44 protein-coding genes, 1 tRNA gene, 1 other RNA gene and 1 pseudogene are annotated in these 44586 nt (G+C 42.4%); 28 read left to right on the plus strand and 19 right to left on the minus strand.

The genetic code is table 11. The features are described 5' to 3' along the window. Positions 1–152 (minus strand): annotated as a pseudogene (gene tolC / locus GFB48_RS17720) (outer membrane channel protein TolC); the annotation flags it as partial. Positions 153–353: 201 nt separating this feature from the next. Between tolC and GFB48_RS15505 the strand changes: the two are divergent. From GFB48_RS15505 to GFB48_RS15555, 11 genes are all read left to right on the plus strand, one after another. Beyond that, on the plus strand, positions 354–992 hold the full coding sequence (locus GFB48_RS15505; RefSeq protein WP_163937843.1) for an NUDIX domain-containing protein: 639 nt from the start codon (positions 354–356) through the stop codon (positions 990–992). Further along, positions 979–1416 (plus strand): DUF1249 domain-containing protein, encoded by a 438-nt coding sequence (locus tag GFB48_RS15510; protein ID WP_163937845.1) that lies wholly within the window; start codon positions 979–981, stop codon positions 1414–1416. Before GFB48_RS15505 ends, GFB48_RS15510 begins: the two co-directional genes overlap by 14 nt. After that, the gene (cpdA, locus tag GFB48_RS15515) at positions 1410–2234 is read left to right on the plus strand and encodes a 3',5'-cyclic-AMP phosphodiesterase (protein WP_163937848.1); all 825 of its coding nucleotides are present in this window, start codon (positions 1410–1412) and stop codon (positions 2232–2234) included. Before GFB48_RS15510 ends, cpdA begins: the two co-directional genes overlap by 7 nt. Positions 2235–2281: 47 nt before the next feature. Beyond that, on the plus strand, positions 2282–2854 hold the full coding sequence (locus tag GFB48_RS15520; protein ID WP_163937851.1) for a YqiA/YcfP family alpha/beta fold hydrolase: 573 nt from the start codon (positions 2282–2284) through the stop codon (positions 2852–2854). Positions 2855–2910: 56 nt separating this feature from the next. Beyond that, positions 2911–4800 (plus strand): DNA topoisomerase IV subunit B, encoded by a 1890-nt coding sequence (gene parE / locus GFB48_RS15525; RefSeq protein ID WP_163937854.1) that lies wholly within the window; start codon positions 2911–2913, stop codon positions 4798–4800. Next, a complete protein-coding gene (locus tag GFB48_RS15530) occupies positions 4800–5906 on the plus strand; it encodes a sorbosone dehydrogenase family protein (RefSeq protein WP_240464891.1) in 1107 nt (368 codons plus the stop codon). The genes parE and GFB48_RS15530 overlap by 1 nt, the downstream gene beginning before the upstream one ends. After that, positions 5903–8182, plus strand: coding sequence for a DNA topoisomerase IV subunit A (gene parC / locus GFB48_RS15535; RefSeq protein ID WP_163937862.1), 2280 nt, complete (start codon positions 5903–5905; stop codon positions 8180–8182). Before GFB48_RS15530 ends, parC begins: the two co-directional genes overlap by 4 nt. A 90-nt stretch (positions 8183–8272) precedes the next feature. Then, on the plus strand, positions 8273–9001 hold the full coding sequence (locus tag GFB48_RS15540; protein ID WP_163937865.1) for a 1-acylglycerol-3-phosphate O-acyltransferase: 729 nt from the start codon (positions 8273–8275) through the stop codon (positions 8999–9001). Between the two features lie 2 nt (positions 9002–9003). Continuing rightward, positions 9004–9387 carry a ribonuclease E inhibitor RraB gene (gene rraB / locus GFB48_RS15545; protein ID WP_163937868.1) on the plus strand — a complete coding sequence of 128 codons (384 nt, stop codon included), beginning with the start codon at positions 9004–9006 and terminating at the stop codon, positions 9385–9387. A gap of 115 nt (positions 9388–9502) precedes the next feature. Further along, positions 9503–9838, plus strand: coding sequence for a CidA/LrgA family protein (locus GFB48_RS15550; protein ID WP_163937871.1), 336 nt, complete (start codon positions 9503–9505; stop codon positions 9836–9838). Continuing rightward, positions 9829–10527, plus strand: a complete 699-nt coding sequence (locus tag GFB48_RS15555) for an LrgB family protein (protein WP_163937873.1) — start codon at positions 9829–9831, stop codon at positions 10525–10527. Before GFB48_RS15550 ends, GFB48_RS15555 begins: the two co-directional genes overlap by 10 nt. Before the next feature lies 1 nt (position 10528). Here the strand turns inward: GFB48_RS15555 and GFB48_RS15560 are convergent, their stop codons facing one another. Further along, positions 10529–11464 (minus strand): GGDEF domain-containing protein, encoded by a 936-nt coding sequence (locus GFB48_RS15560; protein ID WP_163937877.1) that lies wholly within the window; start codon positions 11462–11464, stop codon positions 10529–10531. Next, positions 11455–12447 (minus strand): response regulator, encoded by a 993-nt coding sequence (locus GFB48_RS15565; RefSeq protein WP_163937880.1) that lies wholly within the window; start codon positions 12445–12447, stop codon positions 11455–11457. Before GFB48_RS15565 ends, GFB48_RS15560 begins: the two co-directional genes overlap by 10 nt. Before the next feature lie 136 nt (positions 12448–12583). Between GFB48_RS15565 and GFB48_RS15570 the strand changes: the two genes are divergently transcribed. Further along, the gene (locus tag GFB48_RS15570) at positions 12584–12826 is read left to right on the plus strand and encodes a DUF1289 domain-containing protein (protein WP_163937882.1); all 243 of its coding nucleotides are present in this window, start codon (positions 12584–12586) and stop codon (positions 12824–12826) included. Here the strand turns inward: GFB48_RS15570 and GFB48_RS15575 are convergent. The 3 genes from GFB48_RS15575 to pepA all read right to left on the minus strand — a co-directional run bounded on the left by GFB48_RS15575 (position 12823) and on the right by pepA (position 18213). Continuing rightward, positions 12823–13395 (minus strand): outer membrane beta-barrel protein, encoded by a 573-nt coding sequence (locus GFB48_RS15575; protein ID WP_163937885.1) that lies wholly within the window; start codon positions 13393–13395, stop codon positions 12823–12825. The two genes, GFB48_RS15570 and GFB48_RS15575, sit on opposite strands and share 4 nt — an antisense overlap. 245 nt (positions 13396–13640) lie before the next feature. Continuing rightward, a complete protein-coding gene (locus GFB48_RS15580) occupies positions 13641–16496 on the minus strand; it encodes a valine--tRNA ligase (protein ID WP_163937888.1) in 2856 nt (951 codons plus the stop codon). A 208-nt stretch (positions 16497–16704) separates the two neighbouring features. Beyond that, a complete protein-coding gene (pepA, locus tag GFB48_RS15585; RefSeq protein ID WP_163937891.1) occupies positions 16705–18213 on the minus strand; it encodes a leucyl aminopeptidase in 1509 nt (502 codons plus the stop codon). Between the two features lie 220 nt (positions 18214–18433). Between pepA and lptF the strand changes: the two genes are divergently transcribed. Then, the gene (lptF, locus tag GFB48_RS15590) at positions 18434–19543 is read left to right on the plus strand and encodes an LPS export ABC transporter permease LptF (protein ID WP_163937894.1); all 1110 of its coding nucleotides are present in this window, start codon (positions 18434–18436) and stop codon (positions 19541–19543) included. Then, positions 19543–20604: an LPS export ABC transporter permease LptG gene (gene lptG, locus GFB48_RS15595; RefSeq protein WP_163937897.1), complete on the plus strand. Its 1062-nt coding sequence runs from the start codon at positions 19543–19545 to the stop codon at positions 20602–20604. The genes lptF and lptG overlap by 1 nt, the downstream gene beginning before the upstream one ends. A gap of 54 nt (positions 20605–20658) precedes the next feature. On the opposite strand, the gene GFB48_RS15600 is transcribed toward lptG, so the two are convergent. Next, a complete protein-coding gene (locus GFB48_RS15600) occupies positions 20659–21168 on the minus strand; it encodes an RDD family protein (RefSeq protein WP_163937901.1) in 510 nt (169 codons plus the stop codon). Between the two features lie 181 nt (positions 21169–21349). Here GFB48_RS15600 and GFB48_RS15605 point away from each other — a divergent pair, with 181 nt between their 5' ends. From GFB48_RS15605 to GFB48_RS15640, 8 genes are all read left to right on the plus strand, one after another. Continuing rightward, positions 21350–21859 carry a hypothetical protein gene (locus tag GFB48_RS15605; protein ID WP_163937904.1) on the plus strand — a complete coding sequence of 170 codons (510 nt, stop codon included), beginning with the start codon at positions 21350–21352 and terminating at the stop codon, positions 21857–21859. A gap of 94 nt (positions 21860–21953) precedes the next feature. After that, positions 21954–22038, plus strand: a tRNA-Leu gene (locus GFB48_RS15610). 145 nt (positions 22039–22183) lie between these two features. After that, a complete protein-coding gene (locus GFB48_RS15615; RefSeq protein WP_163937907.1) occupies positions 22184–23161 on the plus strand; it encodes a transposase in 978 nt (325 codons plus the stop codon). 371 nt (positions 23162–23532) lie between these two features. After that, the gene (locus GFB48_RS15620; RefSeq protein ID WP_163937910.1) at positions 23533–25059 is read left to right on the plus strand and encodes a hypothetical protein; all 1527 of its coding nucleotides are present in this window, start codon (positions 23533–23535) and stop codon (positions 25057–25059) included. Positions 25060–25077: 18 nt separating this feature from the next. Then, the gene (locus tag GFB48_RS15625; protein ID WP_163937913.1) at positions 25078–25305 is read left to right on the plus strand and encodes a hypothetical protein; all 228 of its coding nucleotides are present in this window, start codon (positions 25078–25080) and stop codon (positions 25303–25305) included. Positions 25306–25412: 107 nt separating this feature from the next. Continuing rightward, positions 25413–25760 (plus strand): co-chaperone GroES family protein, encoded by a 348-nt coding sequence (locus GFB48_RS15630; RefSeq protein ID WP_163937916.1) that lies wholly within the window; start codon positions 25413–25415, stop codon positions 25758–25760. Between the two features lie 225 nt (positions 25761–25985). Continuing rightward, positions 25986–26573 (plus strand): hypothetical protein, encoded by a 588-nt coding sequence (locus GFB48_RS15635; protein ID WP_163937919.1) that lies wholly within the window; start codon positions 25986–25988, stop codon positions 26571–26573. A gap of 476 nt (positions 26574–27049) precedes the next feature. After that, the gene (locus GFB48_RS15640) at positions 27050–27580 is read left to right on the plus strand and encodes a hypothetical protein (RefSeq protein ID WP_163937921.1); all 531 of its coding nucleotides are present in this window, start codon (positions 27050–27052) and stop codon (positions 27578–27580) included. A 122-nt stretch (positions 27581–27702) separates the two neighbouring features. On the opposite strand, the gene GFB48_RS15645 is transcribed toward GFB48_RS15640, so the two are convergent. The 9 genes from GFB48_RS15645 to GFB48_RS15685 all read right to left on the minus strand — a co-directional run bounded on the left by GFB48_RS15645 (position 27703) and on the right by GFB48_RS15685 (position 34902). Further along, complete coding sequence (locus GFB48_RS15645) at positions 27703–28422, minus strand: META domain-containing protein (RefSeq protein ID WP_163937924.1); 720 nt, start codon at positions 28420–28422, stop codon at positions 27703–27705. A 4-nt stretch (positions 28423–28426) separates the two neighbouring features. Next, complete coding sequence (locus GFB48_RS15650) at positions 28427–29329, minus strand: folate-binding protein YgfZ (RefSeq protein ID WP_163937927.1); 903 nt, start codon at positions 29327–29329, stop codon at positions 28427–28429. 155 nt (positions 29330–29484) lie between these two features. Beyond that, on the minus strand, positions 29485–30714 hold the full coding sequence (serA, locus tag GFB48_RS15655) for a phosphoglycerate dehydrogenase (RefSeq protein WP_163937930.1): 1230 nt from the start codon (positions 30712–30714) through the stop codon (positions 29485–29487). 178 nt (positions 30715–30892) lie between these two features. Continuing rightward, positions 30893–32320 carry a coniferyl aldehyde dehydrogenase gene (locus GFB48_RS15660; RefSeq protein WP_163937933.1) on the minus strand — a complete coding sequence of 476 codons (1428 nt, stop codon included), beginning with the start codon at positions 32318–32320 and terminating at the stop codon, positions 30893–30895. A 28-nt stretch (positions 32321–32348) separates the two neighbouring features. Continuing rightward, positions 32349–32894 (minus strand): glutathione peroxidase, encoded by a 546-nt coding sequence (locus GFB48_RS15665; protein WP_163937936.1) that lies wholly within the window; start codon positions 32892–32894, stop codon positions 32349–32351. Between the two features lie 75 nt (positions 32895–32969). Next, positions 32970–33629: a ribose-5-phosphate isomerase RpiA gene (gene rpiA / locus GFB48_RS15670; protein ID WP_163937939.1), complete on the minus strand. Its 660-nt coding sequence runs from the start codon at positions 33627–33629 to the stop codon at positions 32970–32972. A gap of 42 nt (positions 33630–33671) precedes the next feature. Beyond that, positions 33672–34271: a 5-formyltetrahydrofolate cyclo-ligase gene (locus GFB48_RS15675; RefSeq protein WP_163937942.1), complete on the minus strand. Its 600-nt coding sequence runs from the start codon at positions 34269–34271 to the stop codon at positions 33672–33674. 94 nt (positions 34272–34365) lie between these two features. Further along, a non-coding RNA gene (ssrS, locus tag GFB48_RS15680) (6S RNA) lies at positions 34366–34549 on the minus strand. A gap of 20 nt (positions 34550–34569) precedes the next feature. Then, entirely contained in the window at positions 34570–34902 is a 333-nt protein-coding gene (locus GFB48_RS15685) for a cell division protein ZapA (protein WP_163937945.1), read from the minus strand. A gap of 178 nt (positions 34903–35080) precedes the next feature. Here GFB48_RS15685 and GFB48_RS15690 point away from each other — a divergent pair, with 178 nt between their 5' ends. The 6 genes from GFB48_RS15690 (at position 35081) to gcvP (ending at position 42721) form a co-directional block, all read left to right on the plus strand. Further along, on the plus strand, positions 35081–35659 hold the full coding sequence (locus tag GFB48_RS15690; RefSeq protein WP_163937948.1) for a UPF0149 family protein: 579 nt from the start codon (positions 35081–35083) through the stop codon (positions 35657–35659). Positions 35660–35661: 2 nt separating this feature from the next. Beyond that, positions 35662–36846 (plus strand): 2-octaprenyl-6-methoxyphenyl hydroxylase, encoded by a 1185-nt coding sequence (gene ubiH, locus GFB48_RS15695; protein ID WP_163937951.1) that lies wholly within the window; start codon positions 35662–35664, stop codon positions 36844–36846. 9 nt (positions 36847–36855) lie between these two features. Continuing rightward, entirely contained in the window at positions 36856–38040 is a 1185-nt protein-coding gene (locus tag GFB48_RS15700; protein WP_163937955.1) for an FAD-dependent monooxygenase, read from the plus strand. A gap of 178 nt (positions 38041–38218) precedes the next feature. Further along, a complete protein-coding gene (gcvT, locus tag GFB48_RS15705) occupies positions 38219–39313 on the plus strand; it encodes a glycine cleavage system aminomethyltransferase GcvT (RefSeq protein ID WP_163937958.1) in 1095 nt (364 codons plus the stop codon). 18 nt (positions 39314–39331) lie between these two features. Continuing rightward, entirely contained in the window at positions 39332–39721 is a 390-nt protein-coding gene (gcvH, locus tag GFB48_RS15710) for a glycine cleavage system protein GcvH (protein WP_163937961.1), read from the plus strand. Positions 39722–39829: 108 nt separating this feature from the next. Continuing rightward, a complete protein-coding gene (gene gcvP, locus GFB48_RS15715) occupies positions 39830–42721 on the plus strand; it encodes an aminomethyl-transferring glycine dehydrogenase (RefSeq protein WP_163937964.1) in 2892 nt (963 codons plus the stop codon). 441 nt (positions 42722–43162) lie between these two features. Here gcvP and GFB48_RS15720 read toward each other — a convergent pair whose 3' ends face one another. The 3 genes from GFB48_RS15720 to GFB48_RS15730 form a co-directional block, all read right to left on the minus strand. Next, on the minus strand, positions 43163–43456 hold the full coding sequence (locus GFB48_RS15720; RefSeq protein ID WP_163937967.1) for a hypothetical protein: 294 nt from the start codon (positions 43454–43456) through the stop codon (positions 43163–43165). Beyond that, positions 43453–44046 (minus strand): V-type ATPase 116kDa subunit family protein, encoded by a 594-nt coding sequence (locus GFB48_RS15725; RefSeq protein ID WP_163937970.1) that lies wholly within the window; start codon positions 44044–44046, stop codon positions 43453–43455. Before GFB48_RS15725 ends, GFB48_RS15720 begins: the two co-directional genes overlap by 4 nt. Positions 44047–44310: 264 nt before the next feature. Then, positions 44311–44520 carry a hypothetical protein gene (locus GFB48_RS15730; RefSeq protein WP_163937974.1) on the minus strand — a complete coding sequence of 70 codons (210 nt, stop codon included), beginning with the start codon at positions 44518–44520 and terminating at the stop codon, positions 44311–44313. Positions 44521–44586 lie beyond the last annotated feature (66 nt).

A 44586-nucleotide genomic window follows, 5' to 3' on the forward strand; every position in this document is an offset into this window, starting at 1 on the left:
TACTGGGCATCACGCTGGGCTTTGGCTTGTAGGACTTGTGGATCGTTTAGCAGAGCTTGCTGATATATCTGCATTAAGTCTGCTGCAAAAGTGCTGCTGCTAGCAGCTAATAATCCAACTGAGGCGCATAAAGTGCGTATCTTAAGTTTCATTGGCTATCCTTATCGATAGTGTGACTTGTTATTGAGCAATAATGCCTACCACTCAAAAGATGAATTCGGTTAATCTGTTTGTTTTAAATAGCTTTTTATTAGTTAATTGAATAGCAGTCAATCATTCAAGTGTAACAGTTTTTGAATTCTGCAATAAATAGCAAAAATTTAGTAAAGTATAGCTAGCAATTAATTGGATAAATGAGAAAGGGCTCACGATTGAAGCAAAGAATACCAAAATATAATCTACGGGATGTAGAAATTATAAACAAAGAGAGCTGTTATCAAGGTTTTTTTCAGCTTGATAGGTACACATTGCGCCATAAACGGTTCGACAATACAGACTCAGATATCATCCACAGAGAAATTTTTGAGCGTGGTGATGCTGTGGCAGTGTTGGCATACGACCCCAAACGTGATGAAGTGGTTTTGGTTGAACAGTTTCGGGCAGCAGCTCGCCAGCACCCCAGTTCCCCTTGGCTAATTGAAGTGGTCGCTGGAATGTTGGATAAAGACCTCTCGATTGAACAAACGGCGACTTTAGAATTGTTTGAAGAGACCGGTTTGAGGGCAAATAAATTAATGTTTATAAATAGCTTTATGACATCACCTGGAGGTTGTAGCGAGCGTATCAGTCTTTATTTGGCTTTAGTTGATGCAACCACCGCAGCAATCTCAGGTGGCGTTGATGATGAACATGAAGATATTTTGGTCCATACCATGCCAAGGCAACAAGCATGGCAATGGTTAGAAGCTGGAGAGATCGATAATGCGGTTACTATCATTGCGTTACAATGGTTACAGCTAAATTATTTAAATCTAGGCGATGATGAAAAGTAACTACCAACCTCGAGTCGCAAAACTGCTTAGTGTTTGCCAATTTAACTATACTTATCTTCAGCAATTGCTGCATCTGTTGGATGAGCAGCGAACCTCAATTGAATTTGATGAGATCAGGTTGAATTTAAATACACAAGATAACAGTACTTACACTGAAACTTTTGAGTTAAATATGAGTTGGACTAAGGTAAGCTTTTTACCTGATTTAAGCATGACCATTCGGCTTTATCATGATGCTAGATTGGCGGAAGTGTTAACTTACCAACAAGTTTCGCGATTACTTGCTGTATATAAATATCCAAATGATAATATGCACCAACCAGATGAAAAATATAGGGTTAATGCCTTCTTACAGCATGTACTAAAGAGCTGTTTAGAGTTAGTCGTAAAGAACCCGCCTCCATTAAGGGAGCCGAAGTGCTAGATATAAAACATTATCCCCAACCTGAAAGTGGCTGTGTAAATATTGTACAGGTGACTGACTGTCATCTATTTGCCGATAAACAGACCGCTTTACTTGGGATTAATGCCTGGCAGAGCTTCAATGCGGTGTTAGATGACATCCTTGGCATTGCTCATCAGCAGCATATGTTGCTAGCAACAGGTGATATTAGCCAAGACGGCACCGTTCAATCTTATCGTAATTTTAATCAATCAATCGCTAAGTTAGGGTTACCCGCGCATAATTTACCGGGTAACCATGATAATGGTGACAATCCTTTAAATGCAATCCATATACCTGGGCTGCATCCCCATAATGCGGTTGAGATTGGGAATTGGTTGCTGCTTCTGCTGAACTCGACTCAAGTTGGTAAGCCCTCTGGTTTGCTCCCTGCTTCACAGTTACAACTGATCACTGCAGCATTGAGCAAATATCCTAACCATCATATTTTGCTGTGTTTGCATCATAATCCAGTGTTAACGGGCTGTGATTGGTTGGATAACCACAGGCTATTAAACGGCCCGGAGTTTATTAAACACATTGAGGATCATGCCCAAATTAAAGGGGTGTTATGGGGGCATGTGCACCAACAAATGGACATTCAGCACCAGCATTTGAAAATGATGGCAACGCCTTCGACTTGGATCCAGTTTAAGCCCATGTGTGCTGATTTTACTTTAGATACGCTGCAGCCTGGTTATCGATTGTTACAGTTACACAGCGATGGTAGCATTAGCTCTGAAGTCAGACGGATCAGCGGACAAAAGTTTGTGCCCGATCCAAAAGCCCTTGGCTATTGAGGGCGAATATTAATCAGCTACCGTTGTCACACTAAGGAAAGAGCCCGATGTTGCTCTATATACATGGATTTAATAGTTCTGCCCAATCATTGAAAGCTAAGCTAGTCGTTGATTATGTTAAGCGAAATTATCCAGATATTAATTTACAAGTTCCTGAACTTGCCAATACGCCCACAGCCGCTATGGCTCAATTAGAGAGTTTAGTCGTAGAGGCGATTAACGATAATCAACGGGTTGACTTTATTGGCTCTTCATTGGGAGGCTATTTTTCAAATTACTTATGCCACCAATATGGTGGTAAAGCAGTATTGATTAATCCAGCAGTTAAGCCTTATGAATTATTAGTCGACTATTTGGGAGAGCAGTTAAATCCATATACAAACGTAAGCTATCAAGTACTTCCTAAGCATATTGAAGAGCTTAAAGCTTTCGACATCCCATTAGTACAACAACATGATAATATTTTACTTTTGCAACAAAGTGGGGATGAGGTATTAGACTACCGCCAAGCGATTTGGCATTATCAAAATTGTCAGATGTATTTGCAATCTGGTGGTGATCATAGCTTTATTGATTTTGAGCAGCTATTACCAGAGATTTTTGAATTTTTGTCCCTTTGACAATATAGCATTGGCAATGCAAAACTATAACTAGAACCATATTTAAGAATGATCCTATGAGCAATCAATATAACGCCAATTCCATCGAGGTACTAAACGGGCTAGATCCTGTAAAACGTCGCCCTGGTATGTACACCGACACCACTCGCCCTAACCACCTTGGTCAGGAAGTCATCGATAACTCTGTCGATGAAGCTTTAGCTGGGCACGCTAGTAAAGTAGAGGTCATTCTACATACCGATAACTCATTAGAAGTTATCGATGATGGCCGCGGTATGCCAGTAGATATTCATCCCGAAGAAGGGATCCCTGCGATAGAGTTAATTTTTACAAAATTACATGCTGGTGGTAAGTTCTCTAACAAAAATTACCAATTTTCTGGTGGCTTGCATGGGGTGGGGATTTCTGTCGTCAATGCCTTATCGCAACGGGTTGAGGTTGCTGTTCGTCGCGATGGTCAAGTCTATGAGATGGCCTTTGAAAATGGTGAGGTTGCGCAAAAGCTTGCGGTGACAGGTAGCTGTGGTAAGCGCAATACGGGTACCAGAGTTCAGTTTTGGATTGATCCAAGCTATTTCGACTCTGCCAATTACAGTGCCTTAAAGTTAACTCATTTATTACGCTCTAAGGCCGTTCTATGCCCTGGTCTGCATATTAAATTTGTTAATAAACAAACAGACGAAACGAAAGAATGGCTTTATGAAAAAGGACTCACCGATTACTTAAAGGATTCTCTAGGAGATCTCGTTCGGTTACCCCAAGAACCTTTTGTAGGGACATTTAGTGCAGAACATGAGGCAGCAGATTGGGCTGTTTGTTGGCTACCAGAGGGCGGAGAAGGTTTATCAGAGAGTTATGTAAACCTGATTCCTACGGCTTTAGGTGGTACCCATGTTAATGGCTTGCGCCAGGGGCTACTCGAGTCTATTCGAGAGTTTTGTGAGTTTAGAAATTTATTACCAAGAGGCGTTAAACTGAGTCCTGATGATATTTGGGACAAATGCAGCTATGTATTATCAGTGAAAATGCAAGATCCACAATTTGCTGGGCAAACCAAAGAAAAGCTATCTTCTAGACAGTCGGCAGCATTTGTTTCTGGTTTGGTAAGGGATGCGTTTAGCCTTTGGCTAAATGAACATACCGATCAGGCGGAATTGATTGCTGAGCTATGTATTAATAATGCTCAAAAACGTCTCCGCTCGGCGAAAAAAGTTGCCCGTAAAAAAGTGACCCAAGGGCCAGCATTGCCGGGTAAATTAACCGATTGTTCTTCTCAAGATCCTAGTCGCGGAGAGCTCTTTTTAGTCGAAGGGGATTCAGCCGGCGGTTCTGCAAAGCAGGCTCGAGATCGCGAGTTTCAAGCGATCATGCCATTGCGTGGTAAAATTTTGAATACTTGGGAAGTGGATGCTCAACAGGTGCTCGCCTCCCAAGAAGTACATGATATCTCGGTTGCTATCGGGTGTGATCCTGATTCAGATAATTTAGCGGAATTACGCTACCATAAAATTTGTATTTTGGCTGATGCTGACTCCGATGGATTGCATATCGCTACTTTGTTATGTGCGTTATTTTTGAAACACTTTAAAGTCTTGGTTGAAGCGGGTCATATTTATGTGGCGATGCCACCGTTATATCGAATTGATATCGCTAAAGATGTTTACTACGCATTAGATGATGCTGAAAAACAAGGTATTTTAGATCGATTAGCAGCAGAAAATCGCAAAGGTAAAATTCAGGTAACTCGCTTTAAAGGTTTGGGTGAAATGAATCCAATACAGTTAAGAGAAACCACTATGGATCCAAATACCCGTCGCTTAGTACAGCTAACGATCGATGATTCTGAACAAGTGATGGGCTTGATGGATATGCTACTTGCTAAGAAACGCTCTGGAGATCGCAAGGTATGGTTGGAAAGTAAAGGGGATATCGCGGAGTTAGTTTGATGCCATGGATAGGGATTATCTGCGCTATTTTATGTTTCTCTGTTCATGCCAGAGAACAGGTAAAAGTAGCTAAAGGATTAAAAGTAGAGTTGTATGCCGCCGGCTTAAAAGGCGCTGAACATATCGCAGTTGGTCCAACTGGGCTTGTTTTTGCTTCCGCTCCAGAGGCTGGAGTGATTCATGCTTTAATTGACTTTAATAACGATGGCCGTATTGAGCGTAAAATCACCCTTAGCAAGGGGCTGTCATTCCCACAGGGAATGACATTTATAGGGAATGATTTGTATGTTCTTAATAGTAACAAGTTATTAAAGTTCGCTGAAATTGAAAGCCGATTAAATAAGAAACTGCGGCCACAAATTGTCCTTGATAATTTACCACAAAACCAGAATGTAAATTATTCGAGGATATTAAAACTAGGGCCAGATAATTGGCTTTACGCTACAATTTCCAGTGGTTGCAATGTTTGTCAACCCCAACAACTGCACGGCTCTATTATAAAAATTAACCCCGTAAACAATGAAGTGAAGCAAATTGCAGCGGGGATCAGAAATGCCGGAGGCATTGACTGGAGCCCATTGGGGCAACAATTATGGTTCAGTGATAACTCCAGAGACTGGCTCGGAGATAATGTTCCAGCGGATGAAGTTAATCGAATTAGCTTTCAAGGAGAGCACTTTGGTTTTCCTTATCGACATGCAGGAAATATTGAAGAGAAAAGTTACGTTAAGCCAGCAAGGCTACAAATAACGCAACCTGCTTTTTTATTGCCTGCCCATGTTGCGCCAGCAGGAATATTATTTTATGAAGGTGAAATGTTACCCAAGCCATTCCAAGGTTCGTTACTGATCGCTGAACGGGGTTCTCGCTACCGCTCTTCAAAGGTTGGCTACCAAGTGACCAGTTTGAGGTTCAACGGGCAAGGTATACCAATCAATCGCAGTACCTTTGTCAGCTTTCTTGATGGTGAATTTCCCACCGCAAGTCCAAGTGATATAGCCCAATTAACAGATGGTTCAGTGTTAATCAGCGACCGTTTAAAAAATAAAATATACAGAATTACTCATCACAAAGATGATGTTGCCGATAGGGAAAATAAATTATGAGTGATGCCATTGACTTAACTTCTGATGGAGTTGAACAGCTGTCGATAGGACGCTTTAGTGAAGATGCATACTTAAACTATTCAATGTACGTGATCATGGACAGGGCATTGCCTCATATCGGCGATGGCTTAAAGCCTGTTCAACGACGCATTATTTATGCGATGAGCGAATTGGGCTTGTCGGCAACGGCAAAATATAAAAAGTCCGCTCGTACCGTTGGTGATGTGTTAGGTAAATATCATCCCCATGGTGACAGTGCTTGTTATGAAGCTATGGTATTGATGGCACAACCGTTCTCATATCGTTACCCATTGGTTGATGGTCAAGGTAACTGGGGGGCGCCAGATGATCCTAAGTCCTTCGCAGCAATGCGTTATACCGAATCTCGCCTAGCCAAGTTCTCAGAAGTTCTATTGAGTGAATTAGGTCAAGGTACCGTTGATTGGGGGCCAAACTTTGATGGCACCATGAAAGAGCCACTGACGCTGCCGGCACGTTTACCCCATATTTTACTTAACGGTATCACAGGGATTGCGGTCGGGATGGCGACCGATATCCCACCTCATAATGTTAAAGAGGTCGCGAATGCGTGTGTGCATCTATTGGCAAATCCTAAAGCTGAACTTGATGAGGTTTTAGAACATGTACAAGCACCAGATTATCCAACAAATGCTGAAATTATCACCCCTGCAGACGATATCAAAAAGATTTATCAAAGTGGTAAGGGCAGCATTAAAATGCGCGCTGTTTATACGATTGAAAATGGTGATATCGTCATTAATGCACTCCCCCATCAGGTAAGTGGCGGTAAAATTTTAGAACAGATTGCAGCACAAATGCAGGCTAAAAAATTACCGATGGTAAGCGATCTTAGGGATGAATCTGATCATGAAAATCCAGTGCGATTAGTCATCACGCCAAGATCGAACCGGGTAGATAGCGAACAAGTTATGCAGCACTTGTTTGCCACCACTGATTTAGAAAAGAGCTATCGCATTAACCTCAATATGATAGGTCTTAATGGCAAGCCACAAGTTAAGGGGCTGGTGCAGATCCTCAAGGAATGGTTAGAGTACCGTATTGCAGTGGTGACTCGTCGTATTCAGTATCGTTTGGATAAAGTGCTTGCTCGCTTACATGTGTTAGAAGGCTTATTAATTGCGTTTTTGAATCTTGATGAAGTCATTGAGATTATTCGAAATGAGGATGAACCTAAGGCCGCTCTTATTGCTCGCTTTGGATTGTCGGATAAGCAAGCTGAATCCATTTTAGAGATTAAATTACGACAACTGGCCAAGCTTGAAGAAATTAAAATTCGTGGTGAGCAAGCAGAGCTCGAGCAAGAAAGGGAAAAGCTGGAGCAGTTACTCGGTTCTGAAGCTAGGATGAAGACGCTAGTTAAAAAAGAAATCCTCAAAGATGCCGAAAACTATGGTGATGAGCGTCGATCACCTTTGGTGGCTCGAGCTGAAGCTAAAGCATTAACTGAAAATCAATTGATGCCATCAGAAGCCATTACGGTAGTCCTATCAGAAAAAGGCTGGATACGTGCGGCTAAGGGGCATGATATCGATGCGGCCAGCTTAAGCTATAAATCAGGTGATAACTATTTGACTAGTGCCAAAGGTCGCTCAAATCAGCCAGTAGTTATGCTGGACAGTTCAGGTCGTGCTTTTAGTACTGAGACCCATAGCTTGCCATCGGCCAGAAGCCAAGGTGAACCGGTCACAGGTCGATTTAATATTGTCGCTGGTGAGCAAATTGAACAGGTATTGATGGGGCTAGACGATCAGCAATATCTTATGGCGTCAGATGCGGGTTATGGCTTCATTTGTAGTTTTAAAGATATGCTTTCACGCAATAAAGCAGGTAAAGCCTTATTAAGTTTGCCTTCAGGCGCCAAAGTGATGCCACCGCAAGTCGTTAGCGATCAGCAAGCGAATATTCTGGCAGTGACTAACGAAGGTCGAATGTTGATTTTCCCATTACAAGCGTTGCCTTCTCTATCAAAAGGTAAGGGTAATAAAATCATAGGAATACCGACAGCTAAGGCAGCCAACAGAGAAGAATTACTGACTCAGATAGCCTTAGTGCCTGAACATTCAAGCGTGACTTTGTGGGCTGGCAAGCGTAAATTGACCCTCAAACCAAGTGATTTAGAGCACTACAAAGGTGAACGAGGTCGTCGTGGAGCTAAATTGCCAAGGGGCCTACAAAGAGTCGACAGTATTGAAGTCGAGCAACAAGCGGATAATGAGGCTGAAGTCACAAGCTAGCACAAAAAACAACCAGCCCTAAAAAATAGGCTAATGAAGATAACACTAAGCTGTTATAATCATTAGCCTAAGTATTTTAGGGCTGTGATTATGCTACTCGTTGTTCGATCTTTATTGTTGTTATTGCTGTTAGTCGCTGGGTTTATTTTTTCAATACTCCTCGTTATTGCTCGCCCTAGACATAATAATAATGTCTATGTGTTTGCAAAAATTCTGAGTAGCTGCCGTCACCTTCTAGGGATTAAAGTCACCGTCAGAGGGCAAGCTCCCGCAGGTAGCCATATTTATATTGGCAACCATCAAAATACCTTCGACTTATTTACAATTACCGCCGCAGTTCAACCTGGTACCGTAAGCTTAGGTAAGAAGAGCATTCTTTGGATGCCATTTTTTGGCCAATTATATTGGTTGATAGGCAATATTTTAATTGATCGTAGTAATCGTCGTAAGGCCATTAAAACACTTAACAAAGCCACTAAAAAGCTCCATAAAACGGGGCGCTCCTTATGGGTTTTTCCGGAAGGAACTCGTTCTAGAGGGCGTGGCATATTACCTTTTAAATTAGGGGCTTTCCATACGGCTCTTGCTGCAAAATCTGATATTGTGCCAGTGGTAGCTTCATGTCAGCAGGGGCTCAGTTTGAATCGTTGGAATAATGGTGAAATAATTATAGAAATTTTGCCGCCGGTGAGAACCGATGGTATTGCGCCCGAACAAATTAAACAACTGGCTGAATCAGCTCGAGCTCAAATGGTCGAATGTTTTGATCGACTAAATGCTGAGCTTGGTAGTAAACCTAAATTAGATAAACAAGGTTAAACATGAGCATTGAACAAATTCTTAGTGAACAATTTACTGAAAATCAATCTATCGTAAAAGAGCTGCTTGCTGATGGTTCAGATCCGGATGCGCTTTATACTATTGAGCACCATATCGCCAGCAGTAACTTTGAAACTCTGGAAAGGGCAGCAGTAGAATGTTTCAAGCAGGGTTATGAAGTAACCGATGCTGAACAATTAGAATTGGAAAATGGCGCAATCCTTTTCAGTTTTGATATCATTATGGAACAAGAACTTGAAGTTGAAAGGCTCAATATTGACTGTAAAACAGTAATAGAGCTCTGTCAGAATCTTGGGGTAGAATACGATGGCTGGGGAACCTACTTTATGGATCCCGATGCCGATTACTCACAAGATCAAGATTAATCTGTAATTAATAAGGTTGTTATTTAACAGCCTTTTTTTTGAAGCTAATTTTAGTCTTATTGGTTGTGAATTAGCATTTTTTCAATACTCAAGATAGTTAACATGGAGAGTCATCTTGCATCAGCTACGGGCAATATCTGTGGTACTACTGTGCTACTGGACTGGGTTAATAACGGTTGATTATTTTCAGCTGAGTATCCCTGTAAGTATTTTAGCCATGTTAATTCTCCTGATCGCTTTAGTGACTAAGCTGGTACCACTGCAATGGATACAGTCATTGTCCCAGTGGGCGATGGCGAATATGTCAGTGCTGTTTGTGCCGGTGATTGTGGCATTATTAGCCGTCCAACAACAACTTTTGAGCCAAGGTTGGGCAATTGTGTTGGGTACTGCGTTGGCGACCTTGCTGCAACTGATAGTGATTATGTTAGGCTTAAAAAAATGGAAATAACTCTAATAAGCGCATTAAGTCTAAGTCTAACCTTAGGGCTATTTAAGTTATGCCAGCATTGGCAAAGGCGTTTTAAATGGTTAAATCCAGTGATTTTTACCAGTCTGCTGATCATGATAGCTATTTTGCTGTTTAATGTTATTAATCTAGAGGATTATCAGCAAGGTACTCGGGTTGCCTACTTATTACTGGAGTGGGTTGTCATCTTGTTTGCCGTACCCTTGTATAATGTTATTCAACAGGGTAAACGCCACTTTTTGAAATTAGCCGTAATTTGTTTGATGCTAACTGGTTTAAGCACAGTTATCGGTACAATTATATATTATTTATTAGGTCTGTCTGAGGCTCTCCAGCAGTCTTTGGCTGGAAAAAGTATTACTACGCCATTGGCGCTAGTGGTTACGGCAGAGTTAGATGGTGTGTTAGCCTTGAGTGCATTCTCGGTGACGATTGCAGGTTTAACAGGATCGTTAAGTTGGCCATGGTTAGTTAACTTGCTGAAGATAGAAAACAATAAAGTCATAGGTGTGGCGGTAGGCAGTTCTTCCCACGCAATGGGTACGGCTTCATTACTAAGGGCTAGTGATACTGCGCTTAGTTATAGTGCTTCAGCTTTGGTTCTGTGCGGTGCCTTTAGTGTCTTGATTATACCTTGGCTAACGCCAAAACTATTGCTGCTATTGTATTAAATTATGCCCATTCTGTGCGGTTTCTACCGTTGGCTTTGGCTTGATAAAGTGCCTTATCGGCCAGTTCAATCCAATCGTTAATATTGTTGATGCTGCCATCAAGTTGGGCGATACCGATACTTACGGTAATGTTAAACTCTTGATTTTTATTGCAAAACACCAGTTTCTCAAGGTGTTTATGAAATCTTCTGGCAAAATAATTGGCGCTACTTCGGTTTGCATCCGGCAAAAGAATGGCGAATTCTTCACCCCCTAAGCGGGCCGCAATATCGGTTTTTCGAAGTGATTCTTTTATCATTTTACCGAGATTATGCAGTACTCTATCACCAAATAAGTGCCCATAAGTGTCATTAATACTCTTGAAATGATCAACATCAATAATGAGTAAACTGGCATGGGTTTTATTCCGATGAAAATGCGCTAATTGCTTCTCTAGTGACTGCATCATAAATTCACGATTATACAGATGAGTAAGCCCATCTGTTTGGCTAACTTGCTCCAATTTGAGTTTAGAATGGGCAATTTGCGACACGTCGTAAACCAAAATGCTGAGTAACTCAAAATCACCATTAGCATTTAGAGTCGGCTGTAGGGTGATATTTTGGTACATTTTATTGCCTAAGCCCGTTAACGGTTGCGACTTGATAAAAGGAAATAAATGCGGCCTCTGCTCCCAGTTAATAAAGGATCGATTTTTATACATAAAGGCGGCTTTGATTTTTTGTCTTAACCAAGTCTCAGGGAGTTCTGGGCAGGATTTAAATAGATCTTTTCCTTGAATTTGCGCAAAAGAAATACCTGAATATTCCTCCATAAATCTATTCCAATTATGCACAATGCCATGTTGATCTATCATTACAACACCGATTTCAAGGTTATTGAATAAATCTTCTAGGTTTCCTGTGTGCTTTTTAAGGTTGCTGCTGATTAGTTCCATACTTTGATCTTACTTAATTTATTCTCCAGTACAGCAATGGAGTGCTCACCTATTACCACCAGTAATTTACAATCGATACTAGTAGCAGGAATTCGATAGTTCATTTCTATCACTAAGTGTTGCTCAGTAGAATTTCGGTGGTTCTCGAATATTTCTGCCAGACAAAGGTGGTGGCCCAAAATGACAGGGTTATTTTGATTTAATTGACAAGCAAGCAATTCAGCAAATCCTGCTAAAAATGCCCCTACCAGCATATTGGATAAGTCCACTAAAATCTCTGCTTCAGGATGCTCCTGTTCACTAATTTCCATGATAGTTGCCATTTCTTCGAAGCCATTAATGTTAAATAGCAGCATGGCTTCACCACTTAATCCTGACCCTATAAAGCTTTGGCAGACTGCGGAGATTTCATCCTTAGGAAAAGTTGATAATTGTGCGGTGAGTTGACCAAGATTACTCAGATAAGAACTTGGACTTTGGATTTCAACGAAGCGATCATAGAGTAACCCAAATAGCGATGCTGAATTTCCCATGGCAATATTAGCAAGTTCTTGGCTAGCCTCAATTAAATCTGGGGTGACTGCATGAGGGCAAGTCTGAGCGCTAATCTGATGGGGTTCATTGATCCCTAATTGCTTAAAAGCCAAAAAGACATCTTCACTATAAATGGGCTTTTCTAGAAAAAGTTGGGCACCAAGTTGGGCTACTTTTTGTTTGGTCTTTAACTGGCAATCAGCAGAGATCACTATTATCTTCAAAGAAGGGTAGCGGGGTTTGATAAACTCCAAAATATCAAAACCACTGATGTTCGGCAGGTTTAGATCAAGTAATAAGACATCAATAGTTTGATTAGCTAATACCGCGTATGCTTGCTCAGCATTTTGTGCCAGGAAAATATCAACATCAAATAAACTGTTAATAATATTTGAGGTATGCTTCCTAGCAAGTTTAGAATCATCACATATTAATATTTGTAGTTTCATATTAGGTATCCTTACCTAAAAAATGTCTCCACAATTTTATAGCAGAGTATATTCAGTAATTTTGAAAAACTTATACAACATTTAACTATAAAGTAGCATAGTTGTAAATGTTTACTAACCAGATAAGAGCGCTAATTTGCAGCAGATAGAGATCTTTGAAATACCAAGCCCATGTGTTGGGGTTTGTCAAAACAATAACAAAGGTTATTGTCGAGGTTGTGCACGCTCAAGGCAGGAAAGGTTTGAGTGGCAAACCTACAGCGATGCTCAAAAAAAAGAAGTCATCAGGTTATGTAATCAGCGAAAAGCCAGAAGTAGAAATCGTGACTTCAAAAAAGAAGCCACTAATACCAATTCTCAATTAGATTTGGATTTTTAGAAGGGCACTGAGAAGCCGCCATCAAAACTGATGTCGTATTCATTTTGAGTCAGGTTGTACTCATAAGAGGTACTGAAATCAAAGCTTAAGTGATCATTGATTGGGGTACTAATCCCTAATGAGACACCGGTTGACCAGTCACCGTCAACAAATTCATACTCTTTGCGCGGGTTTGAATCTTCTAAGAAGCCCTTAGCGATACCTGTGGTAATCGTAAAGGTATCATTGATAGCGTAATTGACCGTAGCAATGGCAGTAAAGGTATGACTTTGCTTGTTTGGGCCATTATCTTGAGGCTCAACTTCTTGGTCCCAAGCAAGGACACCAGAAACTGACCACTTGTCATCAAGCATATGGGTGTAGCCACCGCTAAATCCCCAAAAGTATTTATCTTTACCTGGATAAATACCAAAGCTAGGACCGAAATTTATTCGACCATCCATAAGGGTTATGCCACCAAGCCCAACTTTATTTTGAGTGCGGGGATCTTTTGCTTTTGATGATGGCTGTTCAGCTGCTATTGCAGTAAATGTTAAGCCACTAGCTAATAGTAAAGCTATTAATCTCATTCAGTATCGCTCTTAGTAATAGGCTCATATGAGTATAGATGACAGACAGTGATCCGTAACATCAATATAGAATCGAGTATGGCATATAAATACTTAATAGGTAATGAATACTTCATTATAAATTAATTTTTACAAGCACTTTTTACATGAGTGTTAACGTCAATTAATTATGTAAAGAATATGCAAAAAGCATATAAAAAAGGCTGCCTAGGGGCAGCCTTTAATCATTGCAGTCAATGAATCTCTTATAAAGAAGCTAATTGCTGTTTTTGTTCGTTTAGCTTAGCCACGTCACGACGCATTTCATCAAGCTTAGCTTGTTCTTTTTCGATTACTGCAGCAGGGGCTTTACTAACAAAATTGTCGTTGTTTAGCTTGCCTTCAACGCGGGCGAGATCCTTGTTGATCTTTTCTAGCTGTTTATCGATACGAGCCACTTCCGCTTCCACATCGACCAGACCTGCCATAGGGATAAGCAGTTCCATGTCTCCCACAAGCGCAGTGGTAGAAAGCGGTGCGGTGTCATCCGCGCCTAGTACCTTAATGTCTTCAAGGTTAGCCAGCTTAAATAGGAAGGTTTGGTTTTCCTGCAGGCGGCGCTCGGCATCTGTATCTAGGTTGCGCACTAGTGCGTTTAGTGGCTTGCTTGGCGAGATAGCCAGTTCAGCACGGATATTACGTACCGCAACAATGGCTTGTTTTAGCCACTCAAGGTCACTCATTGCTTGCTTGTCTACCGCAGAACCATCAAATTCTGGGTAGGCGGCTAGCATAATGGTGTCACCAGTGACGTTAACTAGAGGCTTAACACGGTTCCAAATGGTTTCAGTAATGTATGGCATTACTGGGTGCATTAGACGCATTAGGGCTTCTAAAATGGTCACTAGGGTATGACGTGTACCGCGTTGCTCGGCTTCGTTACCGCTTTGTAGAACCGGCTTAGTGAGTTCTAGGTACCAGTCACAGAATTGATTCCATGTGAACTCATATAGGGCATTGGCGGCAAGGTCGAAACGGTAGTTGTCAATGTGGCCCGATACCTGTTGTACGGTTTCATTGAATAGACCAACAATCCATTTGTCTGCCAGTGATAGTGTCATGTCACCGCCGTTTTGACCGCAATCTTGTTCTTCGGTATTCATTAACACATAACGAGAAGCGTTCCAAATCTTGTTGCAGAAGTTACGGTAGCCATCAAGACGACTCATATCCCAGTTAATGTCACGACCAGTTGAAGCCATTGCCGCTAGGGTAAAGCGCAGCGCATCGGTACCGTGTGGGTTGATGCCATCAGGGAACTGCTTCTTGGTCGACTTACCAATCTTGTCAGCAAGCTTAGACTGCATCATGTTCGAAGTACGCTTATGCAGTAGGCTTTCAAGGTCGATACCGTCAATCATATCGAGTGGGTCAAGCACGTTACCCTTAGATTTAGACATCTTGTCACCGTTTTCATCACGGATAAGACCAGTAACATAAACGGTTTTAAACGGTACCTGTGGTTTACCGTCTTCATCTTTGATGAAGTGCATGGTCATCATGATCATGCGGGCAACCCAGAAGAAGATAATATCGAAACCGGTTACCAGTACGTCAGATGGGTGGAAAGTCTTAAGGTCTTCGGTGTTCTCTGGCCAACCTAGGGTCGAGAAGGTCCAAAGTGCAGAAGAGAACCAAGTATCAAGGACATCATCATCTTGCTTAAGAGTAACATCGCTGCCTAGGTTGTTATTTTGACGAACTTCTTCTTCAGAGCGGCCAACGTATACTTTACCAGCTTCATCGTACCAAGCAGGGATTCGATGCCCCCACCATAACTGACGAGAAATACACCAGTCTTGAATGTCACGCATCCAAGAGTAGTACATGTTTTCATATTGCTTAGGCACAAACTGAATGTCGCCATTTTCTACGGCTTCGAGGGCGGTTTTCGCCATCGGCGCAACGGCAACATACCATTGGTCTGTCAGTAGTGGCTCAATCACCACCCCAGAACGGTCACCATAAGGGATGGTTAAAGCATGATCTTTAATTTCGTCAAGCAAACCCAGTTGCTCAAACTCAGCAACAATGGCTTTACGGGCGGCAAAACGCTCTAGACCGTGATAACGCTCTGGCAGTGGCGCTTCAATGTCTTTATTTAAGGTGCCATCGGTGTTGATCACTTCCGCTTCTGTACGAACTTCAGCGTTTTTAGTGAAGATGTTGTACATTACAAGGCCAGCACGCTTACCTACTTCATAGTCGTTAAAGTCGTGGGCAGGGGTGATTTTCACACAACCTGTGCCTTTTTCCATATCCGCGTGTTCGTCACCCACAATTGGGATGCGACGATTAACGATAGGAAGAATGATCTCTTTACCGATTAAATCTTTGTAACGAGGATCTTCAGGATTTACGGCAACCGCAGAGTCACCCAGCATGGTTTCTGGACGAGTGGTGGCGACCACTAGGTAGTCTTTACCATCAGAAGTTAGGGTGTCATCTGCTAATGGGTAGCGGAAGTGCCACATATGGCCTTGCTTGTCTTTGTTTTCTACTTCAAGATCAGAAATCGCAGTGTGCAGTTTTGGATCCCAGTTTACCAGGCGCTTACCACGGTAAATTAGGTCGTCTTGGTATAGACGAACAAACACTTCTTGTACGGCTTTAGATAGACCTTCGTCCATGGTAAAGCGTTCACGATCCCAATCTACCGAGGCACCAAGACGACGTAGCTGTTTAGTAATGGTACCGCCGGATTGTTCCTTCCAGTCCCATACTTTATCCATGAAAGCATCACGGCCAATATCGTGACGTGATAACCCTTCTTCAGCTTCCAGCTTACGCTCAACCAGCATTTGCGTGGCAATACCTGCGTGGTCAGTACCCACTTGCCAAAGGGTGTTCTTACCCTTCATACGTTGGTAACGAATTAGGGTATCCATGATGGTATCTTGGAAAGCATGACCCATGTGTAGGCTACCGGTGACGTTTGGTGGCGGGATCATGATTGAGTAGTTACCGTTTGATTGGTCACCACTTGGCTTGAAGTAACCTTTCTCTTCCCAAGCTTGATATAGGGCTTGCTCGATTGAATTAGGATTGTAAGTCTTTTCCATGGAATCGATATTCTCTGAAGTTAGGCCATAAAGGCGATAGCATTAGCGCTATTTAAACCGAAAACGCCGCTTTTGGCGGTTTTGTGTTCAGTTTTTCGTAAATACTTATAAACCCCATATTATGACGTAAAAATGCACTAGGCTCTAGGGGATAGCAAAAAAAAACGGCAAGCTAAGCTTACCGTTTTTTAAAATTGTTAACTTAAGTTTACTCTTGGCTGCTGGCGTCAACGCGGTTCAGTAGGAATTGAGCCAAAATAGGTACAGGACGGCCGGTGGAACCTTTATTCTTGCCAGACTGCCAAGCGGTACCAGCACAGTCAATGTGTGCCCAGTGGTACTTTTTAGCAAAGCGAGATAGGAAACACGCCGCAGTAATGGTCCCGGCTTCTTTGCCACCAATGTTAGCCATATCCGCAAATGGGCTGTCCAGTTGTGACTGATACTCATCCCATAATGGTAAGCGCCATGCGCGGTCACCGGATTGCTCACCCGCATTTAAAATTTCATGGGCAAGGGGATTATGGTTAGCCAGGAGACCTGAGGCTTGACCACCTAAAGCGACCACACAGGCACCGGTTAGGGTGGCGGTATCAATCACTAACTCAGGATCAAAACGCTCAACGTAAGTTAGTGCGTCACACAGCACTAAACGGCCTTCGGCGTCAGTGTTTAACACTTCCACGGTTTGACCAGACATGGTAGTTAAAATGTCCCCAGGACGGTAAGCACGGCCAGAAGGCATGTTCTCACAGCCCGCTAGAATACCAATCACGTTTAATGGGAGATCCATTTCAACTAGGGTTTGCATTGCACCAAGAACGCCCGCAGCACCGCCCATGTCATATTTCATCTCATCCATGCCAGCGCCAGGTTTAAGTGAAATACCACCGGAATCAAAGGTTAAACCCTTACCAATTAACACAATAGGACGAGCGCTTGAATCTGGATTACCTTGGTAGTTCATTACTGTCATGATTGATTCGTTGTCACTACCACGGCCAACCGCTAAGTATGAATTCATACCCAGCTGTTCCATTTGTTCTTCTCCTACCGTTGTTACTGTCAGCTTGTCAAAGTTCTCGGCCATTTGACGAGCTTGTGAAGCAAGGTAAGCGGGATTACAAATGTTTGGTGGCATGTTGGCCACGTCACGACAAAGCTTCATACCCGCAGCCACCGCATTACCATGATTAACGGCCTGTTCTCCTAGCGTTAATTCACGGCGGGTAGGTACGTTAAAGATGAGTTTACGAAGGGGGCGACGGTATTCATCTTTTTTGCTTTTTAGAACATCAAAATTATAAAGACTGGCATGGCTAGTCTCTACGGCTTGACGAACTTTCCAATAAGTGTCGCGACCTTTAACATGAAGCTCGGTTAGGAAACATACTGCTTCCATTGAGCCAGTTTCATTTAGAGTATTGATGGTTTTAGTGATAATTTGCTTATATTGACGCTCATCAAGTTCACGTTCTTTACCACAGCCAACCAGCAGAACCCGCTCAGAAAGGACATTAGGTACATGATGCAGCAACAGCATTTGTCCTGGCTTACCTTCAAGATCGCCACGACGCAGTAGGTTTGAAATATAACCTTCACTAATTTGATCAAGTTGCTCAGCAATGCCTGATAAACGACGGGGCTCGTAAACACCAACTACAATACAAGCAGAACGTTGTTTCTCAGGGCTACCGCTCTTGACATGAAACTCCATGAACACTCCTAATTATTAAAGACATACAGTCATTATTGTTAGATAATAAAGCTTTCCGCGATTTCAGTTCAGCTAATCGGGATAGTTTAAATTTTTATATTTTTGTTCGCGCTTTACCTTAAGAGTAGGGTCTAAGGCTAGAAAACTAGTAAAAAAGCAGCATTTATATTGAAGTTAAGCGGATTTGCGCAAAAATACAAGTTTATTAACGGAATTGGCAGTGATTTTATTTAAATACCTCATCAAAGAAGTCCTCAAAGCACAAGTAACAGTGCTGTTTGTTTTATTGGCTATCTTTCTGAGTGAGAACTTTGTCCGTGTCTTATCTGGTGCATCAAATGGGGACTTTCCAGCTGGATTGGTGGCAACACTTATTGGCCTAAACCTCCCTTGGTTGGCGGCGTTAATCGTACCATTAAGTTTGTTTTTAGGGGTTTTGCTGGCTCATGGTCGTATGTATGCTGAAAGTGAGATGACAGTGTTGCATGCTATAGGGGTAAGTGAATGGTATGTTGCAAGGGTGACATCCCTTTTGGCGATATTTAACTTGGCGTTAGCTTTTGCTTTATCGGTCTACGTTGCCCCTTGGGCGCAGCAGACTCAAATGAAAGTCCTTGAACAAGCGAAAAACGAGGCAGGGTTAGCGGTATTAAGTCAGGGACGGTTTCAGCAAGCAGCCAACGGCAAAGCCGTGATATTTGTTGAACAAATCAATAAAGATAATACCCTTGAAAATATTTTCGTGGCCAACATTAACGACGAAGAACAAAACCAAAAAAGGAATAATTTAGTCTTTGCTCGTGGGGGGAAAATTATCGAAGGTGATTCCGGCTCACAAATGCTGACGCTGGCTGATGGCACTCGATATGAGCTGTCCACTTTTGGGTTGGATCATCAAGTATTGCAGTTTTCCAGTTATTCTATGCAAATCCAAGCACAGCAAGAAGAGCAGCAAAGACTTAGATTAAGTGCGATGCCTGTGGACGAATTGTTGAAGTTAGAAACTCCTCGAGCAAATGCAGAGTTTCATTGGCGTTTAGGGATCCCACTATCGATACCGGTATTGACATTGCTGGCGGTGCCCCTGGCCAGAGTAAATGTAAGACAAGGTAAATTTGCTAAAATGGCACCGGCAATCTTGCTTTACTTAAGCTATTTTGGAGTCCTTGTGGCAGGACGAAAAGCCCTAGAGGATGAAGTGATACCGGCCTATATGGGAATGTGGTGGGTACATCTAGGTGGATTAATGTTAGCTGCATTTTTCTTAATTAAAGACCGACCAATAGGCGTGAGATTGTGGAGCGTAGTTCGCACTAGGGGGCGCAAATAATGAGAATTTTAGATTGGTATATAGCGCGGATCATTTTAGCGACCACAGCATTAACTTTGTTAACATTAACTGGCCTTTCAAGCATCATTAAGTGGGTGGACCAACTCAGATTAATTGGTCAGGGAGATTACCAAATATTAGATGCTATGCTTTATAGCTTTTATTTGATTCCAAGAGATATTGAAATGTTCTTCCCGATGGCTGTGCTATTGGGGGCCTTAATGGGGATGGGAGTGCTTGCACAAAATTCCGAACTGGTCGTTATGCAGGCGGCGGGACTATCTCGATTACAGATTGTTACCTCAGTGATGAAAACCGCAGTGCCATTAATGGTGGTGATTATGGCGATGTCAGAATGGGTTGCCCCAGAAGGGGAAAGGATAGCACTTGAGCTGAGAACTGAAAAAATCTCAGGGGGCAGCTTGATCAAAGGACTCAAGGGAACCTGGGCAAAGGATGGCGATAACTTCGTCAACATTAATGAGGTTGAAGATATCTTTAGTCTCAGGGGCGTGACCCAATATAAATTGGATGATCAGCACCAGCTAAAAGAAGTTATTTTTGCTGAAAAAGCCCAGTTTAATAATAACTATTGGCAGCTTGAGAATGTGACCCATAGTTTTTTTAGTATGGACAAAATAGAGAAAATAGAACAAGAAACAGGATTTTGGGTCTCTAGCCTAACGCCAGATAAATTATCTGTGGTTTCATCAAACCCTAAATCGCTGTCGATTTCAGGCCTACTTGCCTATTTAGAATACTTAGAGGTTAATAAACAAGATCCCAGTCATTATCAGTTGGCTTTATGGCGGAAACTGATGCAGCCTGTCATTATTGCGGTCATGATGTTAATGGCACTGTCTTTTGTATTTAGTCCAATTCGAACCTCAAATTTTGGTGCCAGAATGCTTATTGGCATGGCCGCTGGTTTTGGTTACTTCTTATGTTCAGAAGTGTTTGCTACCGCATCACTCGTATTTCAATTACCACCAATATTAGGGGCGATGGCGCCAAGTGTATTTTTCACTATGTTGGCAATATGGCTATTGAAGAAAGCCTGAATAAAAAAAAAGCCGCAGTAAAAACTGCGGCGCTTTTTTATTCGATAAGAGGTGTTAAACCCCTTGCCAGTTCTTTAATTTGTTGGCTTCCATAGATAACACCACAACTTCAGAAGCGGTCATTTTATCTTGTAAAGCGCGTTTATCTGCACTGATTAAAATCCATAAATTACCCACACCGAACAAAGCCCAAAATAGGCGAGATAAAGCCACTAAAGGAGAGATCGTTTGGCCGTTAGGATGCTGTATTTTAAGGCGCCAAGCTCGCATACCTAAGGTTTGGCCTTTAGACCAAAACCAGACATAAAAACCAGCAACCCACAAGAATATCCATCCTTGATAAAGTCGATGATACATAGCATTTGAATTAAGTAATGCGGCAGCATCATCGACACTGGCATTGGCAATAACATCGGTCGATAACAGCAGCATAAAAAAGCCAAAGCCTAATGCGCCCGCAACCATATACACCGCCGCAGCCAATAATAAGTCGTAGATAGCAGCACCTATACGGCGCCAAAAACCGCTGCGTGGAAAATTGGCATGATCTAAATTTGCACTCATGGGGATCCCTTATTTGTAATCGCTGCAAAGTCTAACAAATTTTTACAGGAAAACTAATACCCATAAGTATGAACCAAATCACTAAAACTATGTTAAGCGATAACAAAGTGAGACGAGTTCAGCTTAATTTCAGCTAAGCTGACTATGCTTGGTTAATTTTGATAATTTAACGGTACGAATAATGAAAAAGTGGTTATTAGTAGCAGCTTCGATGGTTGCAATGCCGGTGTTGGCGCAGAGTAATGGTGGCTATCGTCAGGTTACCCCTGATACCCAAGCACAAGTTCAGCCAGAGGTGCAAAAGCAGCCAGCAGCCCCAAAGCCGACTCCGAGACAACGTCGTTCGACAGTAGGGACTGGTATTGGTGGCACTCAGGTTGGTATTGCCGTAGGTGAAGATTCTGGAGTTGCTTTCCGTTACCAAGGTTATCAAGCGACAATAGGTCTAAATCGTTTCTCTGTAGCGGTAGATAAAACTTTTAGGTTTAGTGGTCATCCACATTTTTATTGGGGCATCGGTGGTAAATTACGTAATGATTATTACCACAAGTTAGCTGCGAGAGCGGTATTTGGTGCCTCAGCACAGGTTGAAGATTTTGTCTTTTTTGGTGAATTACAACCAACCTTGTACTTAGTTAACGATACTAAATTACAACTTGAAGGGGTAGTTGGCGTTCGTTACGCATTTTAAGTTGAATATTTGTGCAATTGATAGGTCATAGTACAATTAGCGCTTGCAAGATAATGCAGTCATTCTATAATGCCAAACAATTGCTTTACGCAATGCCAGTGTGGTGAAATTGGTAGACACGACGGATTCAAAATCCGTTTCCTTCGGGAGTGGCGGTTCAAGTCCGCCCACTGGTACCATATTCATAAGAAAGCCGCTTCATTCATTTGAAGCGGCTTTTTTGTAACTGGAATTCAGCTTTCTCTAATCGTGACACCCACTATAAGAGACACTAACAGCTATTCTGAACTAGACTTAGATAAGTTTGAGTTATAGGAGGTTGTTATGACTCTTCCCCGCAAATACCAAATATCTTACCAAGACACCACGATATACCACTGTTACACAAAAATGGTGAGAGGTGCTTTTTTAATGGGAAAACATCATCTTACAGGAAAGAACTATAACCACAGGAGAAAGTGGGTAGAAGACTTAATATTAGCACTTCCTAGCATTTTCGCCATTGATGTGGCGGCGTATGCAGTGATGTCTAACCACTTACATGTGGTACTTAGTGTTGATGTAGATAAAGCCAATGCTTGGAGCGACCTAGAGGTAGTGGAGCATTGGCATCAGTTATTCAAAGGCACTGAAATTACTCAAAGATTTGCCAAAGGTGAAGTGCTTAGTGGTGGCGAGGCCTTCGTGCTGATTAAACAGGTGAGAGAATATCGTTCTCGCCTAATGGATATTTCTTGGTTTATGAGGTGTTTGAATGAGCCTATTGCGAGGCAAGCCAATGCAGAAGACAAGTGCACTGGTCGTTTTTGGGAAGGGCGCTTCAAATGCCAAGCTCTATTGGATGAAGCTGCAGTGTTGGCTTGTATGGCCTATGTGGATTTAAACCCAGTAAGAGCCTGCATGGCTAATACACCCGAAGAATCCAACCACACCAGTATTAAACTCAGGATTAAAGCAGCACTGAAAGGTGAGCAGCCACAAGAGTTATTGCCGTTTATAGGCAATGAGCGCGCTAACCAACCGAAAGGGTTGGCTTTTTCTGTAAAAGACTATCTGCAACTGGTGGACGAAACAGGCCGAGTAATTCGCGATGATAAGCCTGGGGCAATTAGCGAAAGCAGCTTAGCGATATTTGAAAGGCTGAATGTTCCCGCAGAAAACTGGTCAAAAATAGTGAATGATTTTGGTCAGTTATTCCATGGCCCTGTGGGGCACTTACAACAACATGACAAGTTTTGTGAGCATACCCATCGAGTGCGACGGCACTTCAAGCAAAGTTGTAAGTTAATAGACAAAAGCTAGCCTCTATCCATACCAATACTTTACAGCGCTGCTTTAAAGCAGTGAGTTTTCTATGTCTAATTTTCAGCTATTTGGCTAGTTAATACGTGAAAAGATAGCAAAACACACAATATTACTAAGTAACCTACTGAGTCGAAGGTGCTTTCGGTATATTTTGTTTTTATCGAGAGGTTTATTTTGCTAAGTTACTGATTAATAGTGGCTGTCTGTGTTAGTCTTATGTGATCACCTGATCAGTGATCACATGTTTACGTAGCAGTAGTTAAGTACATAAAATATTGATAGTATTATATTTGTACAAGGAATGGTTCTATATAAATTTAAGTTTTTTAGAACTTATCTACGCCTAATATATTGTCAAGGAAGGCAAGATGATAGACATCGAGCAGCTACAGCCAGAGAATTTAGTTCGTTTAATTAAAGAGGGTTGGCTAGAAAAGCAAATAGAAAAAATTCGCGCAACTCACAATTCGATAAAATTTCAAAAAGAATACAGTAGTGAAGCCGGTATTCTAGCTGATTATCGAGAGCTATTAGAGCGTGGCACTTTTGTCGCTGCTGGACTTTTATTAAGCAAACTAGGTGACGAAAACTTATGTAATGGTGAGTCGCCAGCAGTTTTGGCATTAGAATCCGGCAAAGTAGATGTGCTGCTAAGTTACATGGTAGCGCTTGATTTACAGCCAAATCAGCAGTTTTGTATATCTGAAAGTGACTATGAAATAAGCTTGCTTTGTGAGGCTTTCTTGAGGGGGAGTGAAGAGCTTTTCAACATGCTTTTATTATTCCCATCTACTGATGTTAATGATTACCAGCACCACCAGCACTTAGACTCTTTCAATAGTACGATAACGTATGTTTATCAAACAAAAACCTTCTATTTGTTACCTGCATTAATGCAGTCTAAATATTTTGCATACCTTGATTATAAGGACATCGATTGGAGCACAATTGAATGTGACGAGCAGTCTTTACTAGGTTATTTATTTACCATTGGTAATGAGCAAGGCCTTAAGTATGCACTAGCGAAAGGGTTAAAGCTCAGTGATTTATTAAGGTTCCCTGATTATATGGATGAGAGCCCATTTGCTAAGTTAACCAAAAACGTACTTGATGGGGATAAGAGCCTTTTAACTTCCTATTTATTAGAGGATATGAAGCTTATTAATGAGCTACTTTCTGCCGATGATAGCTACTTAAACCCGATAGTGAATAACTTAGATAAAGGGCTTGAAACCTCACTAGAAAAGTTGGGCCTTCATGTAATTGTTGAACATATCGAATACCTGAAGGAAGACTACAAGCAACAGTATGCTTATGAGCCTCATGTTTGGGGGGATGTACTAGAGCATTACCCTAATTTGTTGCCTAGATTGGGTACCCACAAGCACTATGATGAGCATCAACAAGAGAACGAAGGTAAGATTCAAATAGCAGACCATATTGGCCTTAATAAACAAGCCTCAAACCAAGAACATTGGCTACCGCTACTAGAAGATTATCTTCGAATATATGGGGCGGTATTTGACTGTTGGTTGGTTGGGTTAGATGCACGTAAAACCTCAAAGGGCATTGAGTTTAAAGTTACCTATTTAGATGATTATGGTGAAGACTTTCTAGAGAAAGACGAAGAAGTCACTACGTTGGAAGTTGAGTTATGCCAGGAACTTAGTGTGAAGACTGACGCTTGGGAAAACTTTGAATCATTGACCTCCTTTCAGCTGCATAAAGCGCTAATATCTTTAAATCCTAAAAGGTTGGCTGAAGCTATAGATAAAAAGCTCTGGGAGTCCCGTTGTGTGTGCCAAATAGAGACTGACTTCAGAGCGCGCGCTGAGAAAGCAAAACAATACATAGAGCGCCATTACAGCGAAAATCATATAATTACTACAGCCTAATATTTAAAGGAAATAATCATGTCTAGAAACCCATTTACCGAACTAAGAAAAGAGAGTAAACGGGAAACCTTTTGGCTAAGAGTAGTATCTATCACAGTTATCTTGGTTTATATAGGTATTCATTCACCAGAGTCTGAAAAGCCATCAAACGCTACTCAAAAAGAGTGTGACTCGTTAACAGAGGGTGCTAAAAAAGAGGTGTTGGAAAAACATGAAGATTTAAGTTCTGATAATAAGGGTGTATAACCTAGCTTACTATTCAAGCATTGTCTCAACTAGAGCGCTGTACACTAGTTATTAAGTCAAATGCTTGGTAATATTTTTTCAATATAAAAAAGCATACAAGGATAGTAATGCTAGCGTTTGATGACATTTCAGGAATAAAGCCAATAGGCTCGCAATTACTAGTAATGCGATGCGAATTTGAACCCATCGAAGGTGTCCCTAATAAGCAATTCCACAGATACTACGCAAAGGTCCTAGCCCTAGGGACTGGCGTGCGTAGAAGCCACACAGACAAAATACTTCCATTTTCTGCCGCAGTTGGTGATGAGATTTTGGTACGTGATATACCAGAATCCAGAAATCAGTTTGTGACCACAGATAAACTTTACATGCTAATTCACGATGATGATGTGCTGGCCATTAGGACCGTACACAAGGCGAAGCCTAGATTGATTAAAAGTGGCTGTCTATGTTAGTCCGTCAGTTTTCTATGTTTAATTTTCAGCTATTTGGCTAGTTAATACGTGAAAAGATAGCAAAACACACAATATTACTAAGTAACCTACTGAGTCGAAGGTGCTTTCGGTATATTTTGTTTTTATCAAGTGGTTTATTTTGCTAAGTTATTGATTAATGATGGCTGTCCATATTAGGCAGATTAATGATGGCTGTCCGGATTAGGCAATGGAGCTTCAAAATAGATGTTCGTATATTTTAAAATTTTCTTGTTAACTTTAGTGAAGCAATCTGTGCCAATACTAATTTCTCTAGCATTGGGAGGAGGGGTCTACTATTTTTTAGATAGCTTATTTATTGCTACAGCAGTACCTTTATTATTTTTATTGATTATATATATTAGATTCCTGGGTCCGTTGGGTTATGTGGAAAGAGAAAAAATTGAAGAGTTAGTCGCAAAAGAAGTGTTAAATAAGCTAGATGTTCTGATTACTCAGAAGGGGGATTTTGGTATTCGCTGGTGTGATAACTCTTGGGCTGGGGGTGCAGGTTTATTCACTCAATTCGAACTTTTCTATGAATCAAACTATACAGTAAAGGGGCTATACTTTTTTTGTAAAGATATGCCTTATTTGAAGCTACATGTTATTCCATGGGAAAATATTTTGAATATTGCAGATACAACTCTTACAAAAGATCCTAGTTTGCATATCCCTATGGAGTTAAGTCGGGATTTGATTTTATATGATGGGGGTAAGATTATACTTCCAATGAGCTCTTCCGCAGTTGAGTATTGGATTGATAATTATAAGAAAGTTGATGATGATGATTAATTTGGTGGTATTGAACAAAGTATTGAGTTTGGGCAAGTAATGGTGTTTGTAATTAATCGTGACTAGCCTCCAAACTGTGACTAATATTTACTGTCTTTTTTCTTTTAGTTTTGAGAGAAAGTAATAAAACATCTTTTTAAACTTTTTGGTCCCATAGTGGTCCCAATGTATTTGGTTTAATAGATAAATCAGACTATATCAGTAGTTTACACTTACTTTTCAAGTCCGCCCACTGGTACCATGTTCATAAGAAAGCCGCTTCATTCATTTGAAGCGGCTTTTTTGTATCTTAATACAGGTCATTATTGTTTGATTCAGGCACTTCTGGTGGCTATCTCTTATTTAGCTCAGTAGGTTAATGGTAAATCCGTGTGCTATGGGGAAAATTTTATCATTGAAATTGGGTTTCCAGTTAGGGTATCTTGGCTGCATAATGGTTGCGCTGGCGAGCGTATATTTAATCGGGGCTGATTTATATGAACAAACCTAGGTGGCTATTGTTGCTGGTGTGCCTTGTTAATTTTAATATTGCTGCAGATGACAGATTATCGACAGAGTGTATTAAGATAGAGCAAGGGTCTTTATGTCTAGTGATTCAACAAGATGAGGAAGGTTGGTTAAATAGCCAAATCACCCTTGCAGGCTCTCCTTTTTACAGTGTTCAAACCTATTTAAGCCCACCCAGTTTAAAAGCTTTTAAACAGCAGCGTATAATTATGCTAGAAGTGGCAGAAGAAGGACACCCAAGCCAGTTATTTTTTGATTTTCAACAACTCAATGATGTTGATTCTGAACTCGAGCCAATTTATGTCTTAGCTGACTACTATTTTGAGCATATTGAACACTTAAGTGATGGTGTGTTGTATTACAGTCGCGATAATTGGGTCGCTGAACCTGGTCACTGCGACGGTTTTCTAGATGGTGCTGATCATTGTGTACATGGGGTTAATCTTTATAGTGGCGAAACCGTTAAGGTGAATTCGCCTTATACCTGCCAGCATCAATAAATTTAATTTTGGTTATGAGAGCGGCATATTGTTGGTAAAACTTTATCGATAGAACAAACCAAGCCGCTTCAGCAGAAGTGGCTTGGTTTTTTTGTCGATGCATTCAATACTGACTGTTTAGCTTATTTATGCCTAAAGATTAATATTGGCTTATTGTTGTCATCAGCAAGAACAAGTTGATCTCGGTTATTGATCCTTAAGTTACTGACTCGTTTTAGGGCCTTGAGATAGTTTATTTCTTGTTTCATTTGTGGGCAAAACCGTTTACTGTTGATGAGTTTGGCAATAGTAAAATCATGTTGCTCAAGCGAATACTGTGCGGAGTACCTGTTACAGTTGCTGTGCCCCGTTAGTGAGCGCTCACCGTCAAGGTTTAGTGTGACTAAGCTAAGATTAGGTTTACCATCTACTCGCACGAGTTGCCATTGGCTAGGCGCAAGCAAAAGGCTTTGTTTTGCCGCTTCTGTAGCAATCAATTTTACTTCGCTTAAACCAAATTTGTTAGCTGATATGCTGCTATCGTTAAGCAATAAACGCTTACCTTGATCAATAACGCTCACATGAATACTTAAATCTGACAGTTTCAAATGACTTGGAACAAAAAAATGTACTTGAAGGTTATCGCTCCAGGGATAAGTCTTAGTAGCAATTAACCTGCTTGAAACATCTTGTAATCTGTCATCCCTTAAGCTGACCACCAACTTTGCATTCGCGCTAATATTATAAATCTTTGGTACAACGACTTGGCCGCTTAGAGCTATTTCCTTAGGTCTTTGCAGTTGACTACAGCCTTGCATAAAAAATGCGATAGCGACAAAAACGAGTAAATAAAGCTTATTCATTGGCTTAATCTATTGGGTATGGCAGTGCTTGTGCAGTTAACAAAATATCACTTTGTTCCATGATGCCAAACTCGGCTTGTAGAGGACTATCATTATTGAGAACTGCAGTGATATATAATTTACCTTGATGATTAATCGCTTGTAATACACTGCCGCAACGTCTTGGTTTGCCTTCATCGATAATGCTTACAGTGTCGTCAATATTAACCTGTGCCTCAGTTTCAGCGATTAATATATAAAGCGCACGTTTGTTGCCACCACGGTACTTCATTCTGGCGACGGTTTCTTGACCAATATAGCAGCCTTTATTGAAGCTGATCCCTTCTACAGCTTGTAGATTGAGCATTTGCGGGATGTACTTACTAAAGTGAACCGCTTCAAAATAAGGCAAGCCGGCTAGCACTTCAGCAGCCTGCCAAGCATTCACAGGGACAGTTTCAATATCTGAAGAGAAATTAGCATCAATAACGATATAACCGGTTTCAACTTGTAAAATGGCGGTATCGGTAAGGAGAGTTACTCGTTCAGTTAACGGGCCATATTTTTGGATTAGCCATTTTTCCGCATCTGCGCCCATTACCCCATACAAAGCAACCTCTGAAGCGCTAATGTCACATTGGTGGAAGGCCGAGTATTTTTTTAGCTGAAGCAGTTCTTGTTCGACTAAAGTGCTCGGTAAGATCAGCCCTAAGTGTTGGTTATTAAATGCAAAGCCTCTAAAGGCTGCCATCATTTTACCTTTGGGATCACAGTGTGCTCCCCAACTCCATTGTTCGGCAGCGAGTTTAATAACATCATAAGTGACTTGACCTTGTAAAAAGGTACGAGCTTGGGGACCAACTAATTCGATGAGTTTTAAATGCTCTAGTTTGACTATTTGAAGCGCATTTGCTGCAGCTGTGGTCATGGAAACTCCGTATATTGGTCAGTGTGGGTCTTCAATGGCTAATTTTAGCGACTTTTATAAATGAGTAAAATCATAAAAGTGTAACAATTAACCAAACAAAATGAAAAAAGCCTAAGCTCAAGTGAGTTTAGGCTTTGATAACACAAAAAGTTAGCTTAGCGAAGCAAACGAGCCCTGATGGTGCCTTCAATCAACTTCATTTCTTCTAATGCTTCTACTGCGCGGCCAGCATCTACATCCATAACCACGTAACCAATATCTGCAGTCGTTTGTAGGTATTGGGCAGCAATATTGATGTCTTTATCAGCAAACGCTAAGTTAATTTTGGTTAATACACCTGGCTGGTTTTTATGAATATGCAATAGGCGTGAAGTACCAGCATGATCGGGCAGTGATACCTCAGGGAAATTAACGGCTGATAAGGTCGAACCATTATCAGAGTACTTAACCATTTTGCCCGCAACTTCAGTACCGATATTGGCTTGCGCTTCCTGAGTGCTGCCACCAACGTGAGGAGTTAGAATAACATTATCTAAGCCACGCAAAGGTGATTCAAAAACGTCGTCATTGCCCTTAGGTTCAACAGGGAATACATCAATGGCAGCGCCAGCAATGTGGCCACTGATTAAGGCTGCCGCTAATGCATCAATATCCACCACGGTGCCACGAGAAGCGTTTATCAAACGAGCCCCAGCTTGCATCGCGGCCAATTGTTCGGTGCCAATCATATTTTGAGTAGCGGCAGTTTCTGGCACATGTAGCGATACGATATCAGCCATTGCCAGCAATTCATTTAACTCTTGGATTTGTTGGGCATTGCCTAATGGTAGCTTGTCTTCAATATCATAAAACACCACTCGCATGCCGAGGGTTTCAGCTAAAATGCCTAATTGGGTGCCAATATGACCATAGCCTATCAGGCCTAGAGTTTTGCCACGCACCTCGGTAGAGCCTACCGCATTCTTCAACCAACCACCGCGGTGAGCGCTAGCGTTACGCTCTGGAATGCCGCGACTGAGCATAATAATTTCACCAAGAACCAGCTCAGCTACAGAACGGGTATTTGAAAAAGGTGCGTTAAATACTGGGATCCCTAGTTCTTCTGCGGCTGCTAGATCAACTTGGTTAGTGCCAATACAAAAACAACCAATCCCCACTAACTTTTTAGCATGATTGAGCACATCACGAGTAAGCATGGTGCGTGAACGAATACCAATAAAGTGAACATCAGCAACTTTTTGCTTTAACTCTTCATCGCTTAATGATGATTTATGGGATTCAATATTGGTGTAACCAGCGCGTTTTAAAACGTCGATGGCATTCTGATGAACCCCTTCTAATAGAAGAATTTTGATCTTGTCTTTATTTAGTGAGTATTTAGCCATTTTTCTCTTCTTTATGCGGCAGGAGAAGGATGCATAAAATAGCAAATTTCAGCAGCGTTAGCAGCAATATAAGCACTAATTTAGTTGCGTTTTATTCATGCAAACGTTGCATTTAGGAACAATAGCTACTGAAAAGATTAACGCCAATTGGTAGCTGGCGTTAATCAGTTGGATAAATTTAGCGAACAAACACTTTAAGAAGCATTTTTTGCAGCCAAGTGTCATAGGGGGGGTAAACGAAGCGAGTAGAGTTAAAGCGCCCCTGTTTTAGAACGGTTTTGGCCTTAGAAAAGGTTTGGAAGCCTTCGTGGCCATGATAATGTCCCATACCCGATGGGCCTATGCCTCCAAATGGTGCATCATCAGCAGCCACATGTACCACCGTATCATTGATTGCTACCCCACCTGAATGCGTTTGTTGGCAAATCATTTGGTTCTGAGCATTATCGAAGCCAAAAATGTATAACGCGAGTGGACGCGGACGTGCATTCACATATTGGATCGCTTGTTCGATGCTGTCATAGCCGATTATCGGTAATAGTGGCCCAAAGATCTCCTCTTGCATGACTTGCATATCATCAGTGACATTGGTTAGCAGCTGGGTCGCCATTTTACGCCCAGATAAGGCTTCTGGAGCTGCGCTGAAGACTTTGGCGCCTTTAGCTTTGGCATCTGCGAGCCAACTTTGTAGGCGTTGATGTTGTTTGTCGTTGATAATGTGGGTGTAATCATCATTATTGACGAAATCAGGATACATTTGATTAAATGTCGCGATGTAAGCCTCAATGAATGGCTGTTTTTTATTTTCTGGCAACAACACGTAATCGGGTGCGACACAGATCTGACCGGCATTTAAACATTTGCCATACGCGAGGCGTTTTGCTGCAGTGACAATGTCCATATCGGGCGTAATCAAGGATGGTGATTTGCCCCCAAGCTCTAGGGTAACTGGCGTCAAGTTGTCAGCAGCAGCGCGCATTACATGTTTACCGACGGTTGTTGAGCCTGTGAATAATAGGTGGTCAAAGGGTAACGATGAGAATTCAGCTGCAACCTCAGCCTCACCTTCGATGATACAGACTTCATCTTCACCAAAGGTTTCCGCCAACATTTTTTTTACTACGGCATTTGTGCTTGGAGTAAATTCTGACATTTTGAGCATAACCCTGTTGCCAGCAGCTAAAGCAGTTGCCAAGGGGTTCAAAGACAAATTAAGAGGAAAGTTCCACGGGACAATAATGCCCACAACGCCAAGTGGCTGATATTGAACCTCTACTTTCGCTGGCGACAGCATTAAGCCAGAATGGCGTTTACTTGGCTTGAGCCATTTTTTTAAATTTTTAAGTATGTAGTTGATGTTTAAAATACTTGGCATGATATCGGTGAACATCGAGTCATGTACCGAGCGATGTCCAAAATCATTACTAAGCGCTGCCGTTAGGTTGTCTTTGTTTATGAGAATGGCCTGTTTCAGGGATTCGAGCTTTTGCCTACGGGAGTGCAGAGCAGGATAGGGGGTCTCCCTAAAAGCTTGCTGTTGTTTCTGTAGGACTTTCTCAAGAGACGAATGAACAACTTCTGTTGTTTTCACTGCATTTAAAGCCATAATTAAAATCCCTTCTGTTTGTTGGCTGTCAGTCTAAAAGTTTTTCAATGGCGACTAAGACTTCTTCATCATCTGGTTTGGTAAACGCAGACCAAGTTCCGACAACTTGTCCTTGTTGGTCAACCAAATGCTTATGAAAGTTCCATTTGGGGCTTTTATTTGCTCTTTTGTTGAGCGTTTGGTACATCTCAATGGCATCAGCGCCACGAACAGCCTGGGGTTCTGTCATTGGGAACTTAACACCATAATCAATATAACAGACCTCAGCGGTTTTAGCTTGTGAATCAGATTCTTGCTTAAAATCATCAGAAGGAACGCCAATGATAGTGAAGCCTAGATTGGCATATTTTTCGTACACACTCTGTAATTTTTTAAATTGTGGAGTAAAACCACAATGACTGGCCGTATTGACAACCAAAATTGCTTTCTTGTCTTTGGTTATGTCACACAGGTCTAGGGTTTGTTCACTGTTGAGTTTTTTTAATTGGTAATTAAAAACATCAGCACATTCAGCCCAAACATGTTGGCCGCCAATAAGGCCGAAGATTAGGGCAAGTGATTTGAAAATACGCATATTAAAATTCCATTTATTAAAAAAGGTGTATCTACTACGATACACCTTTTAAATTAGATTAGCCTGTTTAAAGGGTTATTCTTTGTGGGTTGTTACACCCGAATCAGTTCCCATCAACAATACATCAGCCCCACGCTCAGCAAATAAGCCATTGGTTACCACGCCGACAATTTGGTTGAGTTGCTGCTCAAGCTTTTTGGGTTCCATGATTTCAAGGTTGTAAACATCTAGAATAATGTTGCCGTTATCGGTAATGCAGCCTTCACGATAAACAGGATCGCCTCCAAGTTTTACAATTTCACGGGCAACATAAGAACGAGCCATAGGGATCACTTCTACTGGCAGTGGAAAATCACCTAGAATATCAACCAGCTTAGTATCATCAGCAATACAGATAAACTTTTTAGCAACCGCGGCGACGATCTTTTCACGGGTAAGGGCAGCACCTCCGCCTTTGATCATGGCCATATGATGGTTAATTTCATCGGCGCCATCGACATAGATATCAAGGTCAAATACTGAGTTTAAATCGAATACTTCAATGCCATGGGCTTTTAAGCGTTCGGTAGATGCCTCTGATGATGACACGGCACCTTCGATGTCATTTTTCATGCTAGCTAGGGCGTCAATAAAGTAGTTTACCGTTGACCCCGTACCAACGCCTACAATGCTGTCTTTTTTAACAAATTCAAGTGCCGCTTCAGCTGCGGCTTTTTTCTTATCGTCTTGGGTCATGAATTTTCCTAACCAGTTTTGCTGGAATTAAGGGTAAAAGATTCACTGAGTATAGCATTTGCCTAATTTTAAGTCCTTAAAATTAGGGGATAAAATTCCATCAAGTGGGATGTCCCAAGGTTGCATTTGGATGGCATCTGTACATTGGCAATCATGGCCAATGCCTATTACAACTGGTTTCTTGGTCGCACTTAGGTTCGCTAAACTTCTGTCGTAGTAACCGCCCCCCATGCCCAGCCTTTGACCTTGCTTACCAAAACCCACTAAAGGGGTAATAATTAAATCAAGTTGGCTAGCTAAGATTAACTCATTGACGGTGCGCTTGGGTTCTTCAATAGCAAACTGATTGGCAATCATCGTGCTAGTTGTGGTGTATTTGACAAAGCTTAAATGCCCTTTCGAAAAGGGATGTAATACAGGCAAGCAAACCGTCACCCCAAGTTGCCACAGGCTAGCAATGATTTGCTGAGTCGGGACTTCTCCATCGGTTGCAAGGTATAACGCCGCACAAGTGACGTTTTGAGTCCGTACTAATTGCTTTATGTCTTCGAGTATTGCCAGCTCGCTCTGACATTGCTGCTGTTTAGTCAGGTTACGTCTGGCTTGCCTTAATTGTTGCCTAAGGGCTTGATTTGGGCTCATTTGGGAATCGTTATGTAGAACAATAGCGCTCTTTATACCGTAATTGAGAGGGGGTTGGCAATGAGCCTTAGCATCGAACCAAAATAGAAAAAATTAGGACCCCAGAGTGCCGCCGCAGGCGTAAGCCCTTGAAACCGGAGTTTCAAGGCGGAGCAGTAATAACCACCGTAGGCTTCTCAGTACGAGCTGAGCTTGCTCAAAAGCAGAAAGATTACAACTCCTAAGAGGTATAGCATCGGCTCAGGGACGGAGCCTACTAGCTAACACTCCAGGGAAGAAGGTATTCCATTATTGTACTTTAGGGTGCTGAACTATCCTGATTCTCTACACCTTTTATCAATGCGTTAGCTAATGCTTTTTGCATTGATTCAATTCGTTCATCTACTTGTTTAGCCTGTTGTAGATGTAAAATACTTTGTTGTTTGGCTTCGTAACTTATTTCTAGCGCCACCATGACCAGCAATTGCGTGATCGAATTAGCGGGGGTTCTGGACTTTGCCAAAACTAGCTTTTGATTCAATTGTGCAGCAAGCTCAAGTAAGTTATTTTCCTCACCGACAGGGCAATTCACCTTATAACTTTGATCAAGTATTTTAATGCTGACTGGGTTATTGCCCATTGAATCATCCATAAATTAATTAGCCTAACCCTGTGGACTATAGCTAGCAGCAAAATAAAGTTCAAGGCAAATTATACATTGTGTAAATCAATTGCTGATAAAAGTTTCAGTCAGGCTGTAAACTGCCCTAACAATTCGAACCAGCCTTAAGTATAATAAGAGGCGATATTTATTTAAGAATGGAACCATTATGTCTCTGTCAGCTTCAATTATTTTTAAGCAGTTACAGCAACTTCTTCAGGACGCCGAAATGGGCATGTACCCAATTGAAGTGCAGGCGACACTTGCGGGCATCATTGCCGCAGGAACAAGGGATGATAGTGCCAGTTGGCAAAGTGATTTTTGCCAATTATGTAATGATGGCCAGCCATTACCATCGCCATTACAAGAGGAAGTTAATAAGCTTTATCAGCAGACGTTAACCACCCTAACTGAAGAAGATTTTGCCTTTAACCTATTATTGCAAGACGACGATGATTATTCTTTATCACAGCGTTTAGAAGGACTCGCACTTTGGGTGCAAGCTTTCTTAACGGCCTTGGCTGTGGCGCAACCACAATTAAATCAAGCGCCAGCTGAATTAAAAGAAATGATCGATGACTTGGGCGCTATCGCTCAAGTAGAGATCCAAGTTGATGAAAACGAGGAAGGCGAAGTGGCCTATACCGAAGTGACTGAGTATGTAAAAGTTGTCGTCATCAATGCATTTCATGAATTCAATCACGGCCCAGAGCAAAAATATACTGAAGAAAAACCAACTCTCCACTAATTATGATTAATACAGCTAAGCAATACGATGTCGTTATCGTTGGCGGCGCAATGGTCGGGGCTTCCCTTGCGTTAAGTTTGCAAAAGTTGGCACCCAAATTAACGCTTGCCGTGATTGAGGCTCAAACCTTGGGGGCGGCGCACCCAGGCTTTGACAGTCGTGCCATTGCCGTTAATCATGCCAGTGTCGATTGGCTGCAGCGTATGCAGATTTGGTCTTACTTAGATGCCAATGCAACGCTAATTAAAGACATTAATGTCTCGGATCGTGGCCATTTCGGTATGGCAGATATGGCAGCAAAGCGATGGCAGTTAAACTATTTTGGTCAGGTTATCGGGTTGGCCGATGCGGGTTATCAACTGTATCGAGGTCTTGCCAGTCACCCTAAAATTAGTTTGTACTGCCCAGCAAAAGTGGTGGCCTGTACCGTTACCCAAGACAGTCATGATTTAACTTTGGACGATGGCAATACCATTAGCGCAAAACTGGTGGTGGCTGCCGATGGTTTACATTCACAGATTAGACAGCAGTTAACATTGCCTCTTGAGCAGGTCAGTTTTGGCCAATCCGGCCTAATTGCAACGTTAACTATGGACAGACCCCACCATAATAAAGCCTACGAGCGCTTTACTGAGTATGGCCCATTAGCTTTATTGCCCATGGGGGATAAAAAGATGTCCATGGTGTGGGCCATGACATCCGAGCAGTTGCAGCAGGTTGAGGCCATGGATGACAAGCAGTTGCTTACAGCTATCCAAAAAGCCTTTGGCTTTAGGGCGGGTATTATTGAGCAAATACAATCAAAAGCGAGTTATCCGTTAATGCTCTCTAGTATGACACGTACTATTTATCACCGTACGGTATTTGTTGGTAATGCTGCACAAACCCTACACCCTATTGCTGGGCAAGGGTTTAATTTAGGTTTGCGAGACATTAAAGCCTTAAGTCATATTATCGCTGAAGCGTTCAATGCTGGAGCTGATGTTGGTGCTAATCATGTATTGCACGAGTATTGGCAACAACGGCAACAAGATAGAAATAATACCATTAGCGCTATCGAAACCCTAGTCCGTGGATTTTCAAATGATTATTTGCCATTGGTGGCAGGTCGTAATTGTACATTACGGCTATTGGCATGGTTGCCACAGTTACAAACCCCGCTAGTTAGTAAAGCTACGGGCTATTAAGGTCAGATTATGTTTACGACGCAAAGTGTTGATGTAGCAATTATTGGTAATGCCATGGTGGGCCTAGCGAGTGCTATTGGTTTAGCCCAGCAAGGTTTACAGGTGGCACTGATTGGCCCAGACAGCTATAAGCCATTAACGGCTGACACTGAACTTAGGGTAAGTGCCATTAATCATGCTAGCCAAGCTTTACTTGAGAGTCTTGGGGTATGGCCGCTGCTTGATCACAGTCGTGTTGGTTGTTATCAAAGCATGCAGGTATGGCAAAAAGATGGCTTAGGCGCGATTAACTTTGATGAATTACCGCTGGGGCAAAACTCTATAGGCGCCATCATAGAAAACCAAAATATAGTTAATGCCCTATGGCAGCGTGCTGAACAACTTGAAAACTTAACGATTATGGATGCCAGCGCCAGTCAAATTGCCATGGGCGAGCGTGAGGCCTGGTTGACCCTAAGTGATGCCAAACAGTTAACTGCCCGCCTAGTGTTGGGCGCTGATGGCGCTAACTCTTGGTTAAGGCAAAGCTGTAATGTCGGGTTGACCTTTTGGGATTACCAACATCATGGCTTAGTGGCCACCATTAAAACCGAGTTGCCACACCAAGGCTGCGCCAGACAGGCATTTTTAAATACTGGGCCATTAGCCTTTTTACCTTTAAACGACAGTCACCACTGTTCAATTGTATGGTCACTGCCACCGCAATTGGCACAGCAAAAACAAGCTCTTACCCAGCAAGCGTTTGAACGCAGCCTGCACGCCAGCTTCGATGGTAAGTTAGGCTTGTTAGAGTTAGTGTCTGAACGTCAAAGTTTCCCACTTCGGATGCGTTACGCCAAGCAGTTTGCAGGGCAACGTTTCTTGTTATTGGGGGATGCCGCCCATACCATTCACCCATTAGCGGGTCAGGGAGTAAACTTGGGCTTTGCCGATGTGGCGGATATGCTGCTAAGCATGCAAGATATTCAGGCTAAAAATGCCGATATTGGTGATTACCGCCAGTGGCGACCTTGGGAACGTAAGCGTAAGGCCGAAGCTACTAAGATGATCAGTCTGATGGAAGTCTTAAAACGTACTTTTGCCATTGAACACCCAGTGGCCAAAGGTGTGCTTGCAGCAGGAATGAAGCTGGTGGACAAACTGCCAGGGGTTAAGCCTTGGTTGCTTTCCCAAGCGCTGGGTAAGAGAGATTAGAAATCCTAATCTGAGTCGGTAAAATTTCTAATTATAATTATTGTGATATGGACTTAATTTGGCTATACAAAATATTCGCTATAGGTATAATCCGATCACATTTTTGTGAAATTTGTGGTTCATCAATTCGTGATTTTTATGGATTTTTGTTGTCACAAGGTTAAGGATAATTATTCTCATGTCTGCACAAACGCCTCTTTATCATAAGCACCTTGAAGCGGGTGCTAAAATGGTGGATTTTTTCGGCTGGCAAATGCCAATAAATTATGGCTCACAAATTGAAGAGCACCACTATGTACGAAAGGATGCGGGCATGTTTGACGTTTCCCACATGACAGTGGTTGACGTAACCGGCAGCGATGCCAAAACCTTCCTTCAGAAATTGTTCGCCAACGATGTTGCCAAACTCACTACCCCAGGTAAAGCCCTTTACAGCGCTATGTTAAACCATGATGGCGGTGTGATTGATGATCTAATCACCTATTACCTCAACGATGAGTTCTACCGCGTCGTCGTTAATTCAGCTACCCGTGAAAAAGACTTAGCTTGGATGGCCGAGCAATCCCAAGGCTTCAGCCTAACCATCAGCGAGCGTCCAGAGCTGGCAATGGTGGCCGTACAGGGGCCCAACGCCAAAGAAAAAGCCTCTCAAGTATTTACTGCTGAGCAAAACCAAGCGGTTGCAGGTATGAAGCCATTTTTCGCGGTAGAAGCCGGTGAGCTATTTATTGCCACTACTGGTTATACTGGCGAAGAGGGTTACGAAATTATTGTCCATCAAGACAAAGTGGCCGAGTTATGGCAAGCCTTCGTCGACGCCGATATCAAGCCATGTGGTCTTGGTGCCCGCGATACCCTACGCCTTGAGGCTGGTATGAATCTTTATGGCCAAGATATGGATGAAAGTGTATCGCCATTAGCGGCGAACATGGCTTGGACTATCGCTTGGGAACCAACAGATCGCGACTTTAATGGTCGTCTTGCTTTAGAGCAAGCCAAGGCAAATGGCACCGAAAAAATGGTTGGTCTGATCATGACTGACAAAGGTGTTTTACGTGCAGGCACTAAAGTCTTTTTTGTTGATGAAAATGGTACAGAACAGCAAGGTGTTGTGACTTCTGGTACTTTTTCACCGACCCTAGGTTACGCCATTGCCATGGCGCGCGTACCTAAAAACATAAAAGACACCGCTGAAGTTGAGCTTCGTAAAAAACGAGCTACAGTGAGTGTCATCAAACCAAGTTTTGTCCGTAACGGCAAACAAGCCTTTTAATTAGCTAAGGAACAAGAGATGAGCAACATCCCACAAGAGCTAAAATACACCACCTCTCATGAGTGGGTTCGTCAAGAAGAAGACGGTACTTTTACAGTAGGTATTACCGAGCATGCCCAAGAGCTGCTAGGTGACATGGTGTTTGTTGACCTACCTGATGTTGGTGACAGTGTTGACGGTGGTGACGACTGCGCAGTAGCAGAGTCTGTAAAAGCCGCCTCAGACATTTACTCACCACTTTCTGGTGAAATCGTAGCTGTTAACGAAGATCTAGAAGATGAGCCAGAGCTGGTAAACAATGAACCATACACAGATGGTTGGTTGTTCCGTATTGCGCCAACTGATCTTGCTGAGCTTGACGATCTGTTAGACGCTGAAGGTTACCAAGCCGTAATCGACGACGAATAATATTTATTAATATTTAAAAGCCCTCGTATTGAGGGCTTTTATTTTTAAGGCTATACCGCTTACACGCACGTAACAGTGGTAGATTTTTGCTGTTTTTAGGGAAAACTAATGTCAGACACCCAAGTACAACACCAGTCCTTACACGAGCTTTGCCAAACCGAAGCTTTTATTGGTCGCCATATTGGCCCAAGTGTTGCTGACCAAGCGCAGATGTTAACTGACATCGGCGTGCAATCATTACAAGAGTTAACCGAGCAAGTAGTGCCAGAGGGCATTCGCTTAAATGCCCCATTAAACGTTGGCGCACCTCGTACTGAAGCCGAAGCGACCGCTTACTTGCGTAGCCTAGCCAAACAAAATTTTGTGGCTAAAAACTACATAGGTATGGGCTACTACGGCACCGAAACTCCAGCGGTTATTCTGCGTAACGTATTAGAAAATCCAGGTTGGTACACGGCCTATACCCCTTACCAACCAGAGATTGCCCAGGGCCGTTTGGAAGCGATTTTGAACTTCCAGCAAATGTGTATCGATTTTACCGGCCTAGATTTAGCCTCGGCATCATTACTGGATGAAGCGACGGCAGCAGCTGAAGCGATGGCACTGTCTAAGCGTGTCTCTAAAAACAAAAAGTGCAATTTATACTTCATCGCCGATGACGTTTACCCGCAAACCATTGACGTGGTCAAAACCCGCGCTGAAGCCTTTGGCTACGAAGTGGTGATTGGTAAAGCCGAAGATGCCCTAAACCATGATATTTTTGGTGCATTACTGCAATACCCGAACCGTCTAGGTGAAGTGTTAGACAACCGTGAGCTTATCGCCGCAATTAAGGCTAAAAAAGCCATTGTCACCCTAGCCACCGACTTAATGGCATTGCAACTGTTAACCAGCCCAGGTGAACTTGGTGCTGATGTGGCGGTAGGTTCGGCCCAGCGTTTTGGTGTGCCAATGGGTTATGGTGGTCCACACGCGGCGTTTTTTGTGACCCGTGATGCCTACAAGCGTTCAATGCCAGGTCGTATTATTGGTGTGTCTAAAGACACCCGTGGCGGCACCGCTCTGCGTATGGCTATGCAAACCCGTGAACAACACATTCGTCGTGAAAAGGCTAACTCAAACATTTGTACGGCGCAGGTGTTACTGGCCAATATGGCGTCTTTCTATGCGGTATACCACGGTCCACAGGGCTTAAAAACCATTGCCACCCGTATTCACCGTTTAACCCAGATGGTAGCGACTGCCATTGAGGGTTCAAGCCTTCAATTGCTGAACAAGCAGTACTTTGACACCTTAACCTTTAAAGCTGCAGACAACGCAGCTCTCGTTGAACGTGCTCAATCTGCTGGCATTAATCTGCGTGTAGACAGCGACGCCCTTGGTGTTTCCTTAGATGAAACCACTACGCTTGCTGACGTTGCCGAGCTTATCAGTGTATTAACCGACGAGTCAGCGGGTGATGTTGAAGCGCTTGATAGCCAACTGGCTGAGCAAGGTTACGCCATTAGCAAGGATTTACTGCGCTCAGATAAAGTACTAGAGCACCCAGTATTTAACAGCTATCACAGCGAAACCGAAATGCTGCGTTACATCAAGCGCCTAGAAAATAAAGACTTAGCATTGAACCACTCAATGATTTCTTTAGGCTCTTGTACTATGAAGCTGAACGCGACTACCCAGATGATCCCAATCAGCTGGCCAGAGTTTGCCGGTATGCACCCATTTGCCCCGGTAGAGCAGGCGGCGGGTTACCAGCAAATGATCAAGGAATTATCAGACTGGCTAATCGATATCACTGGCTATGATGCCCTATGTATGCAGCCAAACTCGGGTGCCCAGGGTGAATACGCTGGCCTGTTAGCGATTCAAAAATACCACGAGTCTCGCGGCGATGATCACCGTAATATCTGTTTGATCCCCTCTTCTGCCCACGGTACTAACCCAGCATCGGCGCAAATGGCGAATTTGAAAGTCGTTGTTGTGGCCTGTGACAAACAAGGTAACGTGGATATGGACGATCTTAAGGCTAAAGCTGAAGAACTGTCTGACAACCTATCTTGTATTATGATCACCTACCCATCGACCCACGGTGTGTATGAAGAACAAGTACGCGAGATTTGCGACCTAATCCACAGCCACGGCGGTCAGGTTTACATGGACGGCGCCAACATGAACGCTCAGGTTGGCTTAACCTCACCGGGCTTTATTGGCTCAGACGTTTCGCACTTAAACCTACACAAAACCTTCGCCATTCCACACGGTGGCGGCGGCCCAGGCATGGGACCAATCGGCGTTAAAGCGCACCTAGCTCCATTTGTAGCGGGTCATGCTGTGGTTAAAACCGGCGAAACCTCCCAAGATAACGGCGCAGTATCGGCAGCACCTTGGGGCAGCGCCGGTATTCTGCCAATCTCTTGGATGTACACCACGCTATTAGGTTCAAAAGGCTTAAAGCAATCGACCCAAGTGGCGATTTTAAATGCTAACTACCTAACCAATAACCTAAGCCAGCATTACCCAATTTTATACCGTGGCCGTAATGATCGTATTGCCCATGAGTGTATTGTTGACCTGCGCCCAATCAAAGAAGCCACCGGCATTTCTGAGATGGACATTGCTAAGCGTCTAATGGATTACGGCTTCCATAGCCCAACCATGAGCTTCCCAGTAGCAGGCACGTTAATGATTGAGCCAACCGAGTCAGAGTCAAAAGCTGAAATTGACCGCTTCATTGAAGCTATGGTGTCAATTAAAGGCGAGATCGATAAGGTAGCAAACGGTGAATGGCCACTAGAGAACAACCCACTAGTGAATGCGCCACACACCCTAGCAGACATCGTTGATGGCGAGTTTGATGCCCGCCCATATTCGCGAGAAGAAGCTGCGTTCCCAGTAGTGGCGGTGAAGGCCAATAAGTTCTGGCCGACGGTGAATAGGATTGATGATGTTTATGGAGATCGCAATCTTTTCTGTAGTTGCGTCCCTATGTCTGAATACTAATTTTGGCTGCACCTGCTTCGCGCTAGCTGCGTTAAAAGCAGGTGCTAACCCGAGTCACGTAGCGCACTACGCTCCCCGGGCTTAGCATCTACTTTCGCCTTGCTATCATCTCGCAGGACTTGCCAAAATGAGTATTGTATACACTGACTAAATTTTGGTAGTGTCTGCGGATAGAAAGTGTTTTCTCTCGAGATTAGAAGCTCTGACTTGTTCAGAGCTTTTTTGTATTTAAATCTAGTTTACGGCGTTCGCCTCGCCTCCCAACCCGCATCACGTAGCGAACTTCGCTCAACGGGCTTGGAAGGCTCAACGCCTTGTACTGATTTTGCAAGCCTTGCCAAAATGAGCATTACATACACTGACTAAGCTTCACGATTACTGCGGTTTAGTTGGAATTAGAAATTGAAGCCCTAGCTGAAAAGCTAGGGCTTTTTAATAGCATTAATCTTCGTGCTTGGTTTTAAATTGGCTGATAATGGAACTGGCCGAAACCCAAACGATTGCAAAACCACCTAACCCAATAGCAAGTCTATCTTTTTCTAGGTCACCAAAGTTAACCGCTTGTGTATAGAGACCAAAGGTTTTTATTATTAATAAAATGCCGTGGTAAATAGCAAACGAAGATAAGATGAAGGTTACAGTCTTTTCAAGGCTAGGAATCTCTTTATTGTTGTAATAGTGCACAGCTATGTAACAAATGAAAATGCCCACAAATATCCAATGTAATAAGGTCATAGCTGCTCCCTTAAAACTTTAATATCAAGAAGGTCCTCATACAGCTTTACCCTCTTATTAGACATCTCAGATAGCTTTTCAGTAGCATCTAGAATCTCATCACGTAGATTGTTGGATTCGTCAATCAAGCTTTGATTTTTTTGCGAGAGTTCAGTTATTTCTTTATTGAATCTAGATTTTAAAATCAGAGAATAAAGCCCTGATGAAGATAGAATTAAACCTGATATATAACCCAAATAAGTGAAATTAATGTCGCTGGATATTAGAGTTGTTAAAACGCTGCTTACAAGAAAACTAAGGCCCAAAGCAATTGAGAAAAAGTAGTTATAAACCCTGCTATTCTTTGCTTTGAGGTTACGTAAGGACTTTCGATTGCTGTGCAAGAAATGAATAGACTCTTCTAGCTCGGTCTTCTTTTGATGTAGTAACTCTTGCTCTTCAGAGGTGACCTCATCATAAGTTTTGAACCAATCTTCTGACTTTTCAATTAGCAGATCTATAGCTTCTTTAGACGGAGCTTTGGAGGTGTTTTTTATTAATTCGCCTAATCTATTTATCTCTTCGAGGGTTGTAGTCAGTTTCTTTTCCATAAGGTTGTGTCTAATTTCCATCTAGAGCGTGTTAAATACACTGTATAACAGTTGGCTTTTAATTAATAGGTGGCCTATAGGGGAAAAATAACTATTGTAATCAATAGCGGCAGAGAAACTTGATTTCCTAACTTGAAGCAATGCAAGCAGAAACGCTTGCATTGTTTGTTCTGGGAAAGATCTAGATTACAGATCACTGAGTACGGAGTACTGATTTTTCTGTATTCGGTTATCGGTAGTCTGTATTCGAATAAGTGCCGGACATTATGTTGCAGCGGTTTGTAGCTGCATTTTTTTACGTAATGCAGGTTTGTGATTAGTGATCACAATAGGCTCGCTTTCGCTTCCTTGTATAACAAAGATTTTTGATATGTTTTTACTGGCTAAGAAATCAAATTTAGGGTCTTGATTGGTGTTCACCCATTGCCCTTGGCCAACAACCGCAATTGTATCCCCTTGAAACTGTAGTGGCATAGTTAATTTGGCCACCTGATTAGAGGTGTTAAAATACACCTCATAGCATAACAGGTGACACTATGA

It is taken from the genome of Paraferrimonas sp. SM1919 (assembly GCF_010993985.1).
Classification (GTDB): domain Bacteria; phylum Pseudomonadota; class Gammaproteobacteria; order Enterobacterales; family Shewanellaceae; genus SM1919.

Excerpts from the sequence above, each read along its gene's own strand:
- GFB48_RS15505 (WP_163937843.1), top strand. The coding sequence starts at position 354 with ATGAGAAAGGGCTCACGATTGAAGCAAAGAATACCAAAATATAATCTA.
- GFB48_RS15510 (WP_163937845.1), top strand. The coding sequence starts at position 979 with ATGATGAAAAGTAACTACCAACCTCGAGTCGCAAAACTGCTTAGTGTT.
- GFB48_RS15520 (WP_163937851.1), top strand. The coding sequence starts at position 2,282 with ATGTTGCTCTATATACATGGATTTAATAGTTCTGCCCAATCATTGAAA.
- parE (WP_163937854.1), top strand. The coding sequence starts at position 2,911 with ATGAGCAATCAATATAACGCCAATTCCATCGAGGTACTAAACGGGCTA.
- GFB48_RS15530 (WP_240464891.1), top strand. The coding sequence starts at position 4,800 with ATGCCATGGATAGGGATTATCTGCGCTATTTTATGTTTCTCTGTTCAT.
- parC (WP_163937862.1), top strand. The coding sequence starts at position 5,903 with ATGAGTGATGCCATTGACTTAACTTCTGATGGAGTTGAACAGCTGTCG.
- GFB48_RS15540 (WP_163937865.1), top strand. The coding sequence starts at position 8,273 with ATGCTACTCGTTGTTCGATCTTTATTGTTGTTATTGCTGTTAGTCGCT.
- rraB (WP_163937868.1), top strand. The coding sequence starts at position 9,004 with ATGAGCATTGAACAAATTCTTAGTGAACAATTTACTGAAAATCAATCT.
- GFB48_RS15555 (WP_163937873.1), top strand. The coding sequence starts at position 9,829 with ATGGAAATAACTCTAATAAGCGCATTAAGTCTAAGTCTAACCTTAGGG.
- GFB48_RS15560 (WP_163937877.1), bottom strand. The coding sequence starts at position 11,464 with ATGGAACTAATCAGCAGCAACCTTAAAAAGCACACAGGAAACCTAGAA.
- GFB48_RS15565 (WP_163937880.1), bottom strand. The coding sequence starts at position 12,447 with ATGAAACTACAAATATTAATATGTGATGATTCTAAACTTGCTAGGAAG.
- GFB48_RS15575 (WP_163937885.1), bottom strand. The coding sequence starts at position 13,395 with ATGAGATTAATAGCTTTACTATTAGCTAGTGGCTTAACATTTACTGCA.
- GFB48_RS15580 (WP_163937888.1), bottom strand. The coding sequence starts at position 16,496 with ATGGAAAAGACTTACAATCCTAATTCAATCGAGCAAGCCCTATATCAA.
- pepA (WP_163937891.1), bottom strand. The coding sequence starts at position 18,213 with ATGGAGTTTCATGTCAAGAGCGGTAGCCCTGAGAAACAACGTTCTGCT.
- lptG (WP_163937897.1), top strand. The coding sequence starts at position 19,543 with ATGAGAATTTTAGATTGGTATATAGCGCGGATCATTTTAGCGACCACA.
- GFB48_RS15600 (WP_163937901.1), bottom strand. The coding sequence starts at position 21,168 with ATGAGTGCAAATTTAGATCATGCCAATTTTCCACGCAGCGGTTTTTGG.
- GFB48_RS15605 (WP_163937904.1), top strand. The coding sequence starts at position 21,350 with ATGAAAAAGTGGTTATTAGTAGCAGCTTCGATGGTTGCAATGCCGGTG.
- GFB48_RS15615 (WP_163937907.1), top strand. The coding sequence starts at position 22,184 with ATGACTCTTCCCCGCAAATACCAAATATCTTACCAAGACACCACGATA.
- GFB48_RS15620 (WP_163937910.1), top strand. The coding sequence starts at position 23,533 with ATGATAGACATCGAGCAGCTACAGCCAGAGAATTTAGTTCGTTTAATT.
- GFB48_RS15625 (WP_163937913.1), top strand. The coding sequence starts at position 25,078 with ATGTCTAGAAACCCATTTACCGAACTAAGAAAAGAGAGTAAACGGGAA.
- GFB48_RS15630 (WP_163937916.1), top strand. The coding sequence starts at position 25,413 with ATGCTAGCGTTTGATGACATTTCAGGAATAAAGCCAATAGGCTCGCAA.
- GFB48_RS15635 (WP_163937919.1), top strand. The coding sequence starts at position 25,986 with ATGTTCGTATATTTTAAAATTTTCTTGTTAACTTTAGTGAAGCAATCT.
- GFB48_RS15640 (WP_163937921.1), top strand. The coding sequence starts at position 27,050 with ATGAACAAACCTAGGTGGCTATTGTTGCTGGTGTGCCTTGTTAATTTT.
- GFB48_RS15645 (WP_163937924.1), bottom strand. The coding sequence starts at position 28,422 with ATGAATAAGCTTTATTTACTCGTTTTTGTCGCTATCGCATTTTTTATG.
- GFB48_RS15650 (WP_163937927.1), bottom strand. The coding sequence starts at position 29,329 with ATGACCACAGCTGCAGCAAATGCGCTTCAAATAGTCAAACTAGAGCAT.
- serA (WP_163937930.1), bottom strand. The coding sequence starts at position 30,714 with ATGGCTAAATACTCACTAAATAAAGACAAGATCAAAATTCTTCTATTA.
- GFB48_RS15660 (WP_163937933.1), bottom strand. The coding sequence starts at position 32,320 with ATGGCTTTAAATGCAGTGAAAACAACAGAAGTTGTTCATTCGTCTCTT.
- GFB48_RS15665 (WP_163937936.1), bottom strand. The coding sequence starts at position 32,894 with ATGCGTATTTTCAAATCACTTGCCCTAATCTTCGGCCTTATTGGCGGC.
- rpiA (WP_163937939.1), bottom strand. The coding sequence starts at position 33,629 with ATGACCCAAGACGATAAGAAAAAAGCCGCAGCTGAAGCGGCACTTGAA.
- GFB48_RS15675 (WP_163937942.1), bottom strand. The coding sequence starts at position 34,271 with ATGAGCCCAAATCAAGCCCTTAGGCAACAATTAAGGCAAGCCAGACGT.
- GFB48_RS15685 (WP_163937945.1), bottom strand. The coding sequence starts at position 34,902 with ATGGATGATTCAATGGGCAATAACCCAGTCAGCATTAAAATACTTGAT.
- GFB48_RS15690 (WP_163937948.1), top strand. The coding sequence starts at position 35,081 with ATGTCTCTGTCAGCTTCAATTATTTTTAAGCAGTTACAGCAACTTCTT.
- ubiH (WP_163937951.1), top strand. The coding sequence starts at position 35,662 with ATGATTAATACAGCTAAGCAATACGATGTCGTTATCGTTGGCGGCGCA.
- GFB48_RS15700 (WP_163937955.1), top strand. The coding sequence starts at position 36,856 with ATGTTTACGACGCAAAGTGTTGATGTAGCAATTATTGGTAATGCCATG.
- gcvT (WP_163937958.1), top strand. The coding sequence starts at position 38,219 with ATGTCTGCACAAACGCCTCTTTATCATAAGCACCTTGAAGCGGGTGCT.
- gcvH (WP_163937961.1), top strand. The coding sequence starts at position 39,332 with ATGAGCAACATCCCACAAGAGCTAAAATACACCACCTCTCATGAGTGG.
- gcvP (WP_163937964.1), top strand. The coding sequence starts at position 39,830 with ATGTCAGACACCCAAGTACAACACCAGTCCTTACACGAGCTTTGCCAA.
- GFB48_RS15720 (WP_163937967.1), bottom strand. The coding sequence starts at position 43,456 with ATGACCTTATTACATTGGATATTTGTGGGCATTTTCATTTGTTACATA.
- GFB48_RS15725 (WP_163937970.1), bottom strand. The coding sequence starts at position 44,046 with ATGGAAAAGAAACTGACTACAACCCTCGAAGAGATAAATAGATTAGGC.
- GFB48_RS15730 (WP_163937974.1), bottom strand. The coding sequence starts at position 44,520 with ATGCCACTACAGTTTCAAGGGGATACAATTGCGGTTGTTGGCCAAGGG.